This is a genomic window from Streptomyces sp. NPDC051133 (genome assembly GCF_040682635.1).
Taxonomy (GTDB): Bacteria; Actinomycetota; Actinomycetes; order Streptomycetales; family Streptomycetaceae; genus Streptomyces.
Map to the genome: position 1 here is coordinate 401991 of NZ_JBFBBK010000001.1, position 56750 is coordinate 458740.

General features: G+C 71.1%; 52 protein-coding genes and 1 pseudogene (2 of these 53 cut by a window edge). 18 read left to right on the plus strand and 35 right to left on the minus strand.

The window, feature by feature from the left end:
• From AB0N17_RS01845 to AB0N17_RS01905, 13 genes are all read right to left on the minus strand, one after another.
• Positions 1–23 carry the 5' portion of a tetratricopeptide repeat protein gene (locus AB0N17_RS01845; RefSeq protein WP_366009155.1) on the minus strand. It extends 325 nt beyond the left edge of the window, so only the first 23 of its 348 coding nucleotides appear in the window; the start codon lies at positions 21–23; its stop codon lies beyond the left edge, outside the window.
• A gap of 62 nt (positions 24–85) precedes the next feature.
• Complete coding sequence (locus AB0N17_RS01850) at positions 86–601, minus strand: MarR family transcriptional regulator (RefSeq protein ID WP_366009073.1); 516 nt, start codon at positions 599–601, stop codon at positions 86–88.
• 101 nt (positions 602–702) lie between these two features.
• Complete coding sequence (locus tag AB0N17_RS01855; RefSeq protein WP_366009074.1) at positions 703–3024, minus strand: glycosyltransferase; 2322 nt, start codon at positions 3022–3024, stop codon at positions 703–705.
• Positions 3021–4283 carry a polysaccharide pyruvyl transferase family protein gene (locus AB0N17_RS01860; RefSeq protein ID WP_366009075.1) on the minus strand — a complete coding sequence of 421 codons (1263 nt, stop codon included), beginning with the start codon at positions 4281–4283 and terminating at the stop codon, positions 3021–3023. Before AB0N17_RS01860 ends, AB0N17_RS01855 begins: the two co-directional genes overlap by 4 nt.
• Positions 4280–5413 carry a glycosyltransferase family 4 protein gene (locus AB0N17_RS01865; RefSeq protein ID WP_366009076.1) on the minus strand — a complete coding sequence of 378 codons (1134 nt, stop codon included), beginning with the start codon at positions 5411–5413 and terminating at the stop codon, positions 4280–4282. Before AB0N17_RS01865 ends, AB0N17_RS01860 begins: the two co-directional genes overlap by 4 nt.
• Entirely contained in the window at positions 5410–6750 is a 1341-nt protein-coding gene (locus AB0N17_RS01870) for an oligosaccharide flippase family protein (RefSeq protein ID WP_366009077.1), read from the minus strand. The genes AB0N17_RS01865 and AB0N17_RS01870 overlap by 4 nt, the downstream gene beginning before the upstream one ends.
• Complete coding sequence (locus AB0N17_RS01875) at positions 6747–7217, minus strand: hypothetical protein (protein ID WP_366009078.1); 471 nt, start codon at positions 7215–7217, stop codon at positions 6747–6749. Before AB0N17_RS01875 ends, AB0N17_RS01870 begins: the two co-directional genes overlap by 4 nt.
• On the minus strand, positions 7214–8362 hold the full coding sequence (locus tag AB0N17_RS01880) for a glycosyltransferase family 4 protein (protein ID WP_366009079.1): 1149 nt from the start codon (positions 8360–8362) through the stop codon (positions 7214–7216). The genes AB0N17_RS01875 and AB0N17_RS01880 overlap by 4 nt, the downstream gene beginning before the upstream one ends.
• Positions 8359–10686 carry a hypothetical protein gene (locus tag AB0N17_RS01885; RefSeq protein ID WP_366009080.1) on the minus strand — a complete coding sequence of 776 codons (2328 nt, stop codon included), beginning with the start codon at positions 10684–10686 and terminating at the stop codon, positions 8359–8361. The genes AB0N17_RS01880 and AB0N17_RS01885 overlap by 4 nt, the downstream gene beginning before the upstream one ends.
• A complete protein-coding gene (locus AB0N17_RS01890) occupies positions 10683–11774 on the minus strand; it encodes a glycosyltransferase family 4 protein (protein WP_366009081.1) in 1092 nt (363 codons plus the stop codon). Before AB0N17_RS01890 ends, AB0N17_RS01885 begins: the two co-directional genes overlap by 4 nt.
• Complete coding sequence (locus AB0N17_RS01895) at positions 11771–12499, minus strand: polysaccharide deacetylase family protein (protein WP_366009082.1); 729 nt, start codon at positions 12497–12499, stop codon at positions 11771–11773. Before AB0N17_RS01895 ends, AB0N17_RS01890 begins: the two co-directional genes overlap by 4 nt.
• Complete coding sequence (locus tag AB0N17_RS01900) at positions 12496–13032, minus strand: hypothetical protein (protein WP_366009083.1); 537 nt, start codon at positions 13030–13032, stop codon at positions 12496–12498. Before AB0N17_RS01900 ends, AB0N17_RS01895 begins: the two co-directional genes overlap by 4 nt.
• Positions 13029–13784 (minus strand): glycosyltransferase family 2 protein, encoded by a 756-nt coding sequence (locus AB0N17_RS01905; RefSeq protein WP_366009084.1) that lies wholly within the window; start codon positions 13782–13784, stop codon positions 13029–13031. Before AB0N17_RS01905 ends, AB0N17_RS01900 begins: the two co-directional genes overlap by 4 nt.
• 1034 nt (positions 13785–14818) lie before the next feature.
• Between AB0N17_RS01905 and AB0N17_RS01910 the strand changes: the two genes are divergently transcribed.
• The 4 genes from AB0N17_RS01910 (at position 14819) to AB0N17_RS01925 (ending at position 16816) form a co-directional block, all read left to right on the plus strand.
• Positions 14819–15133, plus strand: coding sequence for a hypothetical protein (locus AB0N17_RS01910; RefSeq protein WP_366009085.1), 315 nt, complete (start codon positions 14819–14821; stop codon positions 15131–15133).
• Positions 15130–15456 carry a hypothetical protein gene (locus tag AB0N17_RS01915; protein ID WP_366009086.1) on the plus strand — a complete coding sequence of 109 codons (327 nt, stop codon included), beginning with the start codon at positions 15130–15132 and terminating at the stop codon, positions 15454–15456. Before AB0N17_RS01910 ends, AB0N17_RS01915 begins: the two co-directional genes overlap by 4 nt.
• 35 nt (positions 15457–15491) lie before the next feature.
• Entirely contained in the window at positions 15492–15944 is a 453-nt protein-coding gene (locus tag AB0N17_RS01920) for a hypothetical protein (RefSeq protein ID WP_366009087.1), read from the plus strand.
• 470 nt (positions 15945–16414) lie between these two features.
• Positions 16415–16816, plus strand: a complete 402-nt coding sequence (locus tag AB0N17_RS01925) for a hypothetical protein (RefSeq protein ID WP_366009088.1) — start codon at positions 16415–16417, stop codon at positions 16814–16816.
• Positions 16817–16861: 45 nt separating this feature from the next.
• On the opposite strand, the gene AB0N17_RS01930 is transcribed toward AB0N17_RS01925, so the two are convergent.
• On the minus strand, positions 16862–17398 hold the full coding sequence (locus AB0N17_RS01930; protein WP_366009089.1) for an isochorismatase family cysteine hydrolase: 537 nt from the start codon (positions 17396–17398) through the stop codon (positions 16862–16864).
• Between the two features lie 113 nt (positions 17399–17511).
• On the opposite strand from AB0N17_RS01930, the gene AB0N17_RS01935 reads away from it, so the two are divergent.
• The 3 genes from AB0N17_RS01935 (at position 17512) to AB0N17_RS01945 (ending at position 20309) form a co-directional block, all read left to right on the plus strand.
• Positions 17512–18723, plus strand: coding sequence for a PP2C family protein-serine/threonine phosphatase (locus tag AB0N17_RS01935; RefSeq protein WP_366009090.1), 1212 nt, complete (start codon positions 17512–17514; stop codon positions 18721–18723).
• Between the two features lie 167 nt (positions 18724–18890).
• On the plus strand, positions 18891–19982 hold the full coding sequence (locus AB0N17_RS01940; protein WP_366009091.1) for a GAF domain-containing protein: 1092 nt from the start codon (positions 18891–18893) through the stop codon (positions 19980–19982).
• A gap of 138 nt (positions 19983–20120) precedes the next feature.
• Positions 20121–20309: a hypothetical protein gene (locus tag AB0N17_RS01945; RefSeq protein WP_366009158.1), complete on the plus strand. Its 189-nt coding sequence runs from the start codon at positions 20121–20123 to the stop codon at positions 20307–20309.
• 76 nt (positions 20310–20385) lie between these two features.
• Here AB0N17_RS01945 and AB0N17_RS01950 read toward each other — a convergent pair whose 3' ends face one another.
• The 6 genes and pseudogenes from AB0N17_RS01950 to AB0N17_RS01975 all read right to left on the minus strand — a co-directional run bounded on the left by AB0N17_RS01950 (position 20386) and on the right by AB0N17_RS01975 (position 25433).
• Positions 20386–21774: a HAMP domain-containing sensor histidine kinase gene (locus tag AB0N17_RS01950; RefSeq protein ID WP_366009092.1), complete on the minus strand. Its 1389-nt coding sequence runs from the start codon at positions 21772–21774 to the stop codon at positions 20386–20388.
• Positions 21771–22439 carry a response regulator transcription factor gene (locus AB0N17_RS01955; protein WP_366009093.1) on the minus strand — a complete coding sequence of 223 codons (669 nt, stop codon included), beginning with the start codon at positions 22437–22439 and terminating at the stop codon, positions 21771–21773. Before AB0N17_RS01955 ends, AB0N17_RS01950 begins: the two co-directional genes overlap by 4 nt.
• 78 nt (positions 22440–22517) lie before the next feature.
• Complete coding sequence (locus tag AB0N17_RS01960) at positions 22518–22856, minus strand: hypothetical protein (protein ID WP_366009094.1); 339 nt, start codon at positions 22854–22856, stop codon at positions 22518–22520.
• Positions 22853–23521 carry a DedA family protein gene (locus AB0N17_RS01965; protein WP_366009095.1) on the minus strand — a complete coding sequence of 223 codons (669 nt, stop codon included), beginning with the start codon at positions 23519–23521 and terminating at the stop codon, positions 22853–22855. The genes AB0N17_RS01960 and AB0N17_RS01965 overlap by 4 nt, the downstream gene beginning before the upstream one ends.
• Positions 23522–23859: 338 nt before the next feature.
• A pseudogene (locus AB0N17_RS01970) lies at positions 23860–24078 on the minus strand (HAMP domain-containing protein); the annotation flags it as partial.
• Positions 24079–24335: 257 nt separating this feature from the next.
• Positions 24336–25433 (minus strand): PP2C family protein-serine/threonine phosphatase, encoded by a 1098-nt coding sequence (locus AB0N17_RS01975; protein ID WP_366009096.1) that lies wholly within the window; start codon positions 25431–25433, stop codon positions 24336–24338.
• 165 nt (positions 25434–25598) lie between these two features.
• Here AB0N17_RS01975 and AB0N17_RS01980 point away from each other — a divergent pair, with 165 nt between their 5' ends.
• Entirely contained in the window at positions 25599–26060 is a 462-nt protein-coding gene (locus AB0N17_RS01980) for a pyridoxamine 5'-phosphate oxidase family protein (protein WP_366009097.1), read from the plus strand.
• Positions 26061–26087: 27 nt separating this feature from the next.
• On the opposite strand, the gene AB0N17_RS01985 is transcribed toward AB0N17_RS01980, so the two are convergent.
• Together AB0N17_RS01985 and AB0N17_RS01990 are read right to left on the minus strand one after the other, a co-directional pair.
• The gene (locus AB0N17_RS01985; protein WP_366009098.1) at positions 26088–26459 is read right to left on the minus strand and encodes a hypothetical protein; all 372 of its coding nucleotides are present in this window, start codon (positions 26457–26459) and stop codon (positions 26088–26090) included.
• A gap of 548 nt (positions 26460–27007) precedes the next feature.
• Entirely contained in the window at positions 27008–27946 is a 939-nt protein-coding gene (locus tag AB0N17_RS01990; protein WP_366009099.1) for a MerR family transcriptional regulator, read from the minus strand.
• A gap of 264 nt (positions 27947–28210) precedes the next feature.
• On the opposite strand from AB0N17_RS01990, the gene AB0N17_RS01995 reads away from it, so the two are divergent.
• Positions 28211–28417, plus strand: coding sequence for a cold-shock protein (locus tag AB0N17_RS01995; protein WP_190016681.1), 207 nt, complete (start codon positions 28211–28213; stop codon positions 28415–28417).
• Between the two features lie 264 nt (positions 28418–28681).
• On the opposite strand, the gene AB0N17_RS02000 is transcribed toward AB0N17_RS01995, so the two are convergent.
• Together AB0N17_RS02000 and AB0N17_RS02005 are read right to left on the minus strand one after the other, a co-directional pair.
• Positions 28682–30163 (minus strand): APC family permease, encoded by a 1482-nt coding sequence (locus AB0N17_RS02000; protein ID WP_366009100.1) that lies wholly within the window; start codon positions 30161–30163, stop codon positions 28682–28684.
• On the minus strand, positions 30156–31847 hold the full coding sequence (locus tag AB0N17_RS02005; protein WP_366009101.1) for an amidohydrolase: 1692 nt from the start codon (positions 31845–31847) through the stop codon (positions 30156–30158). The genes AB0N17_RS02000 and AB0N17_RS02005 overlap by 8 nt, the downstream gene beginning before the upstream one ends.
• Positions 31848–31975: 128 nt before the next feature.
• Here AB0N17_RS02005 and AB0N17_RS02010 point away from each other — a divergent pair, with 128 nt between their 5' ends.
• Positions 31976–32575, plus strand: coding sequence for a TetR family transcriptional regulator (locus tag AB0N17_RS02010; RefSeq protein WP_366009102.1), 600 nt, complete (start codon positions 31976–31978; stop codon positions 32573–32575).
• 78 nt (positions 32576–32653) lie between these two features.
• Here AB0N17_RS02010 and AB0N17_RS02015 read toward each other — a convergent pair whose 3' ends face one another.
• A complete protein-coding gene (locus AB0N17_RS02015) occupies positions 32654–33226 on the minus strand; it encodes a CGNR zinc finger domain-containing protein (protein ID WP_366009103.1) in 573 nt (190 codons plus the stop codon).
• 103 nt (positions 33227–33329) lie between these two features.
• Between AB0N17_RS02015 and AB0N17_RS02020 the strand changes: the two genes are divergently transcribed.
• Together AB0N17_RS02020 and AB0N17_RS02025 are read left to right on the plus strand one after the other, a co-directional pair.
• The gene (locus tag AB0N17_RS02020) at positions 33330–34502 is read left to right on the plus strand and encodes an epoxide hydrolase family protein (protein WP_366009104.1); all 1173 of its coding nucleotides are present in this window, start codon (positions 33330–33332) and stop codon (positions 34500–34502) included.
• A 129-nt stretch (positions 34503–34631) separates the two neighbouring features.
• Positions 34632–35387 (plus strand): AAA family ATPase, encoded by a 756-nt coding sequence (locus tag AB0N17_RS02025; protein ID WP_366009105.1) that lies wholly within the window; start codon positions 34632–34634, stop codon positions 35385–35387.
• A gap of 73 nt (positions 35388–35460) precedes the next feature.
• On the opposite strand, the gene AB0N17_RS02030 is transcribed toward AB0N17_RS02025, so the two are convergent.
• Positions 35461–36354, minus strand: coding sequence for a hypothetical protein (locus AB0N17_RS02030; RefSeq protein WP_366009106.1), 894 nt, complete (start codon positions 36352–36354; stop codon positions 35461–35463).
• 87 nt (positions 36355–36441) lie between these two features.
• Complete coding sequence (locus AB0N17_RS02035) at positions 36442–37662, minus strand: metallophosphoesterase (RefSeq protein WP_366009107.1); 1221 nt, start codon at positions 37660–37662, stop codon at positions 36442–36444.
• Positions 37663–37808: 146 nt separating this feature from the next.
• Between AB0N17_RS02035 and sbnA the strand changes: the two genes are divergently transcribed.
• The 5 genes from sbnA to AB0N17_RS02060 are packed head-to-tail and all read left to right on the plus strand — an operon-like array spanning position 37809 to position 45758.
• Positions 37809–38825 carry a 2,3-diaminopropionate biosynthesis protein SbnA gene (sbnA, locus tag AB0N17_RS02040; RefSeq protein ID WP_366009108.1) on the plus strand — a complete coding sequence of 339 codons (1017 nt, stop codon included), beginning with the start codon at positions 37809–37811 and terminating at the stop codon, positions 38823–38825.
• Positions 38826–38839: 14 nt separating this feature from the next.
• Positions 38840–39859: a 2,3-diaminopropionate biosynthesis protein SbnB gene (gene sbnB / locus AB0N17_RS02045; RefSeq protein ID WP_366009109.1), complete on the plus strand. Its 1020-nt coding sequence runs from the start codon at positions 38840–38842 to the stop codon at positions 39857–39859.
• A 3-nt stretch (positions 39860–39862) separates the two neighbouring features.
• Positions 39863–40072 (plus strand): MbtH family protein, encoded by a 210-nt coding sequence (locus tag AB0N17_RS02050; RefSeq protein ID WP_366009110.1) that lies wholly within the window; start codon positions 39863–39865, stop codon positions 40070–40072.
• Entirely contained in the window at positions 40069–40806 is a 738-nt protein-coding gene (locus tag AB0N17_RS02055) for an alpha/beta fold hydrolase (RefSeq protein WP_366009111.1), read from the plus strand. Before AB0N17_RS02050 ends, AB0N17_RS02055 begins: the two co-directional genes overlap by 4 nt.
• A 14-nt stretch (positions 40807–40820) precedes the next feature.
• Positions 40821–45758, plus strand: a complete 4938-nt coding sequence (locus AB0N17_RS02060) for an amino acid adenylation domain-containing protein (protein ID WP_366009112.1) — start codon at positions 40821–40823, stop codon at positions 45756–45758.
• 228 nt (positions 45759–45986) lie between these two features.
• On the opposite strand, the gene AB0N17_RS02065 is transcribed toward AB0N17_RS02060, so the two are convergent.
• The gene (locus tag AB0N17_RS02065) at positions 45987–47351 is read right to left on the minus strand and encodes an MFS transporter (RefSeq protein WP_366009113.1); all 1365 of its coding nucleotides are present in this window, start codon (positions 47349–47351) and stop codon (positions 45987–45989) included.
• 12 nt (positions 47352–47363) lie between these two features.
• Positions 47364–48731 (minus strand): hypothetical protein, encoded by a 1368-nt coding sequence (locus tag AB0N17_RS02070; RefSeq protein ID WP_366009114.1) that lies wholly within the window; start codon positions 48729–48731, stop codon positions 47364–47366.
• A gap of 252 nt (positions 48732–48983) precedes the next feature.
• On the opposite strand from AB0N17_RS02070, the gene AB0N17_RS02075 reads away from it, so the two are divergent.
• Entirely contained in the window at positions 48984–50132 is a 1149-nt protein-coding gene (locus AB0N17_RS02075) for a GNAT family N-acetyltransferase (RefSeq protein WP_366009115.1), read from the plus strand.
• A 153-nt stretch (positions 50133–50285) separates the two neighbouring features.
• Here AB0N17_RS02075 and AB0N17_RS02080 read toward each other — a convergent pair whose 3' ends face one another.
• From AB0N17_RS02080 to AB0N17_RS02105, 6 genes are all read right to left on the minus strand, one after another.
• Positions 50286–51032: a 2OG-Fe dioxygenase family protein gene (locus AB0N17_RS02080; protein ID WP_191876687.1), complete on the minus strand. Its 747-nt coding sequence runs from the start codon at positions 51030–51032 to the stop codon at positions 50286–50288.
• A 270-nt stretch (positions 51033–51302) separates the two neighbouring features.
• Entirely contained in the window at positions 51303–52571 is a 1269-nt protein-coding gene (locus AB0N17_RS02085) for an ATP-grasp domain-containing protein (protein ID WP_366009116.1), read from the minus strand.
• Between the two features lie 205 nt (positions 52572–52776).
• The gene (locus AB0N17_RS02090) at positions 52777–54609 is read right to left on the minus strand and encodes a BTAD domain-containing putative transcriptional regulator (RefSeq protein ID WP_366009117.1); all 1833 of its coding nucleotides are present in this window, start codon (positions 54607–54609) and stop codon (positions 52777–52779) included.
• A gap of 68 nt (positions 54610–54677) precedes the next feature.
• Complete coding sequence (locus AB0N17_RS02095; protein WP_366009118.1) at positions 54678–55703, minus strand: 2-oxoglutarate and iron-dependent oxygenase domain-containing protein; 1026 nt, start codon at positions 55701–55703, stop codon at positions 54678–54680.
• Positions 55700–56389, minus strand: coding sequence for a 7-cyano-7-deazaguanine synthase (locus tag AB0N17_RS02100; protein ID WP_366009119.1), 690 nt, complete (start codon positions 56387–56389; stop codon positions 55700–55702). The genes AB0N17_RS02095 and AB0N17_RS02100 overlap by 4 nt, the downstream gene beginning before the upstream one ends.
• A gap of 103 nt (positions 56390–56492) precedes the next feature.
• Positions 56493–56750 carry the 3' end of an aspartyl/asparaginyl beta-hydroxylase domain-containing protein gene (locus tag AB0N17_RS02105; RefSeq protein WP_366009120.1) on the minus strand. 723 nt of this gene lie beyond the right edge of the window, so only the last 258 of its 981 coding nucleotides appear in the window; the start codon falls outside the window, past its right edge; its stop codon occupies positions 56493–56495.

Below are 56750 nucleotides of genomic sequence, written 5' to 3' on the forward strand. Positions count from 1 at the left end.
TGGTCGTAGTACGTGGTCTCCACTTGCGTCTGCACTCGTGACCTCCTTCGACGGCCACAACCGACCCCTGTTGTTCAATATTCCACTAATCGGGATTCCGCTGATCGGGCCGGGTGATCGCCTGGCCGGCGGTGCCGAGCGGGTCGAGCGGGTCGAGCGGTGCGTCGAGCAGGATCGCCAGGTCCCGGGCGAAGTCGCGTGCCCGTGGGCTGTCGGGTCCGCCGAGCGGCGCGAGCAGCTGGCCCAGCAGCCCCTGGACGACGTCGATCGCCTTCGCCGTGACCTCACGGCCCCGCTCGGTGAGCGCGAGCTGAACGGCGCGCGGGTCGGCGGGGTCCCGGGTGCGCTCCAGCAGGCCGGCCGATTCCAGGCCGCGGGCCAGCTTGGAGACGTAGAGCGCCTCCATGCCGATGTGATCGGCGAGGCGGCGCTGGCTCGGGCGCAGACCGGAACGGTGCATGCCGTGCAACGACGCCACCAGCGAGTACTGCGCGTGGGTGAGCCCCAGCGGGGCCACGGCTCGGTCGACCGCGACCCGCCACTTCGTCGACAGCCGCCACACCAGAAAACCGGGCGTGGCCCCTTCGGATCCCTTGCTCATAGGGGAAACGGTACATGGCTACTATCCGCGGAGGAGACAGAGTGATCACTCTGCCGCTCGGCCGGCGCAGCGCTCGCCGCGCCCGTCGGCCTGAGCCGCGATCAGCTGTTACCGGACCGGGTGTGTGCGGCTCGGGAGTGGTCCCCCAGTTGCTTGAACAGCCGCACGTAGCGGTCGGTGAGTGTCGGCCAGGCGTACCGTTCGACGGCGGTGCGACGGCCCGCTGCGCCGAGGCGATCGGCGAGGCCGCCGTCGTCGAGCAGGGCCTGCAGGGCCCCGGCGAGGGCGGCAGGGTCGCCGGGTGGGACCAGGAGGCCGTTCACGTCCGGCTCGATCACGTGCGGGATGCCGCCGACGTCCGAGCCGATCACCGGCGTGCCGCACGCCATGGCCTCGATCAGAACCATGCCGAACGACTCGGCCTCGGTGCGGGAGGGGAGGACGACAGCGGCGGCCCGCTGCAGCACCGTCACCAGGTCGTCGCCGATGAGCGGACCGGGGGTGTGCACCCGCTCGGCGATGCCGAGGCGGTCGGCGTGGGCGAGGTGGTCGGCTACGGCGTCACCACCGCCGACCAGGGTGAGCGCGAGGTCGCCGGGGAGCTTCGCGACGGCGTCGAGGAGGACGTCCACGCCCTTCCACGACGAGGTGCGGTCCATGCGGCCGAGGTAGACGACGTCACGCGGGCGCTGCGACGGCGGCAGGCCGCCGGGTGTGAAACGCACGGTGTCGACTCCCGGGGTGATCTGCTGGGCGCCGGGGTGGTGGGCCGCCAGGGAGACCGGAGACACGGCGACCAGGGCGCGGGCCCGGCCGAACACGCGCGGCAGGACGTGCGTCTCGTAGTGGCGGATGATCCGGTCGGCCCCGGGCTCGCCCTTCACCATGGACCCGGCGTGATACGTGACCACGGCGGGACGCCCGCCCCCGAAGGCGACGGCGAGATCGGGGAGTCCGGGCACGGGGGAGTGGGTGTTGACCACACCGACGCGCAAACGCCGCAGCCAGAAGCGCAGTTGCAGGGGCCAGAGCGGACTGAGCGGGGTGTTGGACACCCGCATCCAGGTTCCGAGCCGGACGACGGGCACGCCGCTCTCGATGCTCACGCCACTGCGCCGGCCCGCCGTGTTGCTGGTGATCACCACCGACCGCAGGTCGGGGTCGGCCGCCACGGCGGCGGCCACGCGGGCCGCGTAGTTCTCCACACCCCCGATCTTGGGCGGAAAGTACGGGGCGACGACCGCGACCGTGCACGGTGCGTGGCCCGCCAGCACCCGGCCGAAGACACCGGCCGTGCGATCCGCCTGCCCGGCCCACCCCAACTCCGCGCGCACATGGGAGAGTCCGGCTTCGGCCAGCCGGCCGGCGAAGGCCTGGTCCGTCAGCACCCGGGTCAGCGCACCGCACAGGGCCGCCCGATCGCCCGGTGCCACCAGCAGCCCGTTCTCCTCGTGCCGCACCAGGGTCGGAATGCCACCGACACGCGTGGTGACCACCGGACGCCCGGCGGCCATCGCCTCCACCAGCACGCTGGGGAAGCTGTCGTACGACGTGGGCAGCGCCAGCACCAGGGCCCTGCGATAGGCGGCGGCCAGGTCCTCGCCGAACAGCCGTCCGCTGAACACGGCAGTGGCCTCGTCGAGTCCGAGTCGCGCGGCCTGCCGTCGGTAGTCCCCGGCCGCGGCTCCGTCACCGACCACTTCCAGCCGCACCGGAGTTCCGGCTCGCCTCAGTTCGGCGACCGCACGCAGCAGGCCGGACAGGCCCTTGTAGGCGGTGTGCCGGTCCAGGGACCCCACGAACAGCACCCTGGGCTCGCTCGGCAGCGGGCTCGGTGCGAAGAGGCCGAGGTCCGCACCGGGGGGAACGACCGTGGCCCGTCCGGCGAACAGGCGGGCGAGGTCGGCCACGACGTAGTCGGACGAGCAGATGACCTCTCGCGCGCGCCGGGCGGTACCGGCCAGCACCGTGCGCTCGTACCCCGCGAGGAAGGCGTCGGCCGGCAGACTGCCCTTGCGCATGCGTCCGGTGTGGTAGGTGAGGACGAAGGGCCGGCCGGCGTCGTCCGCCGCGCGTGCCGCCGCATCGGCGAACAGCGGCACCGGCGCGTGGCCGTTGACGAGGTCCACGCCCTCCCGCTCGATGATCCGCCGCAACTGCCGCCGCCAGCCCGCGCCGACGGGGGTGCGGGACAGCAGCAGGGGGGCCGCCAGCCGGTACACCGCGCAGCCATCCGGACCGTCCGCGTACCGACCCGGACGCTCGCCCCTCGCCGCTGTGGTGGCTATGACCACCCGGTAGCCGTGGCGGGCGCTCAACTCGCGGGCGAGGTGCCAGACATACTGCTCGACACCGCCCACGGAGGGCGGCACGTACGGCGCCGCCAGCAGCACCGTCGGCGCGGTGTGCGCCTGCCGGGTCATCGGGGCACCGCCGCACGCAGGACGCGGGTGAAGTCCCCGGCACGCTCGGTGTATTCGGGCAGGACGGCCCGCAGATGCCTGCGGTAGTCGTCGCCCGACAGCAGGAGGCGGTCGAGGAGGTCGGCCACGACCGTGCCCCGGGCGTCGGACATGCGCACCACCCACTCCTCCAGACCGAGGTCGGCCATGATGCCGCGGGTCTTGTGGTCGTACTCCACGGCCGCGCAGGGCACCCCCGAGGTCAGCCCGAAGATGACCGAGTGGAACCGCGTGCCGAGGATGAAGTCGGCGGCGCCGTAGAGGGCGTGCACGTCATGGTGGTCGATCGTCGCGTCGTCCAGGACGTGCAGCCGCGCGTGCGGGCCCGCCTGCGCGGCGAGGCGGGCGTTGACCGGCCGGTCGTCGTCGCCCTGGAAGGCACAGGTGACCTGCGGGACCAGGACCACGTGCGCGTCGCAGTCGAGAGCGCGTCGCACGGCGGCGGCCATGGCCGCCTCGTACGTCTCCTGCTGACCTGCCGGCAGGTGCCGACGTGCCGTGACCAGCACGAGCCGTTCTTCCTTCCCCACGCCCAACTCGGCCCGCCAGAGCCGACGGGACCGGCTGCGGAAGGCGAAGGCGCTGTCCACTCCGCGCAGGACGGTCGGTTCGCCGACCCCGGCCTCCGCGAGCCGGACCACGCTGATGTCCTCCCGGGCCACCGCCGCGACGGCCCGGCCCACCACCCGCCGGACCATCCACCGCTGACGCCGTCGGGGAAACGGCCCGAACGACTGCGGCCCCAGCACCGTCGGCACACCGGCCCGCTGGGCCAGCCACAGCGGCAGGAGGAGGAAGGCGATGTTCAGGTCGGAGGGGAGGTCGGGGCGGGCGTTGAGATAGCCGCCGCCCAGCGACAGCACCAAGTCGGCGTCCGTCACCGCCAGAACCTCGTCGCGCATCTCCCGCGGCAGGAGAGCGGCCAAGAACGGCACAGCCCGACCGCCTCCCGGCAGCGCGGCGACGACCCCCAGCGCCAGCGCCGAAGCCTTACGTGCGATCCGAGCGGCGCGGGTCGCGGTCTCATCGCCGGCACTGCGGCGGATCGAGCCGATGTTGCGGGCTCCGTCGAACGCCGGCCGCTCTCCGGGCTCCTCGAAACCGGCGATCACGACGACGGCTCGGGGAAAGGCATCCCGCACCTGCTGTATCGCGACGCCGAGCAGGGCCGCGTCCCCCCGATTGCCTCGCTCGAAGGCATTGACGACGACAACCTTCATCCCCCGACCACCTCTTCATAATGCCGTTCCAGACCGTCGAGGAACCCCTCGACGGTGTAGCGCCGCGCCCGGGCCGCCGACGCCGCTCCCATACGGGCGAGCACCTCCCCGTCCCCGATCAGCCGTTCCAGGACGGCCGCGAGCGCGGAGGCGTCCCCCGCGGGGAACAGCGCCCCGTTGTCGTCCCCGACCAGCTCGGGCAGTCCGCCGACCCGGGAGGCGACCAGCGCGCGTCCGGTACGCAGGGCCTCCAGGGCGACGGTGGGGAAGTTCTCCGGCCACACCGACGGCACGATCACGACGGAGGCCCAGGCCAGCCGGCGGGCCACGGCGTCGGCGCCGAGCCAGCCGGTGAACGTGACGCCCGGGCCCGCGAGCGCCTCCAGACGGGCCCGGTCCGGTCCGTCACCCACGACGGTCAGCCGGCCGCGGCCGAGCCGTGCGAACGCCGACAACAGGACGTCGACACCCTTGACCCGCTCCAGTCGCCCCGCGTAGAGCAGATGGTCCGCGGCGTCCAGCGGCTGCGCGACGATCGCGCCGGGCACCCCGTTGGGCAGCACGTGCACCGGGACCCTGGGGCCGACGTCGATGCGCACGGCGTCGGCGAAGTAGGCGCTGGGCGCCAGAACCCGGTCCAGGCGGCGCAGCCGCGGCAGGTAGGCCGGGCGCTGTACGTACCGAAGATAGGCGTAACGGAGCGCGTCGGCGGGGGAGAGCCGGCCGGCGGGGGCGCTGGGCAGGTTCCAGCGCAGCAGTTCCCGGGTCCAGTCCTCCGGGCCGTGCACGGTCAGCACCCGTTTCACCCCGGCCGTGGCGGTCAGCACGGACGGACTGAACTCGCCGATCGTGTGCAGGTGGACGCAGTCGGGGGCGAAGTCCTTCACGACGCGGCGGATCCGGGTGTGGGCGGACCGGTGGAAGAACTTGCGGGCGAAGCGCTGCGGCGCCGTGCCGGTGATGGCCGGTACGAGGTCGTCCGCGAACACCTGACGGCCCTCGGCGAGCAGGTCGGTGGCGACGACGCGCACACGGTGGCCGCGCGCGGTCAGGCCGTCCGCGATGAGGCGGACGCTCTTCTCGGCGCCGCCGGCCTCGTGGCCGATGTTGACGATCTGCAGGATGTTCACGCGGTCTTGTGCTCCTTCCCCGCGCGCCGGTGCCGTCCGGTGTGCGGCGCCCGTACGCCACCGGCCAGCAGGGCGGCGCCCGCCGCGACGCCGGAGGCGAGATTGCCGGCGCCCCAGGCGATCGCGGCCCACACCAGGCCGTGGTGCAGCCGGGCCAGGGCGATGACGAGGACGACGGCGACCAGGACCGCGTTGGAGACGACCATGGCCACGAGTTGGCGGGTCAGTTTCAGCAGGAAGCTCACCCAGGTGTTGAAGGCGACCGTGAGGGAGCCGAGCGTGAAGACGGTCAGCGTGGTGGTGCCGTGGGCCGCGTACTGCGGTCCGAAGACCTGCAGGACGGGCCGGGCCAGGACGGCCACCAGGGCCACGGTCGGCACCGTGGCCAGGGCGATGACCTTGCCCGAGCGGACGGCGATGGGACCGAGGGCCGCGCCGTGCTGGGAGCCTTCGGCGAACAGGGCCTCGCCGATGGCGTAGGAGGCGGAGTTGACGAGGTTGGCGATCTGGAAGGCGACGAAATAGACGGCGGCGGGGACCGGTCCGAGGATCTGCAGGACGACGATCGGCAGCACGATCTGGGGCAGGAGGTTCAGGCTGCCGGACAGATAGGAGCTGAGCGAGTAGCCGAGCGTGGCGCGGAGCGTGCGCCAGGAGAACACCGGCCGGATCTTCAGCCGCAGGACGCCGCGGATGGCGAGGACACTGGCCGCTGCGGCGATCGTGGACGCGCCGGCACCGGCGGCGACGACACCGAAGGGGCCGCCGGAGACGAACAGCACCGGCAGAGCGAGCTTGACCAGGCTCATGAGCACGCCGTTGACGGCCAGATTGACGCGAGTCGCGCGGAAGGCGACGAAGACGGAGTCGGTGAGCAGGTTGACGGCCGCGCCGGCGGCGAGCACGACGAAGCCCGCCGTGATCACGAAGGAGTCGTGCAGAAAGGCGAGTTGGGGCGCCATCCAGGGCACGAGCAGCACGAAGCCGCCGGAAATGGCGCACGAGCAGACGGCGACGGTGCTGAGGGCGGTGCCGACGTCGTGCGCGGGCCGGTCACTGGTCGGCAGGTGGCGCACCAGCGTCGAGTTGAGCCCGAACAGGCTGAAGTACGACAGCAGGGACATGCTCGACAGCAGCGACGAGGCGCGGCCCACGTCCGCGGCCGGATAGAGCCGGGCGACCAGGAGCCAGAAGACGAATCCGGCGCCGGCGCCCAGCGCGGTCGTGGCCAGGAGGAAGAAGGAGTTGGCGATCAGCGGGTCACGGGCCAGCGCCCGGGCGCGCGCGAGGCGGGGCGCGGCCTGAGGGGGCGGGACCGAGCGGGCGGTCATGCTCATGCGGTCTCCCCTCCCGCACGGTCCGGGCGGGCCTGCGCCCGCGCGAGCAGCAGCGTCAGCGCCGTCACCGCGAACGCCCACGCCGCCGTCTGCCCCTCCCGGGGCGCGTCGGCGAAGTGGGTGAGGGGCCGGGCGAGGGTCTTCGGATGCGTCAGGGAGTTGACGCACAGGTACGCCCACACGAACAGGCCGTAGACCGTGCTCGTACGCAGCAGTGCCGGTCCGGCGCCAGGCCGGGGCGCGGTCCGCTGCCACCAGCGCCCGGTCCTCGTGTGCAGCAGCGTCGCCGCCAGCGCGGACAGGGCGAAACAGGCGGTGCCGAACGTGTCGCGCCGCACCGGCAGCAGCGAACTGATCGGCACCGACAGCGCGGCCGGGCGCGCGGCGGCGACGGCGGCGACGTAGAGCCAGCCCAGCAGTCCGTGGACGAGGACCGTCTCCAGCGCGGCCCGGGAGACCCGACTCACGCCACCGCCTCCCGGACGGACGGGCCGGTGTCGGCACCTGCGTAATGGGCGCGCAGCCGGGCGGTGTGTTCGGGCCAGGCGAACCCTTCGACGGCGTGGGCGCGGGAGTAACGGCCCATGGTGGCGCGCAGTTCCGCGTCCCGGGCCAGTTCCGTCAGGGCGGACCGCAGCGCGGTCACCTCGCGGGGCAGCAGCCGGACGCGACTGCGGTCCAGACCGTAGGGGCCGTAACCGGGATCGTCGGTGGTGACGACGGGCAGGCCGGAGGCCATCGCCTCCTGGACGGTCAGCGGGAAGCCCTCGGCGGCCGACGGCAGGGCGAAGACGTCCGCGGCACGGTACAGCTCGGCGAGCTCTGCCGGCCGCAGGGGGCCGAGGTGGTGCACTCCGGGCCGGTCACCGCCGCGGACGCTGCCGTCGCCGGCGAAGACCAGGTCGTAGGCGGGGTCGGCGGCGGCCAGCAGCACGTCGTACCCCTTCTTCGGCACCAGCCGGCCGACGAACAGCACGAGGACGCGGTCCTCGGGCAGACCGAGGCGTACGCGTGTGGCCCGGGACTCGTGGGCGGACGCGGCCGGGCGGTACACCTCGGTGTCGACGCCGTTGGCGAGCAGGCGCACGGAACCGGGGCGGGCGCCGTGGGCGGCAACGAAGTCGGCGACACGACCGTTGACGACGAGCACGCGCCGCGCCCGCCGCAGCAGGCCACGCCCGGCCGACCCGTACACGGCGCGCTGTACGGCGCGTACGGCCCGCGAGGGGTGCTCGACCACGGCGACGTGCTGGGTGAGCACGTGCGGGGTCCGGGTCAGCGCGGCCGCCAGTCCCGCAGCCCACGAGGTGACGTACAGACAGTCGTGCACGTGGACGACGTCGGCCCAGCGGGCCCAGCGCAGCGCGGCCGGCCACACCCGGGGCGACACCAGGGGGAACGGCACTCCGGCCCGCTCCTCCAGGACGTTCCAGGCGGCGACACGCACCACGCGTACTCCGTCGTCGTCCTCGGTGACCGTCCTGGCGCCGCTGGTCAGCACCGTCACCTCGACGCCCGTCCGGCGCAGTTGGTGCGCCTCGTTGCGCACCACGTTCTCGATGCCGCCGATGTGCGGCGGGTAGTAGTGGCTGACGAACAGCACCCGCTTCATCGGTAGACCTCCGCTCCCCCGTTGCTGTACAGCTTGTTCTTGGTGACGTCCAGCAGCCCCAGCGGATAGCGGTACGTCACCAGGTCTCCCCGGTAGAAGGTGGTGGCCTCGCCCTTCGTCACCGTGGTGGTGCCGAGGAAGACATAGGTGCGTGAGCCCACCAGCACCGGAAAGATGTCGTTCTGCGTCCGGCCCCGGATCAGGGACTGGAGCCGGCTGAAGGTGTAGCGGTCGGTCTGCACCTCGGACTGGACGTCGGCCCGTTGTGCCTCGCTCGCCCGGCCCTGCACCCAGCGGATCGCGGTGCGCTCCTCCGGGTGGACGAAGTAGATGTCGTAATACTGACCGGAGTTGGCCAGGTGCAGCTGCGCCGGGTAGCCGCCGAGCATCTTGGGGACGACGCCCGTGAGGTCCAGCAGCAGCCCCAGGGCGAGCGCGCAGGCGGCCGGCACCGCCCACCGGCGCGCCCAGCGGAACACCCACAGCGAAGCACCGGCGACGAACGGCGCGTAGATGAACAGGCCTTGCTGAAAGGCGCGCAGTACCCCGTAGTCGACGGACAGCTGCGGCAGCACCGTCAGCAGGGCGATGACACCGAGCATCCCCAGGGACAGAGTGACCTGGTCGCGGCTCGGCCGGAAGCCAGGCCGGGCGCGCGGACGGCGGGTGCGCCGGGGCCACACGGCCAGGGCGAGACCGACCAGCAACAGCACCTGCAGCAGAGCCGCGGCACCGGCCCGCAGCAGGCCGTTGGCCGCCGGCACGTCGACACCGGCGTCCTCCAGGACGCGGCCCGCGGCTGTCAGCGGCAGGTTGGCCTGCTGCCCGACGACGGGGGTCGTGTACGCGTCGACGGTCTTCAGGGGGAGATAGTCGCCCTGCGCGCGGCCCCGGCCGGTCTGCCGCACGATCTCGGCCCGGTAGTCGGCGAGCCGCTGGTCCGCGCTCACCGGAGCACCGCTGAACAGGCTGTACGACACGTCCGAGGAGGCGGTGTCGGTACTGCGCCCGGTCAGTTCCCGCGCGGTCAGCGCGACGGTGCGGTGCAGCTGGCCGGTCGTGTGCGTGACCGGCCCGGACCACACGTACGCCGCCAGGGCGGTGGCGACCACCATCCACCACGTCAGAAAGCCCCGCCCGGCCGCGGGGCGCCGGCGCAGCCGAACCGTCAGCCGCCACGCCAGATCGGCGGCCAGGGCCAACGCCAGGACGACGACGAGGACGTAGGTGGTGGAGTAGTGCGACAGCACGATTCCGGCGACGAGCACGGTGAACAGCAGGCGCCGCCCCGACGGCAGCCCCGTGTCGGTGACCACCACCATGGCGCAGCCCAGGAGGAAGAACGCGACCTCCTGCCGGCCCAGGAAGGTCATGTCCGTGAAGAAGGTCGGGAACATCATCAGGTACACCGCCGACAGCAACGCGACGATCTGCGGCGCCCTGTTCCGCACCGACCGGTACACCAGCACCGGCGTCAGCGCGAACAGCAGCGGCAGCAGTACCTTGAAGACGTAGGTCCCGGGGACGCCGGTGAGCCGCGTGAGTGCGGCCGGCAGCAGCGTGATGCTCAGGCAGGCGTTGTACGGGTCACGGAAGGCGGCGATGTCCCAGCGCCCGGAGTCGGCCGCCAGCCGGAACACCTCGTACTCGCGCTGGATGTCGTGCCCGGTGATGTACCAGCCGCGCAGGCTCGTCAGCAGCAGCACCCCGGCGCCCGCGCACCACAGGCCCAGCTCCAGCACGCCGGTGGCATACCGGCCGCGCCGGACGAGGAGCAGCGCCAGCAGGCCGGTGATCCCGACCAGCGCGGTGACGGCGACGCCGCCGCCCAGGCCGTTGTCGAGACGGACCGGGCCCGCGACACACAGCGCCAGGACCAGGCCGCCGAGGGCAGTTACCGGGGCCAGACCCGCCGGGCGAGCGGCCCTGGGACGGGAGGCACGCAAGGGCCGGCGGGGCAGCAGCGAGCGCCATCCGGCCGAGGCACGCCACGCGGACACACCCGCCAGGGCCACCACGTACAGTGCCGAGGCCAGAGCCAGCGGCACCCGTTCCAGGGGCCGGGCCACACCGAGCGCGGGCAGCAGCGTGTTGACCGCCAGGAGCAGCGCGAGGGCACCGGCCACGCTCAGCCCCAGCCCGACGAGCGCACGGCCGTCCCGGGTCGACAACACCCGGCCCGTGAGCCCGTGGAACAGCAGGGCCGGCGCGCCGAGAAGCAGCCACAGTCCCGCCGGGACCAGCACCGGTACCGGGACACCCGGCACGCATTCCAGCAGGGCCGCCACCAGGGCGGTGGTGACGGCCCAGGCGCGTATGGTCACGACAGCACCTCGGTGTAGATGCCCTCGACCTGCCGGACCACCGCGTCCCAGCGGTGGCGGCGAGCGACCTGAGCGCTGCGCCGTCCGAGGTCGGCGCGGAGCCGGAGGTCGCCGGCGACCGCGTCGATGGCCTCGGCGAGCGCGGCCGGTTCGGGCTCGGCCAGCAGACCGGTGCCGTCGAGGAGTTCGGTGTTGCCGGGCACCCGGGTGGCGATCACCGGCAGCGCGGCGGCCATGGCCTCCAGGGCCACGAGCGGCATGCCCTCCTTGTCGGAGGGCAGCACGAACGCTCCGGCGGATGCGTAGGCGCGCACCAGATCGCCGCCGAGGGCGGGGCCGGAGAAATGGACGTTTCTCAGCCCCAACCGCTCTGCTTGCGCCATGAGTTCGTCGCGGTCCTCGCCGTCTCCGACGACCCGCAGCCGGACCGGCCGGGTCACCAGCGCCATCGCCTCCAGGAGCCGGTCGACGCGCTTTTGCGGGCTCAGCCGGCCGACGTACAGCAGGTCGAGCGTTCCCTCCACCGGCTCGCGGACCGGCATGAAGTACTGGTCACCGACTCCGTTGGGAACGACGAAAACCCGCCCGGGGGCCACGCCGTAGTGCGCCGTGACGAAGTCGGCCTGCGACGGGGTGAGCACCAGGACGGCGGCCGCGGCGCGCAGCACCCGGCCGAAGACGTGACGCTTGTACGCGGGCAGCAGCCAGCCCAGCCGTCCGGAGGCGTCGACGTCCAGATGGAAGTGGAGCACGAACCGCTGTCCGCGCAGCCGGGCCAGCAGCGCGACCATCTCCGGCAGCAGCGCGTGCGCCGAGTGCAGATGCAGCACCGAACGGCGTGGGCTGCGTAGCAGAGTCCGGGCCATGCCGGGCGCGATCGGGGTGTGCGCGACCTCGACCGACCGGTGCCGGACCACGCCGAGCGTGCCCCGGCGGCTCAGGCGCGGAGCGCCTTCCGACCCGATGGTGGTGGTGACCACGCGCACGTCGTGCCGCTCGGCGAGACCGTCGGCGAGGCTCTCCACCACGCGTTCCAGACCGCCCAGGTGCGGCGGGTAGTACGGGGTGATCTGAAGGACCGTGCTCATGCCGCACCTGCCTCGGCCAGGGTTCCATTGGTGACATAGCGAACGTCCGGCCTGCCGCTGATGTATGCCAGCACCCGCTCGAGCCGGGCCCAGTCGCCGCGCGCGTCGACTTCCCAGCTGTGGCCCCAGAGGTGGTAGACGCCGCCGCGTTCCAGACACAGGTCGAACCAGCGGATCGCCAGCTCGTCCCAGTGCCGGTACAGCTGGGCCGCGCGAGCGGGCCTGCCGCCTGCCAGGCGCAGGACGAGCGGCACGTCGACCCGGTGGGCGTAGGCGTTGACGGTCGTGGCCATCTCCATCACCGGCCCCGTGGCCAGGGAGCTGCGCCGTACCGTACGGGCGAGACGGAAGCCGGCCTGGGCGACCTGCCGTACATGGACCGCTCGGTACTCCCCGCGCGGATAGCAGAAGCTGACCACCGGGGCGCCGATGATGTTCTCCAACTCGATTTTCCCCAGAGCGACTTGTTCCCTGGCGGAGGTGTCGTCGATCAGCGGCAGCCTCAGGTGGCTGAGGGTGTGCCCGCCGATCTCGACCCCGCCGCGTGCGGCCAGGTCGCGTATTCCCGCGGCCGGAAGCCGGTCGGCCGGCCGCAACTCGACGTTGCGCGGGGCGATGTAGAACGTGCCCGGTACGTCGTACCGAGCCAGCAGATCAGCCAGGGCGGTGTCGAGCCGGTGCCCGTCGTCCCAGCTGGTGGTGACCACCGTCCGACGCGGCGTCATGAGGAGCCTCCGGGGATGTCCAGGGTGTAGTGAAGCGTCTGGGCCCGACCCTGGAGAGCGACGCGGACGACTGCCGTCACCGCACCGTCGTGCGTGCGGCCGTACGGCAGCCGCACCGTCGCACGCCGAGGCGTCCCCGCGCGCTGCGTGGTGAGGCCGACGGTGCGGGAGACCTCCGTACGGCCCGACGCCGTGACCAGCCGGATCCGCAACCGGTAGCTGCGTGGGGCGTCGCCGTGCGCGACCACGGCCACCGGGACCACGACCGCGCCCCGTGCGACGGCCGGTGTGCCGTCGAAGTAGAGCTCCGTGTAGGTGCTGGGCAGCCGGGTGAACGAGGCCCGCAGCTCGTGCCGCACCCACGGCACGGTGCACGCGGCCGTCACCAATGCCAGTACCAGCAGCAGCGCGGTCGTCGGCACGGCGGCCGAGCGGCCTCGCCGGCCCCCTTCCGGCCCCGCGGACCGGCGGTGGCGGTGCCCTGTGGGGGGCGTCGCCGGCCGCCGGCCCGGGGCGTCGAGCAGTCGGCTCATGCGGTGGTCCCGAATTCCTCCGCCCCCGAGGGCTGCGCATGGGCGGCGACATCGGCCGGTGCGACAAGAGGTCTGCGGAATCGGTGGTGGAACAGCTGGCGCAAGTTGGCCATGCCGTCCGGCAGCGCGTTGAGCTTCACCTCGCCGCCGCGCTTGCGGTACTCGATTGGCAGCTCCAGAGTGCGGTAACCCGCCAGCGTCACAGCGTTCTTGATCTCCTGTGAGAAGGCCATGCCGCCGGAGCGCACGTCGATGCCGTGCCAGACATGACGCCGGAAGATCCACATGCCCGACTGCGAGTCGCGCAGTCCGTTGCGGAAAAGCATGCGGCTCACCCCGCTGAGCACGTGGTTGGCGAAGGTGTGGGACCGCTTCATCGCCGCCGCATTGTCCCGACAGAGCCGATTGGTCGTCATGAACTCGACGTTGAGGGCCTCGAGTGCGGTCAGCAGCCCCGGCAGGGCGTCGAACGGGTACGTGCGGTCCGCGTCGCCGGTGGCGATCACATCGCCGGTCGCGGCGGTGAACCCGGCTCGGTAGGCGTTTCCGTAGCCCCGCGCCGGCTGGTGCACCACCTGGGCGCCCAGGTCGCGTGCCACCTCACCGGTGCCGTCGGTCGAGGCGTTGTCCACGACGACGACCTCGGTGCTCCAGCCCCTGGCGGAGAGTGCGGCCACCGGGACGCTCCTCATCACGGCCGGCAGGTTGTCCGCCTCATTGAGCGCGGGAATGACGATGGACAACGTCTTCATGAATGCCCCCCAAGGCATAGAAGAACGACGTCTGCGGGCAGCCTGAAGTGAGCCCCCGACCGCTGGGAAAGTGCTGTTTCCGGGCATGCGGAAACAGCGCTTCAGAGCGGGTGGATCCTGCCGCGCAGACACGGGTGCCCCCAGCACCCGGACATGACAGATGGAAATCGATGGAGCCGGCGGCGTCGCCTGAATCGACGCGCAAGCCGTCTCCCACGGGTCGCGACCGGAACGTCGCGACGTGGTGTCTCCCCCCTCCAGGACCCAGCGTCCCCCTGAACGCTGAACCGGAGGATGACCATAGCAATACGACGGGAGTTGTGAAGTGTGTGATCGAAATGTGAAGACGGCGTTCAGTGGTGGGCTACAACGCGCAACGCGCATTGGGGAGTTGCCGTCATCTGCCCGCCGTCTCGCTTCCGGACGCACCGGGTTCGTTGATTCATCAAGCGTTTTCGCACGTGGAGGGCGTGCCCTGGTGACTCGCTCGCGTTAGCGGTCTAGACCTCTCAAGGGAGGTCCTCGGTGCCCGCGGTGGGGTGGCGGACGCGGCGCGTGCCACCGCCAGGATTACTTGAAATTTACACAGTTCTGGCCAACGATTCGACTGACCGGAGTCGGTGTCGACGGACTCGAGGTTCGGCAGGTCAGGGGGTGATGAGGTCCGGACGCCCCCGGTCGCGATCATGTTCCCACTTCAACTACTTGCGTGATATACACATCCATCGCAAGTTCCTCACCTTCTTGGTCTGCGGGGAGAGTCTGATGACGGGAGACGGGCAAGCGGCCCACGCGGAGACGCGTGTGCGCTTAGTCGTCACCAGCGGTACCGCCTGACCGCTCCCGGCGGTTGGCGCCGCAGCGGTCGGTGCGGTCTGTCATCGGGCAGCCGACGCGCGACGAGTCGCTCGCCAGGCCGGCGATCGGCCGGTAGTCATCGGGTTCGCGGCGGCACGCCCACGCCCCTTTCACCAGTCACGCTTTCACCAGTCACCCTTTCGCCGGTCTCACGTTTCGTCCCCTGGAGGGCTTCAGTGGCAATCCGCAAAAGCATGGAAGAGGTGCTCGTCGTCGCCGGCGAGCGCGACGAATGGCTCACTCGGTGTGCCAAGGGCCTCATGGCCGCAGGGTTCAAGAACGTGCAGACGGGGATGGTCCTCGGCCAGGTGACCGGCACCTATCGAAAGTATCCGACCTGGGGAGAGTTGGTGATCACCGCGGTGCCGGCGGCCCAGGCCGGACATACGCAGCTGACGCTGTGCTCAACTGCCCACGTCGACAACATCTTTGCTCTGTTCCGCAGCCCCAACAAGAAGATCCTCTCAGTGGCCAAGGGCAGTCTCGCATGAGCGCGACACCTTCCTGGCAGGCCCCGACGAAACTCTGCTCCGCGTGCGGGACCCTCGCCCAGACGCCGAAGACGTTCTGCCCCGAGTGCGGAACCACCTACGGCGAGCCCGGCGGAGGGAGGTCGGCGAGCCTGGTGTGGGGAGCGTTCGCCTGCGCGGCGGTCTCTCTCTTCCTCCTCCCCATCGTCCTCGGCCCCGTGGCGATCGTGCTGTCGGCCGTGGCTCTGAACAAGAAGGAACCTCACGCGGCCCTCGCTCTGATCCTCTCGATCGCCGGCATGGCAGCAGGATTCATTCTCGGTGCCCTGGTCAACGGCGGCTAGGCGCCGCATTCGACACCCTTCGAAACCGAGGAAACATGGCTCGTTCCGGCAACCACAGTGGCTCGGCGGTGGGCTGCGCCGCCCTGCTCGTCCTGGCTGCCGTCACCCTGGTCTGCTGGCTGGTGTGGACGGCCGTCATGTGGGTGGTCGCCGAGTGGCGATGGGCGTGGTTCGCCGGGTACATGCTGGCGGTTCCCGCGCTCGCGTGGGCGATCGTGCGCGTGTGGGGTGAACAGCGCCCCTTCGTGCCGTCCCGTCAGCTCGAGGCGTGGATCACCGCGGCCCTCACCGCGGTGGCCGCGGCGGCCCCCGTCGTCGTCCTCGCGAAGGGGTGGGGAACGGGGACCGTGGCGCTGCTGCTCGCACTCGGCAGCGCGTCCGCGGTCGCGTACGCGGCACATCACGGCGTGAGGTCTCCAGGGGGCGAGGAGCCCCACACGGCGGACGACGACGCGCCGTCGGACGCGGCCATGTCCCGCACGAAGTGAGAGCCGAGAACGACCGGCTCCCCGACCGTCCTCGCCGCCGGCACCCCGGCCCGTCCGAACGCCCGCCCCGGTGACCGTGATCGCCGTGATCCCACGTACACAACTGGAGCCCCAGCACCTTGCCTGCGCCCTTCCTCTCCCCGCGCCGTGTCCGACGCCTGGGGACCCTGCTCGCCGTGACATGCGCCAGCTCCGCGGTCATCGCCCTCGGCAGGGGAACCGACGCCGGTGGTGCGGCAGCGCATGCGTCGGCCGCACCCGTATCCACCGCTACTTCCCCGGCGCCCCCGCACGTCCCGACCAGGCGTTCCCCCCGCCCTCTTCCCCAGGTGTCAGCCACCTGCACCGGTGTGGCCGGGAACTTGGACTTCACGGCTGACGGGGGAAGGATCACCCACCCGTCGGCGCCGGCACCCGAATACCTCCGCATCAAGAAGGCGAGCGTGGTGCGCAACAGCCGTGGAGTCACCGTGAGTTACACCCTCGCCGCCGAGCCGCCCCGACGCGGCTCGGGTGTCTCCGACGCGGACTACTACACGTGGCTGGGAGACGGAGCGGACGACATGGACGAACCGGCTGTCAGCGTGATGTGGCTGAACTCCCGGTGGAGTGTGGAGGTGTACGGGTCGAATGACGTCATCGGTGGAACCGTTGACGTCCGGCCGGTCATCCACGGGCGCACTGTCTCCGTCCATCTGCCCCTGCGGATCGCCACCTCTTCCGGCTATGTGGCCGACCTGTCGACGTTCACGCACGCCGGCTGGTCGACCGAAGGCAAGGACCCCACGGGTTTCGGCACCTGGATGGACGGCTGCCCGGCCGGCGGCGACGAAGCCGGCAACCCGGGTGACTGGGAGGTGGAGCTGCGCTGAGCCCGTACGGCCCCGCTGCCCTGCAGAGGCCAGGGCGGCGTGCCGTCAGGCCCAGAGGTCCCGGCTCGTGCACACGCGGGCGCCCATGTTCCGTTCCATCATCCGCAGCGCCGCCTGAGCGAGGTCCTCGTGGATGTGCGCGACCGCGTCCTCGGGGACGATCACCTGGAAGTGACGGATGTGCGCATCGAGGGCCGAATAGAGGACGCACTGCTCGGTGACCTGGCCGCAGAGCACCAGCTGCTCGATGCCCTGCTGCCGCAACAGGTACTCCAGCGGGGTCTCGAAGAAGATCGAGTGGCGGGCCTTCAGGACGAACAGGGAGTCCGCGTCGGGCTTCAGGGGTTCGACGAGGTGGGCGTGCGGCCCCGCGAGGGCATGGTTGAGCAGCTCTCCGTGGTGTGAGCGCCACTCGCCGAAGTTGTCGTTGACGTAGATGACCGGTATCGAGGAGCGTCGTGCGCGCCCCGCGAGATCGGCTATGACCGGCACGACCGCACCGGCCGAGGGGAGCAGCAGTTCGGCGTCGTCGTGGTCATACGTGTTGATCATGTCGATGACGATCAGGGCGGCCTTGCTCACGGGATCAAGTGTCCCTCCTCCGCCGACCGGTCGCCCGTCGGGGTATCCGTCGCCGGTGCCGAAATGAGAGAGGCATGCGGCGGTGTGACACTGGGCTCGGAAGGGGTGATCCCGTGTCGGACCCACCGCGGACGTCCGCCCGTCCGGACATCGCCGTGGACGAGAGCCGGCTGGACGAACTGCTCTGCGAGGCGCAGACGGCACTGCCGGTGGAACTGCCCGCCCTGGCGAACCGGTGCGCCTCGGCCCTCGGCCTGGACACCGCGCTGATCTACCTCGTCGACCTGCAACAGCGACTGCTCGTGCCCCTCGACGAGGCCTTGGACCCCGTGTCGGTGGCCGACTCGCCGGCCGGCTCGGCGTACCGCACCATCTCCCCCCGGATGACCGACGCCGGCGAGCAGGTGCTCGTCTGGATGCCTTTGGTCGACGGTGCGGAGCGGCTGGGCGTGCTGGCAGTGCGGACCACCTCGCTCGACGACGTGCTGCTGCGCCGCAGCCGGATGCTGGCCCATCTGTTCGCCATGCTGATCACCTCCAAGCGCGCCTACAGCGACTGGCTCACCGCCCGCACCCGCAGCGCGACCATGGCCTTGCCCGCCGAGATGCTGCGGGCCTTCCTGCCACCCCGCACCATCGGCAGCAGGAGATGCGTGTCGACCGCGGTCATGGAACCGGCGTACGCGATCGCCGGAGACGCCTTCGACCACTCAGTGATCAAGAACCTGTTGCACACCATGATCCTCGACGCCATGGGACACGACCTGACCGCCGGCCTGACCACGTCGGTCGCCATGGCGGCGGCGCGGAACGCCCGCCGCGGCGGCGGTGACCTGGCCGATTCCGTCGGCGCCGTGGACCAGGCGCTCGCCGAGTGGCTGCCCGACCAGTTCTGCACCGGCGTGCTGTGCCGGCTCGACGCCGAGACCGGGGTGCTGCGCTGGGTGAACTGCGGTCACCCGCCACCGCTGCTGATCCGTGCCGAGCAGGTGCTGCACGGGGTGCTGGACAGCCCGCCGCAGCCGCCGATCGGTCTGGCGGGCCCGCTGGCCCCGGCGGACCGGCTGGTGCACGAGACGACACTGGAACCGGGCGACTGCGTCCTGCTCTACACCGACGGGGTCGTGGAGGCGCGCGACGCGGACGGCGCGGAGTTCGGTCTGGACCGGTTCACCGACTTCATCATCCGATCCTCCGCCGCAGGCCAGCGCCCGGCCGAGGTGCTGCGGCTGCTCATCCACGCCATTCTCGACCACCAGCGCAACCAGCTGAGGGACGACACGACGATCCTGCTCTTCGAATGGCACCCCGAGGGCCGCCGCTGACGCGGGCGCCGGGCGGCTGCCGTCTTGGCTGCCGTCATGGCTGCAGTCATGGCTGCCGTCATGGCTGCCCGTCACGGCGAGCCAGGCTCCGAAAGCCCGGCTGTCCAGGGCTGCGGGCAAGACGTAAACTCGTGGCAAAGGCACCGGATCGAGGGTGTGTGGTGCACATGAGCCCTTCCCGCAACCTCGCGAGGCCGCTCGAGCAGGTCACGGCCTCCTATCGTTCCGCGCGGCCAGGGCCGGCGCGCAAGGTGACGACCACCCGCAGAGCCGACCAGCTCGCTGCGTGGGTCGCCCTCAGTCTCGATGAACCATCCGCCCTCAAGAACTTGCAGGACGAAGCGGCAGAACTGCACGAGGCCCCTCAGCTGGCCGTCGCGCTGCCACGGGTGGCCTCCGGAGCGATGACGCTCCTGGGCGCCGAGTTCTGCAACATCCAGTTCGTGGACCCGCGCGACAACGCGCTGGTCCTTGTGACCCAGTGTGGTTTCCGGCACGAGTTCCTCGACCACTTCGCGGTGGTCCATGACGACCGCTCCGTCTGCGGACGGGCCGCTTGGCAAGGGATGCAGGCGGTCGCGGTCGACGTCCGTGAGGACCCGGTCCTCACCCCTCATCAGAAGATCTTCCGTGCCGCAGGCGTCCGTTCGGTCCAGTCGACACCACTGGTCGATCACACAGGACAGCTGATCGGCATCATCTCGACTCATATGTCACAGCCCGGCCGGCCGTCCGATCAAGACCTCCGCATCATGGAGCTCTACGCGCAGCTCGCGGGGGAGTCCATCGCACGGCACCTGACCGGAGAAGGGGTCGACGGTCATCCGTCCGACCACGACGGCAACGGCACCACCCCCGAGCAGCGCCTGATGCTCCTCGACAGGACGGGCGCCCCGAGTTGGACGACGCAGTGGGCGTACCGGGTCGACGAGCCGTACGGCACCGACGGGTGGCGCACCTACGGCATCCACCCCAACCAGTGGCGTGGAAGCATCACGGCTTTCAACCCCCACCAGGACGCCGCGTACGCCGCGTCCCTCGTCGCCGACGAACTGCGGGACGAATGGGACATCCACGGTGCTCCGGCCGCCGGCGCCGTCAACGTGCGCGTCTGGCTCAACTGGGAGGGCGCCAGCCGTGACGCGGTCTACACCTTGGAGGTCCATCCCAACGGCAACGGCAACGGCAACGGCAACGGCAACGGCAACGGCAACGGCAACGGCAACGGCAACGGCACGCGACACCCGGCGGTCGACTGAAGCCGTCGCCTGAAGCCGTCGATTGAAACGGTGGACTGAAGCCGTCGACCGGGGCGGTCGACCCAGGCGTTCGGCTCCTGATCCATGCGGCGTGAGGCTGTGGCCCACGGCGGTGGTCAGGATGCGTTCAGGTGCCGCGTGGCATCGGCGACTACGCTCTCCCAGCCCACCGGCGACGGCGGCGTCGGCCTGGGCACCGTCGTGACCAGTGCCCTGTTCCTGGCGGTCATCCTCGGGCTCGTCGTCCACCTGTCCGTCACCCGCAGGGACGTCTCCGAGCCGGGGCCGCAGGCGGAGCCGGAGCCGGCTCGGGGGCGTACGGCCTGAGCCGCTGAAGTCCGTTCACCTCACAGGGCATCCGCCGCGGCCGGCGGGTGCCCTGTCGCACAGCGTCCCGGCCACGTCAGGCGGCGGGCAGGGTGACGGTGAACCTGGCTCCGGGCAGGTGCGCGGGATCGTGGGACACCTCCCCGCCGACGGCTCGGGCGATGCGTCGTGCGAGCGGCAGCCCGAGACCCGCGCCGTCGTGGCCGTCGCCGTCGTCGGCACGGCGGCCGGGCTGGAACAGCTCACCGGCGAACGCCGCCGGCACCCCGGGGCCGTCGTCGACCACGTCGATCCGCACGGCGCCGGGTCCCGGGCGGGCGGTGACGGTGACGACGGAGCGGGCGTAGCGGACGGCGTTGGCCAGCAAGGGGCTGACGATGCGTTCCAGGAGCGCGGGCGCGACCCCGGCCTCCAGTACCCCGGCCTCGCTCTCGACCGCCGCCTTCACCCGGCCTCGTGTGTCCAGGCGTCGGACCATGCCGTCCAGGACGGGGACGACGTCGGTCGTTCCGGGCGCCGTGGGCGGCTTCAGGGCGTTGTCGCGGGCGTCGTTCAGGAGGGTGTCGCAGATCGTGCGCATCTCCTGGGCGGCCTCGGCGATCACTTCGTGGGTGGCGCGGGTCTCGGCCTCCGAGCGGGTGCGGGCCCGCCACAGGTCGAGTTCGATGACGATCCGGGTCAGGGGCGTACGCAGCTCGTGCGACAGCTCGCCGGTCAGTTGCCTCTCGTGGCGCAGGACGGTGCGGATGCGATCGAGGAGCGTGTCGAGGGAGGCGCCGAGGCGGGCGAGTTCGGCGGGGTGTTCCTCGGCGCCGAACCGCTCCTCGGAGCCCACGGCACTCCACTGCGTGGCCTGGTCGGTCATGGTCCGTACGGGTCGCAGCGCCCGGCCGACGGCGAGACGCGTGAGCACATAGGTGCAGGCGAGCATGATCGCGTCCAGGACCAGTGATCCCAGCAGCAGGGTGTCGGCCGAACTGCGATACGGGCCGAGGTCCAGGGCGGTGACGACGGTCGCGGCGGTGTGACGGCCGTGCAGGGGCCGGGAGCACAGGCGGACGGGCTGGTCACCGTGTGCGTCGACGGTCGTGCACGCCGGCGTCCGGCGCGGGTCGGCGGCCAGCCGGTCGGCGGCCCGGGCCAGCGGGCTGCCGGCCACGGTCGACGGAGGCCTTTCGAGCAGCTTCGTGCCGGTGTAGATCCACACGTTCGCGTCGAGGAGCCCGTCGTTGGAGGTCTCCAGGACGCGCGCCCGGGAACCGCTGGTGTCGACGGTCGTGGCGACGGCGGCGGCTCGGTTGCGCAGTTCGTCGTCCGCCTGATGCTGCAGATGCCGGTCCATCACGACGTTGAACGCCACCGTCAGGACGGTCATCAGCAGGGCTGCCGTGGTCAGCGCCACGAGGGAGAGCCGGCCGCGCAGGGTGCGGGGCGCCACGCGGCGCAGGACACGGTCGGAGGTCATGACAGGTGGTGTCCTATCCCGCGTGCCGTGCCGATCGTCAGCACGCTGCCCGCCTCGCGCAGCTTGCGGCGCAGCCGCGACAGATACTGGTCCAGGGTGTTGTCGGTCACCCGCGCGCCCTCGGGCCAGGCTGCTCTGATCAGCTCGCGGCGCGGCACGTGGGAGCCCGCCGCGGCGACGAGCGGCGCGAGCAGGCGGAACTCGGTCGGGGTCAGCGCGACGCGGACACCGCGCACCGTGGCGCTGTGCCCGACCGCGTCCAGGACGAGGTCCCCGGCCGTGGCCGTGGCCGTGGACGTCGGCGCGGCGCGTCTGACGGCGGCTCGCAGCCGTGCCGCGAGCTCGGCGAGGTGGAAGGGCTTGGGCAGGTAGTCGTCGCCACCGGCGGAGAACCCGGACAGCCGGTCGGTGAGCTGATGCCGGGCGGTCAGGAAGATCACGGGAGCGAGGAAACCGTTGGCGCGCATGGCCTGGCACACGTCACGTCCGTCCGCGTCGGGCAGCCCGATGTCCAGGACCGCCGCCGCGACCTCGGCCGTGGCCAGCCGCAGAGCCGTCGCGCCGTCGGAGGCGGGGAGGGGTTCGAAGCCCTCCTCGGTCAGACCGCGCCGCAACACGTCCCGCAGGGCGTGATCGTCCTCGACGACAAGGATCTTGTGACGCATGATCTCCAGAGGCTCCTCGGCCACGCGGCCGGTCGGGCGGACGGCAGACGGTCGGTTCAAGGCTGGTTCACCACTGGTTCACGGGGCGACGAGCAGCGGACGCGGTCGCCCGGACGCGATCCACCGGGCCGCCGTCTCCGACCGTCCGCGCGCCGAGGCCGTCAGCGGCAGGGCGGAGTCGACGCCGTCCGCAGCGACGACGGCCACCGGTACCGCGAGCGCCCCCGCCGTGGCCGCGGGGGCCACCCGCCGGGCGGGCCACCGGCCGACGGCCGCCAGGACGGCGAACAGTGCGAGTCCGTACGTCGACCACGACGGCACCGGATCGTCCAGCCTGCCGGGCGCACGACGGGACGGGCCCACGGCGTCCAGGTCGCCGGGCCCGTCGGCCGAGGACCCGTCGAAGGCCGGTATCACCCGCGCTCCTCCCGTGTCCCGGCGGTCCGGCGGGAGCGGAGGACCTCGGCCAGCAGGGGGATCAGCGACACGACGACGATCAGCGCGACCAGGGGCAGCAGGTAGCGGTCGACGTTCGGGATCGAGGAGCCGAGTGCGTAGCCGGCGAGCGTGAGGCCGAGGCTCCACACCAGCCCGCCGATCACCTGCCAGACGGTGAACGTGCGGGCCGGCACACCGAGCGCGCCCGCCATCGGATTGAGCACCGTCCGCACCACCGGCACGAAGCGGGCCAGGACGACGGCCTTCGCGTATCCGTACCGCTCCAGCAGTTCCTCGGCCCGCTGCGCTCCCTCACGCAGGCGGGTCGAGCGGCTGCGGGCCAGCAGCGCCCCGCCCGCCTTCCGGCCGAGCAGGTATCCGCACTGCGCGCCGGCCAGCGCGCCGAAGGCCGCCGCGACCAGCAGCGGTCCGAGCGAGAGGTGGACGGCCTGATCCGCCGAGCCGGTGCACAGCAGCCCCGCCGTGAACAGCAGCGAGTCCCCGGGGAGGAAGAAGCCGACCAGCAGCCCCGTCTCCGCGAACAGCACCACGCCCACGCCCAGCACCCCGAACGCGGTGAGCAGGGACCGGGCGTCCAGCACGTTGACGGCCAGCTGCGAGGCGAGGTGCAGCGATGTGGTCATGGGACCCGGGCCTTCCTAGGGGGTGACTACAGACGTGTAGACGCTTCAGTGAACTGTAGACGAATGACGAGCGGTGAATGTTCCTGCCGACCTAACGGCTGTCAGTGACCTGAAGCACTGCCACCGAGGGGTGAACCTGGGTCGCCGGGCGGTGGCCCGGCACGATGCGCCGCCCCGTCGACCGCACGCGTAGTCCGGGCGGGGTGTCCGGAGCGGGTGTCCGGGTGGTGTCTGACTCGTTTCCCCGGTCTGTGACTCGACCGAGTCGAGCAGACCGCCCATCTCCTTCTCGGGGAGTTTCCTGCCCGCGGCGTACGCAACTCATGACCGGCATCGGCGAACCTCTGGGAGAGCCGGGCGATCTCATCGCCGCCGTCGGCGGGAATGCGGATCGCCAAATCCTCTGTTCTGGCGATGTGTTCGGCCGCGCGGGTCAGCTGCTCCACCGGCTTCAGGCCGCTGCGGCTGATCGCGACACCGGCCGTTGCGGCACCGACGATGCCGACTCCCGCGAATTCCAGCAGCCACAGAGCGAGATTGTTCAGCGGTTTGTCGACCACGCAGGCTCAGGTGTCTGAACGCATTCCTCATCTGTGGAGCCCCCGCATGTTCCTTCACCGCCGATGGACGGATGCATCGCCTGGTCCGTCGGCACGCTCAGCCGGGAGGCGCTCATCCGTGGTCGCAGTGTGCGGCCTCATGATGAGAACCAGCTGAGCGGAACCTCCAGCGGATACGCAGGCCGCGGAAGCCGTGCAGGCGGGCGAAGGTCCGCCCGGCAGGGGCTGAAGGCGGTCCCACCGCTCCGCCGTTCCTACTCCGACGGTTCACTCAGGCGTACGGCGAGGGCGGCGATGTCGTCGTCGAGGCGTCCTCTGCTGTAGTGCAGCAGGTCGCGGTGCAGTGCCGTGAGCAGCTCGTGGGGCGCCGTCGGGGGCTGTCGGCGCATCCAGGCCGCCAGTGGGAAGAACTCGCCGTCGCCGGCTCGGGCTTCGGCGACTCCGTCGGTGTAGAGGAGCAACAGGTCGCCGGGGGCGAAGTCGAAGGTGTCGACGTTGTATTGATCGCCGATCAGCTCCGCGAGGTTCAGCAGCGGCGAGGGGGCCGTGGGTTCGAGGGCACGGAGCTTCCCGTGGTTCAGGAGCAGCGGCGGGGGGTGCCCGCAGTTGAGGACCGAGACACGCCTGCCCGCATGGGGGATCTCGACGAGAAGGGCGGTGGCGAAGCGCTCCATCCGCCCCTCGGGGGGAAAGGCGGCGTTGTAACGGGTGCTGCTGGCATCCAGCCTCCGCGCGACGCCGACGATGTCGGCCTCGCCGTAGGCCGCCTCCCGGAAGGCGTTGACGATCGCGGCGGCCGCCCCCACGGCCGGCAGGCCCTTGCCCCGCACGTCACCGATGAGCAGCCTCACCCCGTACGGCGTGTCGGCCACCTCGTAGAAGTCCCCGCCGATACGGGCCTCCGCCGCCGCCGCGAGATACAGCGACTCGATCTCCACGCTCCCGAAGCGGCGCGGCATGGGGCTCAGCACCACCTGCTGCGCCGCGTCGGCGACGAGCCGCACCTGGAAGAGGGTCCGCTCCCGCTGGAGCCTGACGTGACTTCCGTACGCGGCCGCCACGGTGACCGCGATGATCCCCGCGGCCGTCCACCAGGTCCCCAGACCGGGGAACACGAGGCTGAGACCGATCATCAGGAAGAGGCAGACCGTCCCCAGCAGGACGGTGGGGAGCACCGGCCACATGGCCGCGGCGAGGGCCGGTGCCGCGGGCAGGAGGCGGCTGAAGGCCATCTCCGGGGGAGTGGCGTAGGCCAGTCCGGCGATGACGACGGTCAGAATGACCGGCGACAGCCGCACCAGCCTCCCCCGGCCGTGGCGGCGCTGGAGCCGCAGCCGTCCAGACTCGATCACACTTCACAGAATATCTACGCGATTGCGGCATAGCGCTCTGGCGACTCGGAGTCGGCCGCCTGCCCGGACCGGCCCGCCACCCCCGGACCGAGGGGTTCGTCGGTCGCCAGGAGTAGGTCTTACGCCTCATGCACGCTGCGAGCCCGCTGGCTGAGGTCGGCGCTCATGCAGACCACGGGGATCGTTCGCCGCCGGGCGGAGGAGCGCAGGCGCGACACGCTGGAGCGGCTCGTCACGGAGCGGGATGTCTGGGTGTCGACGGCACATCCTGATCACGGGCCGCACCAGGTGCCGCTGTGGTTCTCGTGGGACGGGCGGGCGGTGTGGATGTGCACCGGTGCCGCTTCCGCGACTGTGCGGGACGTCCGCGAGGAGCCGCGCGTGCGCCTGGCGCTGCCCGACACCTTCGATGTGGTGCTTCTCCAGGGTGAGGCGGAGTGCTTCCTGGAGCAGGACGTGCCCGCAGGCGCGGCGGAGGAGTTCGCCGCCAAGTTCGGGTGGGACCCGCGCGCGGAGGAGGGTTCCTTCGTCTATGTGCGTGTGGTGCCGAAGAACGTGCGCGCCTGGCGCGGCGAGCCGGAGCTGCGCGGCAGAGTCATCATGCGCGACGGGACGTGGCTGGAATAGCGGCCACCGTGTCCGGTGCCGTAGCTGTCACCTGGGGATGTCGGCCGGAGCCGGTGCTTCCTGCGCTTCGTGCGCTTCGTGCGCTTCGTGCGCTTCGTGCGGATCTTGCGTTTCTTCCCCCTGGATACCTGCCGGTGCCGGTGCCGGATCGCCGAGGTCGTCGGTCAGCATCGCCTCGACGCCGCCGCTGAACCGCGCGGTGTAGTTGTGCATGAAGCCGCACAGGCATGCCACGACGGTGCCCAGGAGGACCTCCAGTGCGACGACCACGGTGGCGACGACCAGCGTCTGCGACGGTGCCGGCCCCTGGCCCGGGGCCACGATGTCCATCACCACCGACGCGGCGAACACGGCGCCGAGGACGCACACACCCAGGCTCCCCAGGAGGAGGAAGCTCATCAGCGTGACCGACCAGGGGTTGGCCCCGGATATGCGTATCCGGGTGGACCCGCGCGGGGGAGCGTGCGGGAGCGTGTGATCACCGGCGGGCGCCGGCCGCGGCCGCTCGGGTTTGGGTGCGGTCGGTGCAGTCGATCCAGTCGGCGCCGTCACGATGCGGGACGCGATCCCCGGTGCCCGCCTGCGTGCCGTGCTGAGGGTGCTGCTGCGCTTGGTTCGGCTCATGTCCACTCCCTGGCTGGCCCCCACCTGCGACGTTATGTGCAGGTGTGCGGCCGCGCACCCCCGACGATGACGGTGAGTGAACGAGAGGGCGCCGACCGGTGCGGGCATCGGGTGCCGGCGCTCGTGGCCGCCGACACCCGACGGTGCACGAGCCGCCGCGGTCCGCCGTCACTCGGGCGCACGTCCAGACGGCGGAACATCACCCGTTCGGCCTGCACGGCTCCGTCCGCGTGTGCGGCATCACCCGTTCGGACGCACGGTGGACGCGGGCGGCCGGCCGCCAGGTACCGGCGTACTCCGAGCGGGGCTCCTGCGTCCGGTGACTATGCGGCGCGGTCGTGCCGCAGGGCCTGGACGAGCCAGGGGTACACCGGGAGCAGGTTCGGAACCACCTGCCAGCCGTTGACGATCCACACCAGCCGCCAGTACCGCTCCACCCGGGGATCGTGCGCCACTTCGAACTCCCGCGCCAGCCAGTCCCGGAATTCCGTGTCAGGGATGCGCGCGAACGCCCCGGCGAAGCGGTGCACGAGGTCGTCGACGACGGGTGCCGCCCTGTCGCTGAGCGGGTCCATGCCCGACTCCATGGCGTCGGCGACCCTCTGACGGGTGAACTCCATCAACTCCTCACCGGCGTCGCTCTCGATGCCGAGCGTGCGCCCGGACGCCTGGTGCACGGCCGTGCGGCGCATCCGGGCACGGAAATCCTCGTCGCCGACCAGCTCGGCGAGTTCCACCCACGCGGCGACCTGCTCGCCGGTCGGATCGTCGGGGAGGTCGGGAGTGGCGGCCCGGACCATCGCCACCGCGGCCGGGTCGGCATCCACCGTGCCGAAGGTGCCCTCCACGAAATCGTCGATCAGACGTCGGCGTTCGTCGCCGGACAACTGCGTGAGCCTGTGCATGAGCTTGGTCTCCTCGGGAGTGGACCCACGTCCGGCCACGGCTCGCAGAACGCTCCGACGCAGTCGCAGCGTCCGGATCTGGACGTCCATCGCGTCGGCATGCGCCGCGGCGACCTCCGCCACCGAGAGCTCGCGGTCCAGTACCCGTCGAATCGTGGGCAGGTCCATCCCCAGCTCGCGCAGAGTACGGACGAGTTCCAGGCGCAGCAGTGCGTCGAGGTCGTAGAGCCGATAGCCGGCGGGGCTTCGGGTGGTCGGCGCTACCACCCCCGAATCGGAGTAGAACCGGATCGTCCGCACGGGCAAGCCGGTCCGCCGGGAAAGCTCCCCGATCGAGTAGAGGGTCGTAACGTCCATGGCCCCCACTCTGCTGTCTCCAGCCACTGGAGACTCAAGACTATTTCCCGGCCGGCCGGGCGGGAACTGCACAGGTCGGTGCCCAGGTGATCTGTTTCTCTCTGGCGTCGGCCGAATGCGGCGTGTAGCGTCATTGTGGTTGTCGTGGTCGCCGTCCCTGCCCGTACCACCAGGTGCGGGCGTTTTGTTGCGCGGTGCGGTGCGATCAGGGCAATCACCGCGGGTCCGCACGGTGTGGACCCGGCTCAACCGAGAGGTAAACGCATGGCCAGCGGGACCGTGAAGTGGTTCAACGCCGAGAAGGGCTTCGGCTTCATTCAGCAGGACGGCGGGGGCCCCGACGTCTTCGCGCACTACTCCAACATCAACTCTTCCGGCTTCCGTGAGCTGCAGGAAGGCCAGTCCGTGACCTTCGACGTCACGCAGGGCCAGAAGGGCCCGCAGGCGGAGAACATCACGGTCGTCGCCTGACCCGGCGCCTGACCGGTGGCCCCCGGAGCTTTCTCCGGGGGCCACGACTGTCTGTTGCGCACCCCTGGTGAGCTGACCGAGCCCCGCTCAGTTCCCCGGGCCCTGGGAGTTATGGGCTCAGGGACCGATGTGAAGGTGGGACGCCCACAGAGCGGGGAAGTCGGCGAACTTCTGCCGGACGCTGCGGCAGGCAGGGGGTTCGCGTGCGCCGGGGTGCCCGAGCCGAACCGTGGCGTGGCCGCCGGCCCATGACGGCGAGGGGGATCACTCCGCCAGGTCCGGTGTCCGTATCGGGCGGCGGAATCCGCCCGAGCGCAGGGCCAGGATGCCGACGCCCGCCAGCGCCCAGACGACGCCCACGATCTTGGCCGGGGTGTCCAGGCTGATCCACAGGGCCACGTTCACGACGAACCCGAGGGCCGGCAGCAGCAGTTGCAGCACGGCGGCGGCGGGCCCGCGCGCGTCCGCCCGCCCCGCGCGCCGGTCGCGGACCCAGAAGCCGATCACCGCCAGGTTCACCGCGGCGAAGGCGACGTAGGCGCCGAAGTTGATCAGCGACGCGGCACTGCCGAGGTCCAGGAAGACGGCGGAGGCGGCGATGAGGCCCACGATGACCACGTTGACGGCGGGGACGCCGGTGCGCGGATCGATCCGCCCGAAGACCGCGCGCGGCAGCATGCCGTCGCGTCCCATGGCGAAGAGCAGCCGTGCCGCGCTCATCTGCTGGGTCAGGCCGCACCCGAGGACGGCGGTGAGGTAACCGCCCACGAAGACGGTCTGGAACGCGGCGCCGCCGATGTACCGGGCGATCTCCGGCGAGGCGCCCACGATGTCGCCCACGGCCGAGACGTCCGGGAAGAGCGTCTGCATGACGTAGGTGATGGCGAGGAAGAACACCCCGGCGGCGGCCACGATGAGCAGGATGGCCCGGGGGATGTCCCGGCGCGGGCGCTCGGCCTCCTCCGAGAGCGTGGAGACGGCGTCGAAACCCAGGAAGGACAGGGCCAGCAGCGACGCGCCGCCGAACAGGTCGGGCAGCGCGACCGTGGTCAGGCCGAACCCGGTGGTCCCGAAGGACCGGCCGTGGGTGACGACGGCGCGCACGGCGAAGACGAGGAACGCGACCGCCACCCCGGCCTGGACGATCACGAGCGCCACGTTCACCTTGGCGGCCAACTGCACGCCCACCAGGTTCAAAGCCGTGCAGATCACCACGGTGGACAGCACCCACACCCATGCCGGGACGGCGGGGAGGACGGCGCCCATGTAGATCGCGGCCAGCAGGGCGTTGAGCATGGGGAGCAGGACGTAGTCGAGCGTGGCGGACCAGCCCACCAGGAAGCCCACGGGCGCCCCGAGCGCCTTGCCGGCGTAGGTGTACACGGATCCGGCGGAGGTGATGCGGCGGGCCATCCGCGCGTAGCTGAGCGCGGTGAGCCCCACCGCGACGAGGACGGCCAGGTAGGCCAGCGGCACATGGCCGTCGGTCGCTTCGGAGACGAGGCCGAAGGTGTCGAACACCGCCAGGGGCGCCATGAAGGCCAGGCCGAGGAACACGATGTGGCGCAGCTTCAGGCCGCCTCGCAGCCGTGCGCCGCCTCGCAGCCGTGCGCCGCCGGCGGTGCCGTGGGTGTGGCCGGCGGTGCCGTGGGTGTGGCCGGCGGTGGCGGCGGTGTCCCCGGAGCCGGCCGCGGAGGCGTCGGAGGCCTCGGAGGCCTCGGAGGCCTGTGAGGAGACGTCAGACATGGGCGTGACCGCCTTCGGTGTGGGCGGAACAGGAGGTGAGCGCGCCGTAGTGGCCGGCGGTGGCGCGCGCCGTGGCGGCCTCGTGGACGACCTCGCCGCCGACCCAGGTGATCTCGGCCCGCTGCTGCAGCAGCGCCGCCGGGTCCGCCTCGAGCGCGTAGAGGTCCTCGGACCACGCGACGAGGTCGGCCTTGGCGCCCTCGCGGACGACGCCGTACTCGTCCTCCCGGTGCCAGGCCCAGGCGCCCTCGGCGGTGTAGCCGCGCAGCGTCTCGTCGAGCCCCAGGCGCTCCGCCGGGGTCCAGGCGTCCTTGCCGTCCAGTCCGGCCCGCGTCAGTGCCGAGTAGACGCCGACCAGCGGGTCCATCTCTCCCACCTGCCAGTCGCTGGAGAGGGCCACGTGGGCGCCGGACTCCATGAGGGAACGCAGCCGCCAGGCCCGGTCCCAGCGGGCCTCGCCGACGTTCTCCATCCAGGTGCCGGCCACCAGGTCCGGGGAGCAGTGGCGCGGCTGCATGGCCGCGGTGACGCCGAGCCGGGCGAAGCGCGGCAGGTCCTGAGGGGCGAGGCACTCGACGTGCACGATCCCGTGGCGGCGGTCGCGGGTGCCGTTGGCGCGCGCGGCGTGCTCGACGGCGTCCAGGGCGAGGCGGATGCCGCCGTCGCCGGTGGCGTGGGTGTGGGTCTGGAAGCCGAGGCGGTCCAGTTCGGTGACGACCTGGGTGAGTTCGCCCAGCGGCGCCGAGGGGTGACCGCGGTGGCCGGGCCGGTTGGCGTAGTCGTCCAGCATCCAGGCGTTGTGGGGTTCGATCACGTCGTCGGCGTAGAGCTTGACGGGGCCGAACGCCAGCCGGTCGCCGCCCGGGGCGGCGTCGGCCGCCGCGCGCAGCTGCCGTCGGAACGCGCCGTCGGAGCCCATGGGGTGGAAGAGCGCCGCGATGACGCGGGAGCTGAGGCGTCCTTCGTCCCGGGCGCGCCGGAACAGGTCGATCTCCGCGAGCGGGACCTGCGGTTCGACCACGGTGGTGATGCCGGCGGCGGTGGCCATCTCCAGGCTGCCGAGCAGCTTGCGGTAGCGACGCTGCGGCGAGTACATGGGGATGTCGCGCTGCAGGCCGGCCAGACCCGCCGTCGTCATGGCACTGGTGTAGAAGTCGGTGACCCACCCGGTCGCGCGGCCGTCGGCGTCCCGCTCCGGGCGGCCCCAGGGGATGTCCCCGCCGTCGTCCAGACCCAGCGCGCGGACGGCGGCGTCGTTGAGCCACACCGAGTGCTGGTCGTAGGTGGTGACGAAGACGGGGCGGGAGGTGATGCCGGCCAGGTCCCGGGCGTGGGGGCGGCGGCCGTGGACCACCGAGTAGACGGCGTTCTCGGCGCAGATCCAGGTCAGGTCCGGGCGCGCGCCGGCGAGTTCGGCGAGGCGGCGGCGGACCTCCTCCAGCGTGTCGGCTCCCTCCAGGCTGACGGCGTCGGGGTCGAAGCCGAGCAGCAGGTGGTTGTGGCTGTCGATGATGCCGGGGGTGAGCAGGCCGCCGTCCAGGCGGCGGTGCTCGCGGGCCGCGGGGGCGTCCGTCTCCTCGCCCACGAAGGCGATGCGCCCGCCGGTGATGCCGACGGCGCCGGCCCACGGCCGGGCGTCGTCGAAGGTGCGCACGCGTGCGCCGGTGATCAGGGTGTCGAGCATGGTGGTCCTCGGTTCTGGGTCGCACTGCGAACGGGCGCGAGGGGCGCGCGGAGACGGTGCGCGAGTTTTTTGACGTCGGCGTCAAAGAATGGGTCGAGTGTCATGAGAACCTCGGCTACTGTCAAGACATGGCCCGCCCCAAGAACCAGGACGAACGCCGCGCCCACCTCATCCAGGCGGTGATCGACACCACCGCCAGCACCGGGCTGCGCTCCCTCTCGCTGGCCGATGTGGCGCGCAGGGCGGGGCTGACCCGAGGGGCGGTCCTGTATTACTACGACGACCTGGACGCGCTGCTGAGTGAGGCCTACCGCGCGGGCATGGAACGCTTCTGCGACCGGCGTGACGTGCTGCGGGACACGATCGCGGACCCGGCACGGCTGCTGGGGGAGACGATCCGCGCCGGACTGCCGACGGGCCCCGACGACGCGCTGATGCGCCTGCTGTACGAGTTCGACGTGGTGGCGGGCAGTTCGCCGCTGCACGCCACGCTGGTCGAGGCGATGTACGAGCGGCAGCTGGCCACGTACCGCGCCGTGCTGGAGCGGGGGACCGCCGCCGGGGTGTTCGACCTCTTGCTGGACACGTCGACGGCGGCCCTGAACCTCGTGGCGCTGGAGGACGCGTACGGGCTGCACATCGTGGCCGGCAACAGCCGGATCAGCGTGCGCCGGGCCGTCGAGGCGATGTTCGACGCCGCACGGGTGTTCGGCGCGCCCGCTGTGTGACAGGGATCGGAAACGCCGGGATCCAGGTGGGCTACGGCAACGAGAAGGCCGGAGTGCCCTCCTGCGGGTGGGCGTCCCTCACCTTGATCCAGGGTTTTTGCGCTGGTTGGCATGGAAGCGCGCCTTCTTCTGACGGTTCCCGCACGTGTTCATGTCACACCATTTGCGGGTGCGGCTCTGGCTGGTGTCGAAGAAGGCGGCCTGACAGGTCGGTGATGCGCACAAGGCCAGTTTTCCGTCTCGTTCGCCCGCGAGGATGCTGATCGCGTCGGCGGCGATCACGCTGAGGGCATCTTCCACGCGGGAAGCCGAGCCGAGCCGCCAGTGCCGCTTGCCTTCGGGCGTCAGGATCGCCGCGGCCCGCCCCTGAGCGCTGCAGTCATTGATGACGTGGACAGCGGATACAGGGAGGGCGTCCTGGATCGCGGCCGCGGTCGCGGCGGCGTGGATCGACTCCCTCAGTTCCCGGGCGAGATCGAGCTGGGCAGTGGTGCAGGAGTCCACGGCGAGGCCGTTGACCGTCAGCCAGTCGACGAGTCGGTGCGGCGTCGGAATGCGCTCCACGGCCTCGCCGTGACGCTCCGACAGAGTCCCCGTGAAGCTGGTCGCCAGCACCTTGCCGAGGCGGAAGTCAGGGAACGCGGCACGCATGGAACCACCTTAGCCGGTTGCGGCACGCGTTGGGGGACTGCTAGAACCGTCTTAGCCGGTTCGTGACAAGGCGCAGCCGGTCCCGCGACGGCCAGGAGGTTTCATGCCCCGTCCAACCGGCGACGTGCAAGCATTTGAAGCCCACGCCGCTGACGCCGACCTCGACGATCTGCGCGCGCGACTGGCCGCCGCGCGGCTGCCGGAGACCGAGACGGTCCATCGCGCCGGGGCCGGCCCTCGTCGATGGGAACAGGGCGTTCCTCTCGCCGACCTCATCGATGTCGTGAACTACTGGCGCACCGGCTACAACTGGCGGTCGTTCGAAGAACGCCTCAACCGGATCGGCCAGTTCCGCACGACCATCGATGATCTGGGAATCCACTTCCTGCACCGCCGATCCGCACGTGCGGATGCCACTCCTCTGATCTTGACGCACGGCTGGCCGGGCAGCATTGCCGAGTTCATCGATGTAGTGGACGAGCTGGCAGATCCGAACGACGCAGACGCGCCGGCGTTCCACGTCGTGGTCCCGTCGCTGCCGGGTTTCGGCTACAGCGACAAGCCGGCCACCACCGGGTGGGGAACCGAAAAGATCGCGGCCGCATGGGTGGACCTGATGGGACGGCTCGGCTACGACAAGTTCGTAGCCCACGGCGGTGACTGGGGAGGAAATATCACCACGGTTCTCGCCGGCCGGTTCCCGTCGCATGTTCTCGGAATCCACACCTTGTTCGCGGAGGGGCCGCCCGGGTTGACAACGGACGGGCTGACGGCGGTCGAGCGCAAGTGGACCGAGGAAACCCGGGATTTCTGGCACCACCGCGCGGCGTACGCGAAGCAGCAGGCGACCCGACCGCAGACCATCGGCTACTCGCTCGTCGACTCACCGGTCGGGCTTCTCGCCTGGATCCTCGACAAGTTCGCCGAGTGGTCGGATACGGAAGACAGCCCGTTCGAGACGATCTCCATGGACAGGATTCTTGACGACGTCACCCTGTATTGGCTGACGCGGACCGGAGCATCGGCGGCCCGCATTTACTACGAAAGCCACAACTCGCTGGACCCGGAACTTCGGGTCGACGTCCCTTCGGCCATCAGTATGTATCCCCGCGACATCGAGAAGTGTCCGCGCCCCTGGGCGCAGGAGCGGTACCGGCGCATCGTCCGATGGAGGTCGCCCGAGATCGGTGGGCATTTTCCGTCGCTGGAGGTGCCCGGGTATTTCGTCGAAGATCTGCAAGAGGGCCTCGCGGCAGTGCTGGCCGCTCATCGGTGAACGCCGCGACCACAAGAAGTGGACCAGAGCCGCAGAGCTGACCGCAGGCTTGTCAGTGCCTGGAACTATGGTCGGGACCATGACTTCGCCAGACCCTGCTGTACCGGACTGGACCGTGGCGGGTGGCCGATGACCCGCCACGGCCAGGGCTTCGTCCGCCATGTCGCGCTCGACTCGCGTGCGGGTGCCGACCGGTACCCGTTCAGCCTGCCGGTCGTCACCCGCCTCGCCGGCATGGACAGGCTCGATCTGGACCCGGCGCTGACGTTCCTGGTCGGCGACAACGGCTCGGGCAAGTCCACCTTGGTCGAGGCGCTGGCCATGGCCGTGGGGTTCAACGCCGAGGGCGGTTCCCGGTCCTTCCGCTTCGCCAGCCGGGCCGGCGAGTCCGATCTGGGCGACCACCTGACGGTGTGCTGGAACCGTCGGCCTCGCACGGGTTTCTTCCTGCGTGCGGAGAGCTTCTACAACGTCGCCACCGAGATCGAGCGGCTGGACGAAGGCTCGGGGGAACTGCTGCGCGCCTACGGCGGCCGGTCCCTGCACGAACGCTCCCACGGCCAGTCGTTCCTCGACCTGGTGCAGCACCGCTTCGGCCCGAACGGCCTCTACGTGCTGGACGAACCGGAGGCAGCCCTGTCGGTGCAGGGCTGCCTGGCGATGATGGTCCGTATCCGGGAACTCCTCCAGCAGGGGTGCCAGTTCGTGGTGGCCACGCATTCACCGATCCTGCTGGCCATGCCCGGCGCACGCATCCTGCAGATCGAAAGCGACGGCACCATCGAGCAGGTGGAGTACGAGCAGGCCGAACCCGTCGCTCTGACCCGCGCGTTCGTCAACCACCCCGACCGCTTCCTGGAGCGGATGTTCGCCGAGGAGGCGTAGCGCGCTCGGCGCACGGCGGCCCGGCACCGGACAGGTTCGGCCCGCCGCATGGGATCACGCGTTCATGGCCCCGTCACTGGGTGAAGTACAAGGCCGGGTGCCGGGGGTCGGCCGAGCAGACGTAGATCCCGGCGTCGGCGACGTCGTCCACACGGAAGCCGGTCGCCTCCTGGACGAGCGTGCACTCCTGCGTCCCCCGGACCACAAGCCTTCCTGTGACGGTGTCCAGGTACGTGTGCGGGTTCTCGGAGATGAGCGGCGTGTCCTCGTAGGAGTCGACCTGGAGCAGGAGGGCGAGAGGTGCGCCGCAGTCGGGGCAGAGCAGGCTCTCGGGCATGTCGCTGGAGGCCCAGGACTTGCTGCCGCCGACCTTCCAGCCGCCCGTGAGGCTCTCCCGCCAGTAGAGACCGTGGAGTTCCCCCCGGTCCTCCAGTCGCTCCCGGAGCCCGGCGGGCAGTTCCTCCCACCACGGGTACTCGGCGACCCGCTCGGGATGCACGGTGCACGGCCGGGGGACCTCGTCCCACTCCGCGTCCCAGTGCTCCCAGGGATCAGGCTGCACCTCCGGACCGTGCACGACTTCGTCGGAGCGCCGCCAGAGGACCCGGCACCGCTTGCCCTGGAACTGCGGTTCCGGCAGGCCGTGCACCTCGGGGCACCAGAGGATCTGCACCAGGTCGGTGCCCTCGGGGAAGGCGATCTCGGGGACGTCGGCCGCGTAGAGCTGCGCCACGGACACCATCGGCACCGATCCGCCCTTGTGGTCCTCGTCCGCACAGCGTGGCCAGGGCTCGCCCTCGGGCCAGAGCATCGGCCCGCCGACATGGCTCTCCCGGATGCCGGGCTCGCCGCGGCGCGGGCGGAGTTTGACGACCGTGCGGGAGAGCCGGGCCAGGCCGGGCATGGCGGCCAGGAGGCGGGCCAGGTCGTCGTCGCCCTCTTCGGAACTCTGCGCGGTACCGGTCACCGGGGCACTTTCGCACGGGCTGGTCGCCGGTACCAACCGCGGGTGATCTCCGCCCATGCGGAGATGCCGGTGTCAGACCGCCCCCTGCTACGGCGAGGTGGGCGGGTGTGGGGAGCGGAGTACGAGCAGGGTGATCTCGCTGGGGGCGAAGACGCGGAACGGTGGGCCCCAGAAGCCGGTGCCGCGGCTGGTGTACAGGAGGGTGCGGGGGCCGTGGTGGCTGAGGCCGGCGAGGGCGGGCTGGTCGATGCCGACCAGGTGGTGGAAGGGCCAGATCTGGCCGCCGTGGGTGTGGCCGGACAGCTGGAGGTCGATGCCGGCGGCTGCCGCACGGTCGACGAACTTGGGCTGGTGGGCCAGGAGCAGGACGGGCAGGTCGGGGTCGGCGCCGTCCAGCGCTCCGGCGAGGTGGGCGCGGTGGCCCGCCAGGCCGGAGGACTCGGCGGTGACGTCGTCCACGCCGGCGACCACGAGGGTGTCACCGCCGCGTTCGAGCAGCAGATGGCGGTTGCGCAGCGGCTCCCAGCCCAGCTCGTCCATCAGGTCGACCCAGCCCTGGGCCTCGCTGTAGTACTCGTGGTTGCCGGTGACGTACACACGGGCATGGGTGGCCCGCACCGTACCGAGGGGGACGGCCTGGGCGCGGCGGCGTTCGGCCGTGCCGTCCGCGATGTCGCCGGTGTGGCAGACCAGGTCGGCTTCCAGAGCGTTCACCGTCTCGCACACCCGTGCCGACCAGCGGGCGCGGTCGAGGGGGCCGTAGTGGGTGTCCGTGATGAGGACGACGCGGGTGCCGTCCAATCCGGCCCCCAGCCGCGGGAGTCGCACGTCGAGTCGGCGCACGCGGGGCACGCGGCGGGCCTCGGCGTACCCCCAGCCGAGCAGTACGACGGTCACGCCGAGGACGGCCCAGGTGACGATCCGGGCCCGGTCCTGGCTGTCGCCGACGCCGGCCACGGTCAGGGCGAGCCGCAGGAGGACGCCGAGCAGAACGGACCAGGTGAACAGAATCCAGCTGCTGCCCAGCAGGGTGTCACCGATGATCGCCGCCCGGTCCTGCTGGCGCCGGCCGTGGCCGCGCACCATCGCGAGCGGCATACCGACGAGACCGAGGGCGAACAGGGCGGTGCCGATCAGCGTGACGGGCAGCGGCCAGTGCTGGCCCGTGTGCAGGAGCACCCAGCAGGGCACGGCCCACAGCAGGACGGGGGCGATCAGCGGGATGTAGCGCATCAGGCGGTGCAGTCGGCTCCGCCGCGGCGCTTGCGCCTCACCCTCGGCGGGCCGGGTGCTGCTGGTGTCGGTCACGCTTCCCCTCCCTGACCAAGCTGCCGTCCCGCGCACTGTATCCGGTCGGTCGCGCCAGAGTTCCACAGCACTCATGTGGGTGCGGAGCCGACGGCACTTGAGTCGTGGTTGAGCCGCCCCGTCCGGCCCCATGTCACACTCGGCCCATGCTCCACAGGCGTGCTGATCAATTTCTGATCGAACGGACAAAACACATTCGCAGGGGCCTCATGGGAACCCCGTTGGTTCCGATGGCGGACGAGCAGTGCGACATCGTCGCCAAGCTGGAATTCTGCAATCCCGCCGGAAGTACCAAGGACCGTTCGGCACTGTGGATTCTGGAACGAGCGATCGGCCGAGGGGAGATAACGCACGACACCACGGTGGTCGAATCGTCGTCCGGCAATTTTGCGCTGGCTCTTGCTTTCTACTGCCGTATGCTCGGCCTGTCGTTCGTTCCGGTCATCGACCCGAACTGCAACGAGGCCACCGAGGCCCAACTCCGTTCACTGTGCGAGCGGGTGGAGAAGGTCTCCATCCGTGACACGGCGGGCAGCTATCTGAAGTCCCGGCTGTCCCGGGTGCAGGAACTGCTGGTCGACCTCGACTCGGCGTACTGGCCCAATCAGTACGCCAATCCGGATGCCCGTGACGCGCACTACCGCTTCACCGCGGGTGAACTGATCGCGCAGGCGGGTCCGCTCGACTACCTCTTCGTCGGAGTGGGCACGGGCGGCACGATCGCCGGGCTCTCCCACCGGATCAAGGAGACGTACCCGCGCTGCGTGATCGTCGCCGTCGATACCGAAGGCTCGGTGATCTTCGGAGGGCCGCCGAAGAAGCGGCGTATCCCCGGCATCGGCTCCAGCATCGTGCCTCCGCTGTGCGGTGAGGCGCTGATCGACCAGGTCGAGATCGTCCCCGAGGTGCGCGCCGTCGAGGCCTGCGGTGTCCTGGTCGCCAAGTACGGTCTGTACGCGGGCGGTTCGACCGGCAGCAGTTATGCCGCCGTCCAGGACCACTTCGCTCGCCACCGTCCCGGCGCACGCCGTCCCCGGGTCGCCTTCATCGCCGCCGACCGCGGCCAGGCCTACGCCCAGACCGTCTACAACCCCGCGTGGGTCCAGCAGCTGCGCTCGGAAGCGGAAAAGGCCTCCGGCGTCGAAGCCTTGGCCGTCAACTGAAGGAGAAGCACTCCGTGTCCACCCCGGCTCCACCGACCATGACCGTCATAGGCGCGGGCGACATCGCCGCCGAGACGGACGCCCACCGTCCGGAGCTCCTCGAGGTCGTCCGTGCCGCCTACCTCGCGCACGACGCCGGACAGAGCTCGGCCCCGCACAGCTCGTTCCTGCGCTTCCCGCACCAGAGCCGGTCGCGCATCATCTCCCTGCCCGCCTATCTGGGAGGCGAGTTCGAGGTCTCCGGCAACAAGTGGATCGCCAGTTTCCCGGACAACACGAAGCAGGGGATCCCGCGCGCCTCGGCCACGCTGATCCTCAACGACTGTGTCACCGGCTACCCGTTCGCCTGCATGGAGTCCTCGATCGTCTCGGCGACGCGGACGGCGGCCTCGGCGGTACTCGGCGCGCAGACGCTGCTGGGTGCGCGTCGTGCCCGCCGGGTCGGCATCGTGGGCACGGGTCTGATCGCCCAGCACGTAGGGCGATTCCTGCGTGACCTCGACTGGGAGATCGACGCCTATCGGCTCTTCGACCTCGACCCGGCGGCCGCGAGCCGCTTCGGTGCCGTCCTGGCCGAGCACACCAAGGCCGAGATCGTGGTCGCCGACACGGTGGAGGACGCGTTCACCGACTGCGACCTGGTGCTGCTGGCCACCGTGGCCGGCGAGCCCCACCTGCACGACCCCGGGCTGCTGGCCCACAACCCGGTCGTCCTGCACCTGTCCCTGCGCGACCTGGCCCCCGAGATGATCCTCGCTGCCCAGAACGTCACCGACGACGTCGACCACGCCGTACGCGAGCGCACCTCGCTGCACCTGACCGAACAGCGCACCGGAAACCGGGACTTCCTCGACGGCACCCTCGGCGACCTGCTGCGCGGGCGGTTGCGCCGGGACCAGGGACGCCCGGCGATCTTCTCACCGTTCGGACTGGGCGTACTCGACCTCGCCGTCGGCAAGTGGGTGCACGACCGGGTCGTCGCCGCGGGCAGGGGCCACCGCGAGAGCGACTTCTTCACCGGTGTGGGGGTCTGACACATGAGCGCCTCACCCGCACCGGGCCCCGCCGGCGACCGCTACGTCGTCGTGGTGAACCACGAGGACCAGTACTCGGTCTGGTTCGCCGACCGTGCCCTGCCCGCCGGCTGGACCGCCACCGGTGCGCAGGGAACCCGCCAGGAGTGCCTGGACCACATAGAGCAGGTGTGGACCGATCTGACCCCGCGCTCCGTACGAGCGTCCCGATGACGGCCCCTGGCCTCGCGGCGTCCTGGCTGCGCGGGCTCGGCAGCCGAGAACCCACCGCGCGACGACGCCTGTTCGTCTTCCCGCACGCGGGAGCCGGCGCCTCCTCCTACCGGCTGGCGGCGTACCTGCCGGACACCGTGGAAGTCTGTACGGTCCAGTTGCCCGGCCGGGAGAACCGTTTCACCGATCCGGCCCTGACGTCCATGGACGAAGCCGTGGCCGCGCTGGCGCCGCTCATCGCGGACCACACGGACCAGCCGTACGCCTTCTTCGGCCACAGCATGGGCTCCCTGATCGCCTTCGAGACGGCCCGGCAGCTGCGCCGGCTCGGCACGCGCCTGCCCGACCGCCTGTTCCTGTCGGGCATGCGCGCCCCCGGCCTGCCGGACCGCGGCCCGCGGCACACGCTGCCGGACGACGAGCTGCTCGCCACAGCCGAGTTCGACGACCTGGACGCCGAGCTGCGGGAGCTGCTGCTGCCCCTGCTGCGCGCGGACCTGACGCTGTGCGAGACGTACACGCACCGGACCGAGGCACCCCTGCCCTGCCCCCTGACCGTTCTCGCCGGCTCGGACGACGACAGTGTCGACGAGGCGGAGCTCGACGGCTGGCGCGAGCACACCTCGGCCGACTTCGAACTGCACCTGTTCCCGGGTGCCCCCCACCTGTATGTGCGCGGCGCGGAACGACAGCTGGCGGAGACGATCACACGCGCCTTCCCCGCACGGGGCTGAGAAAGGATCCGTTCATGGCGCCGACCACCCTGGTCGCACTGTGGGAGCGGCAGGCAGCCGCGACCCCCGACGCGGTCGCCGTCGTCGCGGGAGCACACCGCGCGACCTACGCCGACGTGGACCGCCGGGCCACGGCACTCGCCGCCGAGCTGCAGGCACGTGGCATCGGACCGGAGATCCTGGTCGGCGTCTGCCTCGGCCGCTCGGTGGAGATGGTCGTGGCCCTGCTCGGCATCCTGAAGTCGGGTGCCGCGTACCTGCCCCTCGACCCCGGCTACCCGGCCGACCGGCTGCGGCACATGACCACCGACGCGGGGGCCGCGCTGTGGCTGTGCGACGCGGACGGCCGCGCGCAGGCCCTGGCGTCCGGCGTGACCGACGTCCTGCTGGTCGAGGAGTTCCCCTCGGAACCCGGCGCACCCGTGACCCAGGTGGCGCATCCGCACCATCTGGCCTACGTCATCTACACCTCCGGATCGACCGGCCTGCCCAAGGGCGTGGCAGTCGACCACGCGGCGATCACCTCGTTCCTGCGCAGTGTGGGCGAACGCCCCGGCCTCGCGGCGGACGACCGGGTCCTCGCACTGACCCCGCTGTCGTTCGACATCTCCATACTGGAGCTGTTCCTGCCGCTGACCCGCGGGGCGACGGTGGTGATGGCACCGCGCGCCGCCAACACCGACCCCGAGCTGCTGGCCGCCACCATCGCCGAGGCGGGTGTGAGCGTCGTCCAGGCGACCCCGACCACCTGGCGGATGCTGCTGGCATCCGGCTGGACGGACGGGCACGGGCGGATCCTGCTGTCGGGCGGGGAACCGCTCGATCCACCGCTGGCCCGCGACCTGCTCGCCACGGGCGGCACCCTGTGGAACCTGTACGGGCCGACCGAGGCGACGGTGTGGGCCACCGCGGCCCGCGTCGACGCCGTGGCCGACCGGGTCACGGTCGGCACGGCCCTTTCCAACACCCGGCTGCACGTCGTGGACGAGGCTGGGCGGGAGGCCGGCCCGGGAGTCACCGGCGAGCTGTGGATCGGCGGCGCGGGCGTGGCGCGCGGCTACCTCCACCGGCCCGCGCTGACCGCCGACCGGTTCGTGCCCGACCCGTTCGGGGACGCCTCCGGGCGCCTGTACCGGACCGGTGACCTCGCCCGGTGGTCCGACGACGGCACCCTCGAGGTGCTGGGCCGTGACGACCACCAGGTCAAGGTGCGCGGTTTCCGCATCGAGCTCGGCGAGATCGAGGCCTGTGTGCGCAGTCATCCCCTCGTCACGGACGCGGTGGTGGTCGTCGACCCCGACGCGGCGGGCGGCGACCAGTTGGTGGCGTACCTCGTGCCCGCGCACGACGCGCGGAACTCGTCCGACGACCTGCCCCGCCAGGTCCGTGACCATCTCGCACGGCGGCTACCCGCCCACATGGTGGCCCGAGGCTACGCGGTGCTCGACGCCCTCCCCCGGACGCCCGCGGGCAAGGCCGACCGCGGCGCCGTGCGGCTGATCCCCTACAGCCCGGTGAGGGCAGGCGGCCCGGTACTCGACGATGCCCTGCTGCCGCCGCACACCACGGCGGTGCGCCGGGTATGGGCCGAGGTGCTCGGGCTCGACGACGTGTCCCCGTACGACGACTTCTTCGGCCTGGGCGGCCAGTCGCTCACCGCGGTACGGGCCGTGGCCCGGCTGCGTGCCGAGCTCGGCGTACCGGTCGACGCCCAGTCCGTCTTCGCCCATCCGACACCCGCAGCGCTCGCCGCCGCCCTGGACGGCCTGGAGCCCTTGGACGACGGGCCGATCCCCGCGGCCGCGACCGCCGAACTCTCCTTCGGCCAGGAACGGATCTGGTTCTTCGAGCAGCTGAACGACTCCGTTCCCGCGTACCATCTGCCGGTCGTCCTCGGCACGCCCGGCGGCGCACGCTGCGACCTGACGCTGCTGCGGGACTGCCTGACCGCGCTGGTGCGAAGGCACCCGGCGCTGCGCACGGCCGTCGTGGCCGCCGCCGGCCGGGGCCTGCCCGAACCGCATGAGCCGGGACCGGTGCCGCTGTGCCGCATCGAGGTCGCCGAAGAGGACCTGGACGCGCTGCTGACCGAGCGGATCCGCGCCCCCTTCGACCTCGGGCGGCCACCGCTGCTGCGCGCGGACGTGCTGTGCACCCCGAGTCGTGACGTCACGTTGCTGACGTTTCATCACATGGCCTGCGACGGCACGTCGGTCGACCTCATGGTGCGGGAACTGGGCGAGCTCTACACGGAGCTCGCCGCCGGCCGCCACCCCGACCCGGCACCGCTGCCCGTGACGTACGCCGACTTCGCGGCCTGGCAGCGCGAGCGACTCACCGGTGCCGAGCTGGAGCGGCTGCTCGCACACTGGCGCACCCGGCTGTCCGCAGTGCCCGTCCTGGAGCTGCCCACGAGCCGCCCCCGGCCGGCCGTCGCGAGCCACCGGGGCCGCCGCGAACTGCTGCGTGTCCCAGTCGGCTTGGCGCAGCGGCTGCGCACACTGTGCCGAGCCGAGGGCGTCACCCTGTTCATGGGTCTGCTGGCCCCGTTGCAGGTGCTGCTCGGTCGGTACGCCGACGAGAGCGATGTCGCCGTGGGCACTCTGACAGGCGGTCGGCCACGCGCCGAACTGGACGACGTGGTCGGCTACTTCGTGAACACCGTCGTTCTGCGCACCGACCTGTCGGGCGACCCGACCTGGCGCGAACTGCTGGGCCGGGTCCGCGAGGTCGCACGGCAGGCGTACGCGCACCAGGAGCTGCCCTTCGAGAAGCTGGTGGCGGAGCTGAGCCCTGAGCGCGACCTGAGCCGCAACCCGCTCTTCCAGGTGCTCTTCGCCCTGCACGAGGAGCCGAGGGCAGGTCACCTGCCCGAACTGTACGACCGCAAGGAACTGGAGGGACGGCTCGGCACCGCCCGATTCGACCTCGCCCTCGACGTGACGGACCACGCCGCCGGGGCCGGTGACCTCAGCATCTCCGTCGAGTACGCCACCGACCTGTTCGACGCGGACTTCGCCCGGAGCCTCGGCCGGCACTTCCTGCGGGTCATCGAGCAGATGGTCTCCGACGCCACGTCCCGACTGTCCGAACTGGAGATCGTCTCGGCCGACGAGCTGCGTGCCGTCGCCCTCGGCACCCGCGCCGAGCCGCTGCCCGAGCCGACCACCCTGGTCCGCCTGTGGGACCGCCAGGTGCGGACGACCCCGGACGCGGTCTGTGTCGTGGGCGACGGCCGGTCGCTGACGTTCGCCGAGATCGACGCGCGGGCCGTCGCGCTGGCCCGGGAGCTGCGTGTCAGGGGAGTGCGCCCCGAAAGCCTGGTCGCGGTCTGCCTGGAACGCTCGGTGGAGCTGGTGGTCGCCCTGCTCGGCGTGCTGAAGGCGGGCGGCGCCTATGTGCCGCTCGACCCCGGCTACCCGACGGACCGGCTGCGGTACCTGCTCGCCGACTCGGGCGTACACCTGGTCGTCGCCGACCCGGACCACCCCACCTCGGTCCTGTTCGGCGACGGCGTCCAACTCGTGGCGGTGGACCAGGAGCCCGGGGCGGACCCCGGACCGGCCGAGGAGGCGCAGCCGCACCACCTCGCCTACGTGATCTACACGTCCGGCTCGACCGGCAACCCCAAGGGTGTGGCGATCACTCACGCCAACATCACCGGGTTCCTCGAGTGGAACCAGCGGCTGTGCCGGCTCACCGGGCGGGACCGGGCCCTGCTCAACCACTCGGTGGCGTTCGACAATTCGGTCTGGGAGATCTTCCAGTGCCTGCTGTCCGGCGCCGAACTGCACCTGGCGAGCCCCACCGCCGCCTACGATCCCGAGGAGTTCCTGCGGGAAGTCGCCGAGCGCGGCATCACCACGCTCAACGCGACGCCCTCGCAGATGCGGATCCTGCTGGAGTCCGGCACGGATGCCGCTCCGCGACTCGCCTCCGTACGCCTGGTGTTCACCGGGGCCGAGGCCGTGCCGCACGACGTCGCCCGCCGCATCCTGTCTTCCACGGCGCCGGGATGTCAGGTCTTCAACGAGTACGGGCCCACCGAAGCGACCGTCACCTCGGCGTACTGCCCGATCACCGAGGAGTCGCTCGACCGGCACTGCCATCTCCCGAGCGTTCCGTTCGGCCGGGCGACGGACAACGCACACCTCTACGTGCTGGACCAGCGGCTGCGCCCGGTCGTCCCGGGCTGTCGCGGGGAGCTGTACGTCGGCGGCGGCGCCGTCGGTCGCGGCTATCTCGGCAAGCCGGCCCGCACGGCCGCGGCGTACCTGCCCGACCCGTATGCCGCGGAGCCCGGCGCCCGTATGTACGCCACGGGTGATGTGGTCCGGCTGCTGCCCGACGGGAATCTGGTCTTTCTCGGCCGCAACGACCACCAGGTCAAGGTGCGCGGCTTCCGCATCGAGCTCGGGGAGATCGAGGCCGCGCTCCAGAGTCACCCCGCGCTGGCCGACTGCGTGGTGGCCGTGCGCCGAGCCGGCACCGGTGCGGACCAGCTGGCGGCCTACCTGATCCCCGACCTCCCCGACCGACCCGCCCCTGACCCGGCCGAACTGCGCGCCCACCTGGCGGAGCGGCTTCCGCCGTACATGCTGCCGCAGAGCTATACCGTGATCGGCGAGATCCCCCTCACCCCGAACGGCAAGGTCGACCGGAACGCACTGCCCGACCCACGCCCGGTGCCCGACCAGGCGCCGGCCACCCGCCAGAACCTCACCAAGCGGCAGCTCCTCGTCGCCGACGTGTGGCGGGAGTGCCTGGGCGTCGAGGACGACTTCGGCCCACAGGACGGCTTCTTCGACGTCGGTGGCTCCTCGTTGACCATCACCATGGTCGCGAGCCGCCTCGGCGAGCGGCTCGGACGCCGGGTCCCGCCGGTCCTCCTGTTCAGAAACCCCACCGTTGCGGGCCTCGCCGAGGCTTTGGAGGCGAAGGCGCGGCCATGAGCAGCGCAGACGGCACCGGCGTCGTTCCGGTCGACTCCCGTACCCAGGGGCACGCACCGAAGCGGGGCTCCTGAACCGCGGCCGTGGCTGCGAGACCGCGCGGCGGGCCGGCGAACGGCGAACGGCGAACGGCGAACGGCGAACACGGGAAACGCCGTCCGCCGCCCGGTGTGCTGCCGGACGGCGGACGGCGTCGGGTTCGGTGCGGCTCGACAACCGTGGCCAGGCTCAGTCGACGGGGTCGCCTCCGAACTGCTCCGCGGGGGACGTGTCCCTGGCCGGTGCGGCCCGGCCCGTGTCGGTGGGCGGCCGGTCGAGCCCGATCACGAGCGGTACGGCCAGCACGCTGATCGCGGCGAGGAACATCCAGGGCAGCGCCGCACCACCCTCCAGCAGCGCTGTGAGCAGCGCCGGGGCGACGGCGGCACCGATCGACCAGGACATCTGGTAGACGCCGAGATAGCGGCCCCGCAGATGCTCCGGTGCCATCACCACGCTCAGTTCGCTGGTCGGCGGCGAGCCGAGCATCTCGCCCACGGTGTAGAGCACCATCGCGATCAGCAGTCCGACGACCACCGCCCAGCCGGGCAGCACGAGCAGTGCGCCGAAGACGACGAACGCCGCCGCGTTGAACAGCAGGGCCAGCACCAGCACCGTCACCGGGCTGCGGGACTCGATCCACCGGCTGGCGACCGTCTGGAGCAGTGCGACCATGGCCGCGTTCAGCACGACGATCACACCGACGATCCAGGCGTCGACAGCGAGGTCGTCCACGGCGTAGACGGCGAGCAGCACGGAGATCACCGTGGAGGCGAAGACGAAGGAGACGTTCGTCGCGACCAGCCGCAGATACCGGGTGTCCTTCAGTACGGTGAGATAGCCGGCCGAGGGCTGCCGGGTGGTTTCGTCCGCTGCCTGCTCCGGCCGTACGGGTTTCGGCTCGTCGGGCTCGACGCCGGCCGCCTCGCCGGTGTCCGCGCCCCGCAAGGTGAGAACGAGCCAGCCGGCGACGGCGAAGGTGACCGCGTTGATCACCATGACCGTCCGCAGCCCGGCGACGGTCCCGATACTCAGGGCCACCGCGGACACGACGCCGCCGAAACCGACGCCGACGTTCCGCATGGCACGCACGAAGCCGAACCAGCGGGCCCGCTCGACGCCCTGGGCGACCAGCACGGTGAGTGGACTGTTGCCCATCCAGAAGGCGGTGGAACCCAGTTGCACCACGAACTGCCACCACACGATCTGCCAGGCCGCGTGCGAGAACTGGAAACCGATGAATCCGGCCACCGATACCCAGTTGCCCGCGCCGACCACGAGGCGCGGACCGTACTTGTCCAGCTGGTGCCCGATGATCAGCGGAAAGGGCAGGGCGAGCAGTTGGCCGGCAGTGAGCGCGGCGCCGACGGCGACCAGTGACAGCGTCGTCGTCTTCACGAAGAAGACGACGGTGAACGCCACCACCAACCCGTTCCCGAGGCTGTCGATCAGATTGGCCGTGACGAAGCGGTCCTTCCCGTTGAGGTCCGGCAGACCCCAGGCCGTCTGGAACCGCTGCCACGCCGATGGTGCGGGGGACTGCTGCGGCATCATGACGTCGTCTCTCTACTTCGCCGCACCGGCGGGCAACTCACTCTGGTAGAAGACAGCCGCGCTGCACGCCTTGGCATGCGCTGCGATGGAGATGATGCCGCCCGAACCGGCCGGCACCACCTTGGCGTACGATCCGGCACAACCGTCCGGGGTGTAGAACAGGCCGTAGGCTGCATGCCATTCCTCGGTTTCCCCGGACACCGGGTCCACCACGAGTTCAGCACGCGGCATCACCCTCTGCTGCACGATGCATCCTTCTTCGGCGTAGTTCTCCAGAGCCCGCCGCCAGGTGGCGTCGTCCGTTTCCCAGCCCACCACGACGCCGACTCCGCCGCCGCGCCCGTTGACCTTCAGGATCAACTGATCGCGTCGCGCCAGGCATTCGTCGACGAGGTCGGTGTCGGCCTTGAGCACATCGGTGTTGATCAGGCGGGTCCAGGGCAGCACCCGGTCGACGAGTCGGCACTCGTCCTCGCTGAAGGTGCGCCGCCACGACGGGTCCGAAAGCAGCGCCATACAGGCCTTGTTGGCGAACACGTTGGTGGAGAGCGGGGTCCACAGCAGTGTCCCGCCCGCCTGGTGCGCGCGGAGCAGGGGTGCGATCAGGTCCCAGCCGCCGGGCTCCTCGGCGATCTGGTCCGGGACGAAGGCGCGGTAGACCACGTCGATCTTCTTGTCCCCGAGGTAGAGCGCCCCGTCGCGTTCGTGCACATCGGAGACCTCGGCCAGCAGGATGTCGAAACCCGCTGAGCGCAGTGCGGACTGGAAGTTGAGCCAGAGCTCGCCGTAGTCCCGCATTCCGCCACGCCATTCGAGCATGGCCACCACCGGCTCGCGGCCGGGTGCCACCCGAGCGCCGAAGCGGCGGAGCGCCTCGACCACGGCGCGAATGGGATGGACATAGCCGAGCCGGTGCCTGCGCGCGAAGTCGGCGAAGGCATCGACCTCCATGGTCGCCTGGGACATCTCACTCGCAAGAGCCCAGCCGCCGGACTCGCTCCCCAGATTCGTCTCGAGGAGCTTGAACGAGGCGCCGTCGTGGTACATGTCGGCCCGGCCGAAGGAGGGGGGCACCAGGTCACCGAACCGCCGAATCGCCTCCCATCGGCCGTCGGTGATGCCGAGGACTTTTCGGAAAGCGTCCAGATCGCCGCCGAACATGCGGTCCGGCAGGGAAAAGAGAATGTCGATGAGGTGCTGCAGGTCGTCGGAGAATTCGCGAAGCTCCCGCTCGGCGACGAAGAGAGGCCTGGCCAGGTACTCGCCGTGCCACGGTACGAGCGTCGGGAAGTTCTTGACGTGCTGAGCGACCCTGGGCAGGACGCTGCCCGGCGCGCGGAACTCCTCGTTGTACTGGGCCGTTACCCGCTCCGCCGACATGTGATCTCCGCTCCTGCTCGCTGATGACCGAGCCCCCTCGGTCCGCGATGGCCACTGTTCCACTCCGTTCCCCGTCGCGACTCAATCGGGGCTCAATCGGGGCTCATTCGCCGGCCATTGGCCCCTGTGGGCACGGAGCACCTGTGTTAGTAATGGATTTCTTGAACCACCGGAAAAGGCCGCCGCTGACATTCGGCGTCCGACCGCGCAGCGAGTTCGCGGGCACGGTCAGGCAGAGACTTTGGAGGCGCGATGACCGCCACGACGGACACGTTCGCCGACGCCGTCGGAGGGCTCGGGGACACCGAGTGGGACCGGCTCGCCGACGGTCGGTTCTACTCGTCGGCGCTGTGGCTGCGGGTGTGCGCCCTCGACCCCGGGGCGGTCTCCGGCGGACTGCACGTACAGACCCCGGGCGGTGGCCGGGCCGCGATCCCGGTGGCAGCGGTGACCGACGAGCCCAACCCGGATCTGCGGTGGCACGACCTGCTTACGGCGCGCGGCCTGCCGGCGCCCGAGCCGGGCGGCCTGCTGATCGGCCAGCGCCGAGGCTACCTGGCGCACCTGCTGACCGGTGAGGGTACCGATCGGGCCGAGGCCGCCGCCGAAGTGCTCGGCGCGGTCCGTGCGCTGCGCTCGCCCGTGCACGGGGACGCGAAGATCGCCCGCGTGGCGATGTACCTGACCACCGGGGACGTGAAGGCGATGCGAGCGGCGGGGGTGCGGACCGCCCCGGTCGCCTTGAAGACCGACGCCTGGATCGAGATTCCGCCCGGCGGCTTCCCTGCCTGGCTGGAGTCGCTCTCGGCGCACCGGGCCCGTCGTATCCGTAGCGAGATAAGGAAGTTCGAGAAGGCCGGATACGAGCTGGAGCACCGGACGCTCGCCGAGTCCTGGCAGGACGTCGCCCGGCTGCTGGCCCGTTCGCTGCTGCGCTACGGCAGAACCGTCGACGTGGCCCCGATGGCCGAGTCATTCCGCAAGCAGGGTGAACTCGCCGGTTCACGCGCCCAGGTCGTGCTGTGCTCGCGCCCCGGCGAACCGCCCGTCGGCTTCTGCATGTACTACCGCCGGGGCGAAACCGTGTACCTGCGGGCGCTGGGCCTGGACCACGACCGACTCGCCTCGGCCGCCGAGTACTTCAACCTCACCTACTACATGGCGGCGCGTCTGCCCGGAGTGCGCTGGGTGCATGCGGGCACCGAGACCGCGGAGGGTAAGGCGCTGCGCGGCGCGAGGCTCCGGCCGCTGTGGCTGCTGGACCTGTCCGAGGACAGCCCGCTGGCCGGGTACGACGAGGAGATCCGCGCGCACAACCACGCCCTGCTCGCCCGCCTGCGCGGCTCCTCGCCCGCGGTTTCCGGCGCCCTGGAGTACGACCTCTGGGAGCCGTACTGCTGAGGCCGACCGCCGCCGGGGCGAGCGGGTTCTCCGACGCCGGATGCAGACCCCCGGGAAGGCCGTCGCCGGCACCGGTATTGCCGGGAAGGCTCCGGCGTACCGGTGCCGGCGGCGAGTGTGTGGTGCACACGTCCGTGCTCCGGGGAGCTTCGCTCAGGCCATCGGGTTCATGTCGATGATGAGCATGTCGCGCACTCCCGAGGCACCCTCGGGGACGATCGGCGAGACCTCGTGCGTGATCATGTTGTCGTCGATGAACATGGTGTCGAGCGGCTGGACCAGGGTGGTCTGCACGATGTCGCCGCCGTCGTTGGGGTGGACGGTGGACAGGCCGCCGGTGACGCCCTCGCGGCGCATCAGGTGCATCCCGACGTAGGAGTGCCCGTCGCGGTGGCGCCCCTCGGGAGTGGGGAGCCCGTCGGCGTCGGCGCGGGCGACCACGCGGACCAGGTGGACCCCGGTCCGCCACGAGTTGTTTCCGCCCGCCGCGGTCGCCATCCGGGCGTTGAAACCGACCAGGGCGCGCATGGTGGGGCTGAGCAGAAGGTCCTGGTCGACCGGTTCGAAGAGCCGGTCCTTGCCCTCCCACAGCGGGATGGAATCCTGACGGAAGGCGGCGTGGGGCAGCACCTCGTAGGTGACGGTGTCGCCGTCGACGACGACGCGCAACCGGCTGTAGCGGCGCTCGCGGTACACGCCGACGCCGTCGACCTCGGTGTCGACCGGCAGGTCCTCCCAGGCGTCGCGGAGTTCCTCGAGGTCGGCGTCGCTGATCAGCCCGGCGAGTTCCTCCTTGGGTATGACGACGAAGCCCGTGCGGCGGACCTGCTCCGCGAAGGCGGGTACGCCGTCATGGAGCTGCCGTCCGGTGGTCGGCGTGTCGCTGGTGCTGGCGGTCATGGTGTTTCCCCTTTGTACGGGTGTCCCGGTGGCGTCGGCGTGTACGACCGGGACGGGTGCGGTTGATGTCGGGTGCGACCGACGGTCCGGTCACGCCCGGTGACGGCGGTCGCCGGATCGGCCGTCTCGGGTCCGGCCGACCGGAAGGTCGCCGGTCGGCCGCACAGCTCGGTGCGTGCGGCGGCCGGCCACCTGTACCGGATGTTCGACAAGATCGGAGCGAGGTCCTGCGCCCGGCTGCCGTGGCCGGCCGCCCGGACACGCTTCAGGTCAGTCCCGCTCCTCGTACTCGACGTGCAGCGTCTGTGCGAGGTGGGCGAGGTAGGCCGCGGCCTCCGCGTCCGACTCGTGGTGCGAGAGCACGACCGCCGGGTTTCCGGTCCAGTCCGGGTAGGGGCGCAACAGTGCTCCGGGACCCGCGGTCTCCACCACGTAGTCCACCCGCGGGTCGGCACGCACCGCCTCCAGGCCCCGTATCCGCTTGACCCGTCCGCCGCCGCCGATCGGCACCAGATATGCCGCCGCGTGGCCGGCCGGGACCGGCTCCTCGCGCCAGCAGAGCGGCTCTTGGCCGAGGTGGATGCGCAGCGCCTCGGCGGCCAGGTCGATCCCGCTGCTGACGTGGGTCAGGTGGTGCATGTTGCCTCCGCCGCCGAGGCGCGCGGTCATCTCCAGCAGCACCGGCCGTACTCCGCCCACCAGCCGTAGTTCGGTGTGCGTGGTGCCTTCCGTGACGCCGAAGGCGTGATGGGCGCCGATCACCTCCGCCTCGATCGCGGCGAGTATCTCGGCCGGCAGCTGGGCGGGCGCCCGCAGCGTGGTCTCCTCGAAGTAGGGCCCCGTCAGTTCGCCCTTCCAGCTGATGGCGCAGACCCGTACCTGTCCGTGGAACACCAGGGATTCCGCGGAGATCTCCGGCCCGTCCAGGTATTCCTCGACCAGCACACCGGTGTCCGACTGCGATCCGTCGGCGGCGCCCATGTGGGTCTCGACGAGACTCCAGGTGCGGGCCACGGCCTGCTCCAGGCTGTCCCTGTCATCCGCACGGATGACGGCGAAACTGGAGTGGCCGTTCGCCGGTTTGACCACGACGGGAAAGCGCAGGGTCAGCGCGTCGGTCCAGTGGTCCGGATCCTTGACGACCACGAAACCGGGCACGCCCAGCCCCGCTTCCAGGAGGCGCTGACGCATGCTGCGCTTGTCGCGCACCACGGCCGCCGCCTCCTCGGTCAGCCCGGGGAAGCCCAGCTCCCGAGCGGCGCGCGCCACGAAGGGAATGACCCTTTCGTTGCCCGACATGATGCCGTCGAAGGGCTCTTGCCGGTGGCGGTCGGCGAGCGCCGACAGCGCACCGTCCGGGTCGTCGTCGACGTCCAGAGGCAGCAGTTCGACGACCGCGTCGGGCCGCCCGGCGGACTCCAGCGTGTCGTCCCCCCTGGGGACGAGGATCAGGTCGATGCCGGCACGTTCGGCGGCTTCGAACGCCCAGGGAAACACGGACAACTGACCGACGAGGACGAGTTTCGGGCGCTTCGGCATGACGGTTCTCCAAGGATCGGCTGTGTGGAAGGGTCGGAAAGGGCCGCGCCGGCCGGAGCGGTTCTGTGTGAGGTCACCCCGGCGATCACAGGCCGGGAAGGCTGATCAGCCCGTGGAAGGAGTCGCAGTCGGCTGAAGCGTCCGCCGCGCGCCGCGCACCGAAGACGCGCGATACGAGGGGCAGGATGGCACCGGGACCGGGGCGTCAGGCGGAGCGCATGACCGGCGCGCTGCCCGGCCGCGCCGCGAACGGGCTTGCCCCAGGTTCCCATTCGTAGGAGAACCGGCCGTTCACACTCGGATGGTGCGGGCGTAGCAGGTAGTTCTCCGCCAGTTCCTCCAGCAGGTCCTCGGCGCGCTGGTCACTGATCCCGAGGGTCGCGGCGGCGAGCGCCGGCGTGAGCCGGTCGGGAGCGCCGGAGGACGACAGCGCGTGGGCCAGGGACCGCGACTCGGCGGACAGTGTCGCGAGCGTCCGGTCGAATCCTGCCCACACGCCCAGCGGATCGCTGTCGGCGCCCCCGGACGCGAGGACCCACGCGGTGGCCTGCCGAGCCGTCCAGTGCGGACGGCGGCGCAACTGCGCCGCGATCGCGAAGAGCGCGCCCGGCAGCCCCCGGCACAACCGGGCGAGCCGTCGCAGTCCTTCGGGGTCCAGGGCGACGGGGTGTCCCGGTACGGAGGACGCGAGCAGTCGCAGACAGTCGTCGAAGGGCAGTCCGGGAAGATCGACATGGACCGCCGTCGAGGACACGAACAGCCGTCTACGACTGCCGATCACCACGCCGCAGCCGGCACCTGACGGCAGCAGCGGCGTCAGCTCCTCCACGTCGCACACGTCGTCGAGCACCACCAGAACGCGCAGGCCGGCGGTCCAGGTACGGAACAGCAGGCTCAGGTCGGTCGTGCTCTGCCGCAACTGCTCCTCCGTCGCACCGAGTCCGCGCAGGAACGAACGGAGGATCTCGGCGGGCCGCACCCGCCGGCCGGCGCCGTCACGCAGACGTGCGTGGAGACGCCCGTCCGGGTAGTGACCGCTCACCTGATGCGCGGCGTGCAGACACAGTTCGCTCTTCCCCGTGCCGGGGGCACCGCCCACGACCACGAGCGGCCGGTCCTCCCGCGCCCGGCCGGCCAGTACCTCCGTGAGGCGCGCCAGCTGGCCGGCGCGTCCGGCCAGACGCTCGCGCGGGGCCGGCAGATGGCAGGGCGGCCGGGTGGCCGCGGTCACGACCGTGAGCCGCCCGCCGGGACGCAGCAGCGCCTCGTCCGACGTGAGCACGGCCGTGTGCAGGGCCTGGAGTCGGGGTGAAGGATCGAGTCCCAGCTCGGTGGCGATCCGCTCGCGTGCCCGCCGGTAGACCTGAAGCGCTTCCGCCCGCCGGTCCATGCGGTAGAGCGCCGTCATCAGATTGCCCTGGGCCCGCTCGTCCGTCGGTTCCTGCACGGCCAACGAGGTGAGTTCGCCGAGGACTTCGTGGTGCCGGCCGAGGTGCAGGTCGGATTCGATGCGCAAGTGGTGCGCGCTGGTGCGCAGTTCCTTCAGCCGGACGGCCTCGGCCTTCAGCATGGGCCCCTTGCGCACGTCCACCAGGGCGTCGTCCCGCCACAGCCGCAGCGCCGCGGCGGCTGTGTCACGGGCCCCGGCGAAGTCTCCGTCGTGGAACTCCGCTCGGGCACGGGCGAGCAACGGCTCGCAACGGAAGACGTCCACGTGGTCGGCGGGCAACGACAGCTGGTAGCCGCCGTCGACCGTGCCCAGCAGCGGCCCGGCCGCACGTACCGCCCCGCCGCTCCTCGGATTGCCGAGGGAGAACCGCTTCCTGAGCTGGTACACGTACGTCTGCAACGCCGTGGGCGCGCTGGCCGGCGGGTTGTCGTTCCACAGTTCGTCCATGAGGTGCTCGAAGGGCACCACCCGGCCCGCGTTGAGTACGAGCACCGCCAGTGTCTGGCGTACTTTCTGGGCGGCCGGCGCCATGTCGACGCGGTGATCGTCCCCATAGGCCTGAAGCGGCCCGAGAAGGTTGATTCTCATGAGAAATCGCCTTGCCTCAGGTTCGTGCGGTTCCCCCTCGGACCGGCCGCCGGCGCCGGCGGCCGGTGTCAGGAGTTCCTGGACCCGGCCACCGCGGCCAGGTGGGGATGGTGCCGGGCGACGATGTCGGGGAAGGAACGGACCAGCCCCTTCATGACGTTGTCGCCGTAGAGGGCGAACAGAGGGTTGCCGACGACGTCGATGACTCCGTCGGCGCCCTCGACGTAAGGGCTGGGCAGTGGCTGCATCGTGGCGTCCAGCCGGGGGTTGTAGAAGAAGGGAATGGAGTAGCGGTCGACGCCTGGGGCGGGCCGGACCACCCGGTGGAGGGTGGCGCGCACATAGCCCCGCGTCGCCACCTCCAGCAGTTCTCCCAGATTGACCACGAACGCCCCCGGGACCACCGGTACGTCGGCGAACCGGCCGTCCTCGACCGCGACCTGAAGGCCGCCGTTGTCGTCCTGGACGAGCAGGGTGAGCAGCCCGAGGTCGTTGTGAATGCCGGTCCCCTGGTCGGAACCGGAGTCCTCGCTCGTCCGCGCGGGACCGGGGTAGTGCAGGAGCTTGAGGTGGATCTGCGGATCCGGATCGACCACGTCGTCCAGGAAGCCGGCGGGGGCGTCGAGCGACTCGAGCAGGAGCCGCAGCAGCCGGTGTGACAGAGCGGTCAGCCGGGTGATCCAGGACTCGACGGCCGGGCGCAGCTCGGGCATCGCGGCAGGCCACTCGTTCGGGCCGATCAGGCACCGGTAGGCGGGATCCCCGGGCTCGGACGGCCTCGCGGGCTGCTCCGGGCCGATGTCCAGCTGCCGGCGCTGGTCGGGCACACCCCGGGTGTGTTCGCGGCCGAGTTCGGAGTAACCGCGGAACAGCGGCGAGTCGAGGATGTTCAGCGCGAGCCGGTCGGCCTCGGGCAGCTCGAAGAACCGGCGGGTGAGGTCGAGCATGTCGTCGGCGTCCTCGATGCCGTGGCCGACGAGCTGGAAGAAGCCGATCTCGTGCACGGCCCGGCGCAACCGCTGCAGGAACTCGGCCCGGGCGTCTGGCGAACCGGCGGCGTCCCGGAGATCGAGCACGGGGAACGGGTCGGTCATGACAGCTCCTTCGAATCGCTGTTCTGGTAGGTCGTCGGATCGGTCACGTCGGCGTCCCGGAACGCTTGCCGGCGCTCCTCGCAGGCTGCGCACCGCCCGCACTGGAGCGTGTCGCCGCGAAAGCAGCTCCAGGTGTCGGTCCAGGGGACGCCGAGTTCCTCGCCGAGCGACACCACATCGCTCTTGCGCAGCTTGACCAGCGGTGCTGTCAGGGTCAGGTCGGGATGCGCGTATCCCTGGGTCGCGATCCGCTCCATGGCGAGGAAGGAATCGATGAAGGCGGCATTGCTGTCGGGTGCGGCCTGGAGGTCGTCGACCACTCCGACGGCCACCGCCTGCGCCTGCTGGGCGACGGCGACGGCGAAGGCGACGGACAGCAGGAGGGCGTTGCGGTTGGGTACGACGTTCGGGCTGCCGCCGGACGACCCGCTCCGGTGATCGGGAACGTCGACGGCCGGGTCGGTGAGCGAGGAGCCGCTCAGGAGCTTGCCGACGGGGCTGAGGTCGACGACGTCGTGGGGTACCCCGAGGGTCCGGGCCGCCTTCGCGGCGTACCGGTGCTCGATGAGATGACGCTGTCCGTAGTTCACGGACAGCAGGTGGAGTGTGTGTCCTTGCGCCTGGAGGTGGTAGGCCATGGTGACCGAGTCCAGGCCGCCGGACACGATTGCGACGGTTTTCGGCATGTGTCGACTTCCGGCAGACGTAAAAGGGATGGAGGATCAGTACCTGAGGGTCAGGACTGCGGTGCGCTGTGCGCCGGAGCGGCGGCGGACGCAGGGGCGCCCGTCACGGCGTCGGCGTGGCCGGGACGACGAGGCGACTCGATTCCCGGCCCTTGCGGTAGGTCAGTTCGACCTCGGGCCGCGGACCGTCCAGCCTCGTGGTGATGGTCCGCTCCTCGCTCCAGCCGACCAGGCGGTATTCGTTTCCGCCGAGGGCCACCAGCGGGAAGAGGTGCTCCTGCGGCGAGCGGACGGCCAGTTCCGTGCCGGTGTCGACGATGCCGAAGCCGGCCTGCGGCTGCGCGCCGGTGAGCGACCCGAA

Bases quoted from the DNA above. Each gene is read 5' to 3' on its own strand.
- AB0N17_RS01850 (WP_366009073.1), bottom strand. From the start codon at position 601: ATGAGCAAGGGATCCGAAGGGGCCACGCCCGGTTTTCTGGTGTGGCGG.
- AB0N17_RS01855 (WP_366009074.1), bottom strand. From the start codon at position 3,024: ATGACCCGGCAGGCGCACACCGCGCCGACGGTGCTGCTGGCGGCGCCG.
- AB0N17_RS01860 (WP_366009075.1), bottom strand. From the start codon at position 4,283: ATGAAGGTTGTCGTCGTCAATGCCTTCGAGCGAGGCAATCGGGGGGAC.
- AB0N17_RS01870 (WP_366009077.1), bottom strand. From the start codon at position 6,750: ATGAGCATGACCGCCCGCTCGGTCCCGCCCCCTCAGGCCGCGCCCCGC.
- AB0N17_RS01880 (WP_366009079.1), bottom strand. From the start codon at position 8,362: ATGAAGCGGGTGCTGTTCGTCAGCCACTACTACCCGCCGCACATCGGC.
- AB0N17_RS01890 (WP_366009081.1), bottom strand. From the start codon at position 11,774: ATGAGCACGGTCCTTCAGATCACCCCGTACTACCCGCCGCACCTGGGC.
- AB0N17_RS01895 (WP_366009082.1), bottom strand. From the start codon at position 12,499: ATGACGCCGCGTCGGACGGTGGTCACCACCAGCTGGGACGACGGGCAC.
- AB0N17_RS01900 (WP_366009083.1), bottom strand. From the start codon at position 13,032: ATGAGCCGACTGCTCGACGCCCCGGGCCGGCGGCCGGCGACGCCCCCC.
- AB0N17_RS01905 (WP_366009084.1), bottom strand. From the start codon at position 13,784: ATGAAGACGTTGTCCATCGTCATTCCCGCGCTCAATGAGGCGGACAAC.
- AB0N17_RS01915 (WP_366009086.1), top strand. From the start codon at position 15,130: ATGAGCGCGACACCTTCCTGGCAGGCCCCGACGAAACTCTGCTCCGCG.
- AB0N17_RS01920 (WP_366009087.1), top strand. From the start codon at position 15,492: ATGGCTCGTTCCGGCAACCACAGTGGCTCGGCGGTGGGCTGCGCCGCC.
- AB0N17_RS01940 (WP_366009091.1), top strand. From the start codon at position 18,891: ATGAGCCCTTCCCGCAACCTCGCGAGGCCGCTCGAGCAGGTCACGGCC.
- AB0N17_RS01950 (WP_366009092.1), bottom strand. From the start codon at position 21,774: ATGACCTCCGACCGTGTCCTGCGCCGCGTGGCGCCCCGCACCCTGCGC.
- AB0N17_RS01955 (WP_366009093.1), bottom strand. From the start codon at position 22,439: ATGCGTCACAAGATCCTTGTCGTCGAGGACGATCACGCCCTGCGGGAC.
- AB0N17_RS01965 (WP_366009095.1), bottom strand. From the start codon at position 23,521: ATGACCACATCGCTGCACCTCGCCTCGCAGCTGGCCGTCAACGTGCTG.
- AB0N17_RS01980 (WP_366009097.1), top strand. From the start codon at position 25,599: ATGCAGACCACGGGGATCGTTCGCCGCCGGGCGGAGGAGCGCAGGCGC.
- AB0N17_RS01985 (WP_366009098.1), bottom strand. From the start codon at position 26,459: ATGAGCTTCCTCCTCCTGGGGAGCCTGGGTGTGTGCGTCCTCGGCGCC.
- AB0N17_RS01990 (WP_366009099.1), bottom strand. From the start codon at position 27,946: ATGGACGTTACGACCCTCTACTCGATCGGGGAGCTTTCCCGGCGGACC.
- AB0N17_RS01995 (WP_190016681.1), top strand. From the start codon at position 28,211: ATGGCCAGCGGGACCGTGAAGTGGTTCAACGCCGAGAAGGGCTTCGGC.
- AB0N17_RS02000 (WP_366009100.1), bottom strand. From the start codon at position 30,163: ATGTCTGACGTCTCCTCACAGGCCTCCGAGGCCTCCGAGGCCTCCGAC.
- AB0N17_RS02005 (WP_366009101.1), bottom strand. From the start codon at position 31,847: ATGCTCGACACCCTGATCACCGGCGCACGCGTGCGCACCTTCGACGAC.
- AB0N17_RS02010 (WP_366009102.1), top strand. From the start codon at position 31,976: ATGGCCCGCCCCAAGAACCAGGACGAACGCCGCGCCCACCTCATCCAG.
- AB0N17_RS02015 (WP_366009103.1), bottom strand. From the start codon at position 33,226: ATGCGTGCCGCGTTCCCTGACTTCCGCCTCGGCAAGGTGCTGGCGACC.
- AB0N17_RS02020 (WP_366009104.1), top strand. From the start codon at position 33,330: ATGCCCCGTCCAACCGGCGACGTGCAAGCATTTGAAGCCCACGCCGCT.
- AB0N17_RS02025 (WP_366009105.1), top strand. From the start codon at position 34,632: ATGACCCGCCACGGCCAGGGCTTCGTCCGCCATGTCGCGCTCGACTCG.
- sbnA (WP_366009108.1), top strand. From the start codon at position 37,809: ATGCTCCACAGGCGTGCTGATCAATTTCTGATCGAACGGACAAAACAC.
- AB0N17_RS02050 (WP_366009110.1), top strand. From the start codon at position 39,863: ATGAGCGCCTCACCCGCACCGGGCCCCGCCGGCGACCGCTACGTCGTC.
- AB0N17_RS02055 (WP_366009111.1), top strand. From the start codon at position 40,069: ATGACGGCCCCTGGCCTCGCGGCGTCCTGGCTGCGCGGGCTCGGCAGC.
- AB0N17_RS02060 (WP_366009112.1), top strand. From the start codon at position 40,821: ATGGCGCCGACCACCCTGGTCGCACTGTGGGAGCGGCAGGCAGCCGCG.
- AB0N17_RS02065 (WP_366009113.1), bottom strand. From the start codon at position 47,351: ATGATGCCGCAGCAGTCCCCCGCACCATCGGCGTGGCAGCGGTTCCAG.
- AB0N17_RS02070 (WP_366009114.1), bottom strand. From the start codon at position 48,731: ATGTCGGCGGAGCGGGTAACGGCCCAGTACAACGAGGAGTTCCGCGCG.
- AB0N17_RS02075 (WP_366009115.1), top strand. From the start codon at position 48,984: ATGACCGCCACGACGGACACGTTCGCCGACGCCGTCGGAGGGCTCGGG.
- AB0N17_RS02080 (WP_191876687.1), bottom strand. From the start codon at position 51,032: ATGACCGCCAGCACCAGCGACACGCCGACCACCGGACGGCAGCTCCAT.
- AB0N17_RS02085 (WP_366009116.1), bottom strand. From the start codon at position 52,571: ATGCCGAAGCGCCCGAAACTCGTCCTCGTCGGTCAGTTGTCCGTGTTT.
- AB0N17_RS02090 (WP_366009117.1), bottom strand. From the start codon at position 54,609: ATGAGAATCAACCTTCTCGGGCCGCTTCAGGCCTATGGGGACGATCAC.
- AB0N17_RS02095 (WP_366009118.1), bottom strand. From the start codon at position 55,703: ATGACCGACCCGTTCCCCGTGCTCGATCTCCGGGACGCCGCCGGTTCG.
- AB0N17_RS02100 (WP_366009119.1), bottom strand. From the start codon at position 56,389: ATGCCGAAAACCGTCGCAATCGTGTCCGGCGGCCTGGACTCGGTCACC.